The organism is Streptomyces sp. NPDC044002 (assembly GCF_056434525.1).
Genome location: NZ_JBWKEZ010000052.1, coordinates 1 through 54,490, shown reverse-complemented (window position 1 = coordinate 54,490; position 54,490 = coordinate 1). Strand labels below are relative to the sequence as shown.

The window sequence follows — 54,490 nt, the reverse complement described above, 5'->3', positions numbered from 1 at the left end:
CGCCGCCCGCACCCTCGTCGCGGTCAACGAGGAGCAGCTGCGCTCGATGATCGACCCGCTCCTCGCGGAGCAGTGACCTGGTGGACCCGTACCTCCTGCCGGCCGCCGAAGCGGTCACCGGCGTCAACACCACGGTCCTGAACGGCGCGCTGCTGCTGGCCCTGCCGATCGCCCTGTTCGCCGGGCTGATCTCCTTCTTCTCGCCGTGCGTGCTCCCGCTCGTCCCCGGCTACCTCTCCTACGTCACCGGCGTCAGCGGTGCCGACCTCGCCGAGGCCCGGCGCGGCCGGATGCTGGCCGGCGCGAGCCTGTTCGTCCTCGGCTTCACCGCCGTGTTCGTCTCGACGGGCGCCCTCTTCGGGCAGTTCGGCGACGTCTTCCAGGGCGAGAACAAGGAGGTCATCACCCGGGTGATGGGCGGCCTGGTGATCGTCCTCGGCCTCTTCTTCATGGGCGCCATCCCGGGTCTGACCATGCGGGAGTTCCGCTTCCACAAGAAGCCGGCGGCGGGCCTGCTCGGCGCGCCCCTGCTCGGCGTGCTCTTCGGCGTCGGCTGGACCCCTTGCATGGGCCCGACGCTCGCCGCCGTCAACACGCTCTCCATCGACCAGGCCACCGCCGGGCGCGGCGCGCTGCTGACCGCCGTCTACTGCCTCGGCCTCGGCCTGCCCTTCATCCTCGCCGCGATCGCCTTCCGCAAGGCGCTCGGTGCTTTCGACTGGGTGAAGAAGCACTATGCATGGGTGATGCGGATCGGCGGCGGCATGCTGATCCTGACCGGCCTGCTGCTCGTCACGGGGATGTGGACCGGCATCGTGAACGAGATGCAGAGCTGGACCCAAAGCTTCACGGTGGGGATCTGAGGACTACACGGACATGAGTACGACCGACAAGGCGCCCGTCGAGGTGCCCAACGAGGCGCCCAACGAGGCCGAGGCCGACGCCGACGCCGCTGCCGGGGCGCAGCTCTCCACGGCCCCCGCCGAGGAGAGCGCGGCCGCCCCCGTCGGCATCGGGGTGGTCGGCTGGGCCCGCTGGTTCTGGCGCCAGCTCACCTCCATGCGCGTGGCGCTGATCCTGCTGTTCCTGCTCTCCCTCGGCTCCATCCCGGGCTCCCTCGTCCCCCAGACGCAGGTGGACCCGATGAAGGTCGCCGAGTGGAAGAAGACCCACGAGTTCTGGGTGCCGGTCGCCGAGAAGCTCCAGCTCTTCGACGTGTACAGCTCGGTGTGGTTCTCCGCGATCTACATCCTGCTGTTCGTGTCGCTGATCGGCTGCATCGTCCCGCGCACCTGGCAGTTCGTCGGCCAGCTCACCGGCCGCCCGCCGGGCGCGCCGCGCCACCTGAAGCGGCTGCCGGCGTACGCGACGTGGCGTACGGAGACCACCCCGGACGAGGTCCTCGCCGAGGGGAAGGCGCTGCTGCGGGGGCGCGGCTTCCGTACGGAGTCCGCCGGCGCGTCCGTCGCCGCCGAGAAGGGCTACCTCCGCGAGGCCGGGAACCTGGCCTTCCACATCGCTCTGATCGTGATGCTGGTGGCCTTCGCGTGCGGCCAGCTCTTCAAGTCAGAGGGCGGCAAGCTCGTCCTGCGCGGCAAGGGCTTCGCGAACACGCTCACCCAGTACGACGACTTCAAGTCCGGCAGCCTCTTCTCCTCCGACGACCTGCCGCCGTTCTCGTTCACCCTGGACAAGTTCGACGCCAGCTACGAGAAGACCGGCCCGCAGAAGGGCACCCCGCGCGACTTCAAGGCGTACGTCACCTACAGCGAGGGCGCGCACGGGGAGCCGAAGAAGGCCGAGATCGAGGTCAACAAGCCGCTGGAGATCGACGGCTCCAAGATCTTCCTGCTGGGCCACGGCTACGCGCCGGTCATCTCGGTGACCGACCCCACCGGCAAGGTGATCTACAAGGACGCCGTGCCGATGCTGCCATTCGACGCCAACCTGAGCTCCTCGGGCGCGGTCAAGGTCCCGGACGGCTACCGCAACAAGAACGGCGACAAGGAACAGCTCGGCTTCAACGCCATGTTCGTGCCGACCTTCGCGGGCGAGGGCAAGGGCACGATGCTCTCGCAGTTCCCGGCCCTGGACTTCCCCGTCCTCGCCCTCAGCGCCTACCACGGCAGCCTGGGCGTCGACGCGGGCCTGCCGCAGAACGTGTACCAGCTGAACACCTCCAAGATGCAGGAGTTCAAGAACCCGGAGGGGCAGCTGTTCAAGCAGCGGCTGCTGCCGGGCGAGACGATGACCCTGCCGGACGGCGCGGGCACCGTGAAGTTCGAGGGCATCGAGCGCTGGGCCACCTTCTCGGTGACCCAGCAGCCCGCCAACGGGCTGGCCCTGGCCGGCGCCCTCGTCGCCATCGGCGGTCTCGCCGCGTCCCTGTTCATCCAGCGCCGCCGGATCTGGGTCCGCGCGGTCCGGGACGAGGACGGCCTGACGGTCGTGGAGCTGGCGGGCCTGGGCCGCAGCGAGTCGGCGAAGCTGCCGGAGGAGCTGTCGGTGCTCTGCGCCGCCCTGTACGAACGGGCGCCGAGCCCGGCGCAACCGGCGGAAGCCGGAACCACCGAGGAAGAAGAAGGGGAGCGCGCATGACGACGCTGCTCGCGGCGGCGACGAACGAGAGCCTCGCCGATCTCAGCAACAAGCTGGTGTACGCGTCGATGGCGGTCTACACGCTCGCCTTCCTCGCGCACATCACCGAGTGGGTCTTCGGCAGCCGCAGCAAGGTGGGCCGTACGGCCGCCGCGCTGACGGCCTCGAAGGCGGCGGCCGGCGCGGCCCCCGCCGTGCAGGTGCGCCACAAGGGGGCGCGTAGCTCCAGTGGAGCCGGTGCAACCGGGGGCACGGCCGTCCTCGACAAGCCGGAGGTCGTCACCCGCTCCGCGTCGGGCAGCCGGGACGTCCCGGACGGCCCGGGCGCGGCCGGCGGCACCGAGCAGGGCGACCTGTACGGGCGGATCGCGGTCTCGCTGACCGTCCTCGGCTTCCTCATCGAGGCGGCCGGCGTGGTCTCCCGCGCGATGTCGGTGGAGCGGGCCCCCTGGGGCAACATGTACGAGTTCTCGGTGACCTTCTCCACGGTCGCGGTCGGCGCGTACCTGCTGCTCCTGGCGCTGAAGAAGAACGTCCGCTGGCTGGGCCTGATCCTGGTCACGACGGTCCTGCTGGACCTCGGCATCGCCACCACCTGGCTCTACACCGACAGTGACCAGCTGGTCCCGGCCCTGCACTCGTACTGGCTGTGGATCCACGTCTCCACCGCCATCTTCTGCGGCGCGGTCTTCTACATCGGCGCGGCCGGCGCGGTGCTCTACCTGTTCCGCGACAGCTACGAGAGCCACCTGGAGGCGGGCCGGACCGTCGGGAAGTTCCGCAGCTCGGTGCTGGAGCGGCTGCCCTCGGCGGCCTCGCTCGACAAGTTCTCGTACCGGATCAACGCGGCGGTCTTCCCGCTGTGGACGTTCACCATTGTCGCGGGCGCCATCTGGGCGGGCGACGCGTGGGGCCGCTACTGGGGCTGGGACCCCAAGGAGGTCTGGTCCTTCGTCACCTGGGTGGCGTACGCCTGCTACCTGCACGCGCGGGCCACGGCCGGCTGGAAGGGCCGCAAGGCCGCCTACCTGGCGCTCTTCGCCTTCGCCTGCTGGATCTGGAACTACTACGGGGTGAACATCCTGCTCAGCGGCAAGCACTCGTACGCGGGCGTCTGACCCGGGGGAGTGGGACGCTGGTGGTATGTCTCCTGTGAGCCATGCCACCAGCGAGCCGCGCGGCCCCGGCCGCTGGACCATCCGCTTCGAGATGCACCTGCCGTACGCGTACGAGGCCCTGTGGCCCGCCCTGACCACGGCGGAGGGGCTGCTCGGCTGGCTGGCGGCGGCGGACGTGCTGGAACGCCGGCTCGGCGGGGCCGTCACCCTGCGCTGGCTCAACACCGGCACCACCGTGTCCGGGCAGGTCACCGCCTGGGACACCGAGCGGGTCGCCGAGTACACGGTCTCCGAGCACGGCCGGATCCGCTTCCACCTGGAGGCGGTCGGCACCGACTCGACGGTGATCCGCTTCCTGAACGAGCGCGGCGGCTCCGAGGAGGAGCGCCTGGACTGCCTGGCCGGCTGGCACGACCACTTCGAGCGGCTGGAGGCCTTCATGGCCGGGCACCCGACGGACTGGGCGGCCTGGACCGACGCCCGCTGGGCGGAGCTGCGCGCCTCCTACGCGTCCTTCTCCAGGACGTAGGCGCCGCGCGCCGGGCCGGTCCCGAGGAAGAAGCCGAAGTACAGCTCCAGCGCCCCGCGCTCGTCGCGGCGCAGCTCGAAGGTCCACGCGTACCGTTCGGGCGCCTTCGCCGGCGGGCCCGTGCCGGCGCGGGCGGCGGTGGCGGTCGGGGCGGGCAGCCGCAGCCGCAGGTGCTGGCCGAGGGTGCGGGCGGCGGGCTGCCGGCCGGTGAGCCGCCAGGAGCCGGGACCCGAGAGCCGCCAGCCGGCGGCGTAGTCGCGGTCCTGGCCGTCGAGGAGGGTGACGTCGGCGCTGCCGTCGGCCCGGAAGACCACCTCGGTGCCGTCGACGCAGCGCCAGGTGCCGACGATCTCGGAGATGTCGGCGTCGTACACGGCGGGGACGGGGCGCGCGTCGTGGCGCTGCGGGTCCCAGCCGCCCGTCATGGCGAGCAGGGCGCAGGTGAGCACCCCGTACGCGAGCAGGTTGCGCAGGACCGTGTCGAGGATCCGGATCCGGGGCCGGACGCGCGGCGGTGGCATGGCCTGATTCTGCCAGCGGGGTTGAACGCGTTCAATGATCTTTCCGGCCGGTCTTCGTCACACCGCCGGGTGCCGGTGCCGTCTCACCACACCGGCCGCAGCGGCGGCAGTTCCCCGTCCCCGTGCAGGGCGCGGATGAGGCGCGCCAGCTCCCCGCGCAGCGCGCCGAGGTCGGCCTGGCCGGCCAGCTCGGCCTCCAGCCCGTGCAGCACGCGTCCGGCGGTGGCCAGGTGCTGTTCGGCGGCCGGGGTCAGGACCACGAGCTTGCGCCGCCCGCCTCCCGGGTGCGGCTCGCGCCGGACGTAGCCGCGCTTCTCCAGGTCGTCGACGATCTGCCCGGCGGCCTGTTTGGTCACCCCGAGCCGCTCGGCCAGCTCGCTGGCGGTGGCGCCGGGGCCCTTGAGGGCCTGGAAGGCCATGCCGTGCAGGGGGCGCAGGTCGGCGTAGCCCTCGTCGGCGAGGCGCCGGGTGAACTCGCCGAGCATCAGCTGGAAGCCGATCCCGAGCAGGAAGGCCAGCTCGACGCCGGGGGTCTCTTCGTTGGAAGTCACGCGGTCCATGGTGGCAGTGACGTGCGGGCGCAGCGAGTAAAGCCCCTTGACTCACGTGAGTAAAGACCCTTTACTTGCATCTGTCGCCGCGCACTCCACGGCATTCCACGGAAACGGAAGAGGACCCGCCTTGCACGTGATCAGCGCTTCCCCCGAGAACGTCACCGCCTCCCCCAACGCCACCATGACCGGCCTCGCCGCCCCCAGCCGCGGCAGCTCCGAGCTCTCCACCTGGCACGTCGACATGCCCGCCGGAGCCACCGGCCCCGACCACGCCGTCAGCCGCGAACAGGTCTGGCAGCTCACCGCCGGCTCCCTGGAGGTCACCTGCGACGGCCGCACCGAGAAGGTGTCCGCCGGCCAGACCCTCGTCCTGCCGCCCGACGTCCTGCGCCGGATCCACGCCCCCGAGCGCTTCGAGGCGTACGTGGTCATGCGCGCCGACGGCGTCGCCTCGGTCCCCGGCACCGAGGGGACCCGCGTCCTGCCCTGGGCGCAGTGACCCCTACTACTCCTTCTACTCCTTGTCCTTGCCCTTGTCCTTCTCCCCGTCCTCGCCCCTGTTCTTCTCCTGCTCCTCGCGCAGGGACTTCAGGAACTCCGGGTTGTCGTCGGGCGCCACCCACTGCTGCCGGCGCGACCGGCCCCCGCCCGCGCCGCCGACCGCGGAGCGCTTGCGGCCCGCGAACAGCCACACCACCGGGCCGACGATCGAGAACAGCAGGATGATCAGCACCCAGACCGTCTTCGGCAGGTGCTTGACCTCCTCCTCCGGGGTGTTCAGGCAGTCGATGAAGGCGTAGATGGTCAGCGCCAGGATCAGCAGGAACGGCAGATAGCGCAGCACGGTGTGGGACCGACTCCCGGGAAGTGACGACGGGCCCGCGCGGGGCCCCGGTGACGCTTCCAGGGTATGGGGTGACGGATACTGGGCTCCATGGCTTACGACGATCTCCGCTCGCTGCTCCGGGCTCTGGAGCGGGAGGGCGACCTCAAGCGCATCAAGGCCGAAGTGGACCCGCATCTGGAGATCGGGGAGATCGTCGACAGAGTGAACAAGGCCGGCGGCCCGGCCCTGCTCTTCGAGAACGTCAAGGGCTCGGCCATGCCGCTCGCCATGAACGTCTTCGGCACCGACCGCCGCCTCCTGAAGGCCCTCGGCCTCAAGTCGTACGGCGAGATCAGCGAGAAGATCGGCGGCCTCCTCAAGCCCGAGCTGCCCCAGGGCTTCATCGGCGTCCGCGAGGCCTTCGGCAAGCTCGGCTCGATGGTCCACGTACCGCCGAAGAAGGTGAAGGGCGAGTCCGCGCCCGTCCAGGAGGTCGTCCTCACCGGCGACGACGTCGACCTCGACCAGCTCCCGGCGCTCTTCACCTGGCCCAAGGACGGAGGCTCCTTCTTCAACCTGGGCCTCACCCACACCAAGCACCCCGAGACCGGCGTCCGCAACCTCGGCCTCTACCGGCTCCAGCGCCACGACAAGCGCACCATCGGCATGCACTGGCAGATCCACAAGGACAGCCGCAACCACTACGCCGTCGCCGCCGCGCGCGGCGAGCGGCTGCCGGTCGCGATCGCCTTCGGCTGCCCGCCCGCCGTCACCTACGCCTCCACCGCACCGCTGCCCGGCGACATCGACGAGTACCTGTTCGCCGGGTTCGTCGCGGGCAAGCGGATCGAGATGGTCGACTGCAAGACCGTTCCGCTCCAGGTCCCGGCCAACGCCGAGGTCGTGATCGAGGGCTGGCTGGAGCCCGGCGAGATGCTCCCCGAAGGCCCCTTCGGCGACCACACCGGCTTCTACACCCCGCAGGAGCCCTTCCCCGCGCTGAAGATCGACTGCGTGACGATGCGGAAGCGCCCGCTGCTCCAGTCGATCGTGGTCGGCCGGCCGCCGACGGAGGACGGCCCGCTGGGCCGCGCCACGGAACGGTTCTTCCTCCCGCTCCTCAAGATCATCGTGCCGGACATCGTGGACTACCACCTGCCCGAGTCGGGCGGCTTCCACAACTGCGCGATCGTCTCGATCGACAAGAAGTACCCCAAGCACGCCCAGAAGGTCATGCACGCCATCTGGGGCGCCCACATGATGTCGCTGACCAAGCTGATCATCGTGGTCGACAAGGACTGCGACGTCCACGACCTCCACGAGGTCTCCTGGCGGGCGCTCGGCAACACCGACTACTCGCGCGACCTGACGGTGGTCGAGGGACCGGTGGACCACCTGGACCACGCCTCCTACCAGCAGTTCTGGGGCGGCAAGGCGGGCATCGACGCGACCAAGAAGCTGCCGGAGGAGGGCTACACCCGCGACGGCGGCTGGCCCGACATGGTCGAGTCCGACCCGGCGACGGCCGAACGGGTGACCCGACGCTGGAAGGAGTACGGGCTGTGAAGCAGCACGCCACGATGAGGGTGGAGAGGGCCGGGCATGGTCCCCGCGCCCGCGGGGATGAACCGGAGTACGGCCTGTGAGCCCGATCGTCATGGGCGGCCCGGCCCTCTTCATCGGCGACGACACCACGTACGTGGCCCTCGTCCGCCCGGAACTCGACCCGGCCGACCCGGAGGTCCGCGAGGCCGCCGCGGAGGCCGGCGTCAGCCCCGAGGAGTTCGTCGGCCCCGGCGGAGTCTGGGCGCTGATGTGGGACGAGGAGGACGGCGGCGGCGGCTTCGAACTGCCCGGGCTGCGGGACGCGGACGCCGACGACTTCGCCGAGCGCCTGCTCGCCGAGCTGTCCTTCGCCGAAGCCGATCCGTTCACCGTCGAGGCCGGCCCGGTGCTGAGCCTGGAGGGCCGTCCGGCCGGCGACGACTGCGCCTTCCGGGCCCGGATCACCCCGCCGGAGGGCGAGGAGGTTCCCGCGCTCACCCTGGAGATCACCCCGGAGGCCGTGGACACCCTCCGCGCCGACCTCGAAGAATTCCGCAGGAGCCTGGCATGACCACCGCCGACGGCGTCATCGGCCCCGGACCGGCTCCTCAGGCACCCGGCAAGGTGAAGGCCTTCCTGCGGCTCGTCATGATCGAGCACTCGGTCTTCGCGCTGCCCTTCGCGTACATCGCCGCGCTGACGGCCATGTACCGGCTCGACGGGCGCATGCACTGGGCCGAGCTGCTGCTCGTCACCGTCTGCATGGTGGGCCTGCGCACCTTCGCGATGGCCGCCAACCGGATCATCGACCGCGAGATCGACGCCCGCAACCCGCGCACGGCCGGGCGCGAGCTCGTCACGGGCGCGGTCTCGGTGCGGTCCGCCTGGACCGGCGCGGGGATCGCGCTGGTGGTCTTCCTCGGCTCCGCGGCCCTGCTGAACCCGCTGTGCCTGGCGCTGGCGCCGGTGGCCGTCATTCCGATGGTGGTCTACCCGTACGGCAAGCGCTTCACGAACTTCCCGCAGGCCATCCTGGGCCTCGCCCAGGCCATGGGGCCGGTCGGCGCCTGGCTGGCGATCACCGGCGAGTGGTCCTGGGAGGCGGTGGTCCTCGGGCTCGCCATCGGCGTCTGGATCGGCGGCTTCGACCTGATCTACGCCTGCCAGGACGTGGACTCCGACCGCGCGGACGGCGTCAAGTCGGTCCCGGCCCGCTTCGGCGTCCCGGCCGCCCTGTGGGGCGCCCGCGGCTGCCACGTGGTCACCACGGCCCTGCTGGCCTGGTACGCCGTCCTCACCGACGGCGGCGCCTTCCTCTGGCTGGGCCTCCTGATCGTCGCGGCGGCGTTCCTCTACGAGCACACCATCGTCACGCCGCACGACCTGTCCCGCCTGAACCGGGCGTTCTTCACCGTCAATGGCTTCATCGGGATTGCCCTGTTCGTGTGCGCGCTGGCCGATCTGGTGGTGCGGGGTCTGACGGTCTAGCTAGCGTGCGGCCTACCATCGAGTGCATGGACAGGGAGGCCGACGTGACCGTCTCGGAGAGCGACCGCCTGCACTCACAGCTCAGCCGGTTCGAGGACATGTTCCCGGGCTACCGGATGGAGATTGTCGAGGGCGCCATCGTGATGAGTCCGCTGAAGCCGCACCATGCCAGGACCATCCGGCTGCTGTGGAACACGCTGGAATCCCAGATTTCGGCGGAGTGGGGATTCATCAGCGATGTGGCGGTTCCCTTCGACGGCGACAACGAGTTCTGCCCGGATCTGGCGGTGGTCCCCGCTGTGGAGGCCGACAAGAACCTCAGCGCCTACCCGCCCGACCTCGTCGAGCTTGCCGTCGAGGTCGTCTCCCGGGGCAGCATCCGCAACGACTACGAGGTCAAGGACCGCGCCTACGCCCGGCGCGGGATCCCGCACTACCTGATCTTCGACCCCTACAAGGCGCACTGCGTCACCCACTGGAACCCGGGCCCCGACGGCTACCGCGGCCGGGACGTGATCCCGTACGGCGGAACCGTCGTCGTCGAGAGCGGCATCGGGAAGCTCTCCGTGGACACCTCGGCGCTGCCCGTCGACCCCTCGGCCGTCAGCTGAGCGGCACAGCCCGCCGGGGTGCCGGGCGCCGGAAGTACAGGGCCGTCAGCACCCCGCCGACCAGCCCGCACAGGTGGCCCTGCCAGCTGATCGTCGGGTCCAGCGGCAGCAGTCCGAGGAAGAACGTTCCTCCCCAGTACGCGGCGACGGCGATGCCCACCAGGACGCCCAGCACCTTCCGCTCGACGAACCCGCGCACCACCACGTAGCCGAACAGGCCGTAGACGACGCCCGAGGCGCCCAGGGTCATGGCGTCCGACGGGGAGATCAGCCAGGTGCCGATGCCGTCCGCCAGGACGATCAGGGCGCACACGGCGAGGAACCGCCGGATCCCGGACAGGGCCGCTATGAAGCCGAGGACCAGCAGGGGGACGCTGTTGGAGGCGACGTGGTCGAAGCCGTAGTGCAGGAAGGACCCGGTGAGGACGCCGGTGAGGGTGTCCGGGTCCCGGCCGACGATTCCGTACGCGTCCAGCGCGTGCCCGGTGGCGTAGTCGACCGCCTCGATCAGCCACAGCAGCGCCACCCAGCCCAGCATCAGCTTCGCGGCGGCCTTGGCGCGGTCGGTCTGGCTCCAGGCCGGTTCGGTCGTGGTCGCCATGCTCATGGTGGTGTTCCCCCTCGTGCCGTCCCACCCCCTGGGACGTGCGGACACCTTACCGAGTGCCTCCGCGCCGTGGCCGGATAGTCTCGGAGGTATGACTGACGGCAAGCGCACCCCGTGGGTGGTCGGGGTTTCCGGGGCGTCCGGGACGCCGTACGCGGCGGCGGTGGTACGGGGGCTGCTGGCGGCGGGCGAGAGTGTGGACCTGGTGGTCAGCCGGGCCTCGCGGCTCACCCTGCTGGACGAGACGGGCATTTCCTTCCGGGACGCGCACTGGCGCGCGGACCTGGAGGAGTGGCTGGGCCGCGGCGCGGACGGCAAGCCGGGGACCTTCGCCGGGTTCGACCTCGACGCGGTGCGGTACTGGGGTGCCGGGGACCTGGCGGCCGGCCCGAGTTCGGGCTCGTACGCGGTGAAGGGGATGCTGATCGTCCCGGCCTCCACCGCCTGCGTGGCGGGTGTGGCGCTCGGGCTGTCGAAGGACCTGCTCCAGCGCGTCGCGAGCGTGACGCTCAAGGAGCGGCGCCGGCTGGTGGTCGCGGTGCGGGAGACCCCGCTGAACGGGCAGACGCTCAAGCACCTGGTGGCGCTGGACGAGGCGGGCGCCGTGGTGCTGCCCGCCTCTCCGGCGTTCTACGCGGGTGCGACGCACATCCAGGACCTGGTGGACTTCGTCGCGGGGCGGGTGCTCGACGCGGCAGGTGTGCCGCACGGGCTGTACCGCCGTTGGGAGGGGGAGCTTGGCAGCGCCCGCCCCCGTGAGTAGCGGCGTCGGTGCTAGCGCTTCTTGGCGCTGCCCGGACGACGGGTCTTGTCGACGCGGCGGGCGGCTGCGGGCTGGTCGGTGCGGGATCGGTTGGCCAGCTCCTGGAGCTGTCGCATGTGCGCGTAGGCCGCCTCGATCGTGTACACGGTGAACCACTCCTGAAGATCGTCATTGATCTGTTGAAAGATTCACAGGGTGTTGACCCTGTGCACCTTTGATTCTATACCTAAACTTGCAGGATCGCCGAATAATGGAAGGCTCCACGTAATGGACACGGTGGACAGGCAGCTCATCCAGGCGCTTCGGGAGAACGGCCGCGCCTCGTACGCGGAGCTGGGCCGTCTCGTGGGCCTCTCCGGCCCCAGCGTCACCGACCGCATCAACCGGCTGGAGACCGCCGGCGTCATCACCGGCTACCGCGCGACGGTCGCCGCCGCCGAGCTCGGCCTCGGCGTCACCGCGCTGATCGGCATCTCCCTCTCCGACGCCGCCGACCACGAGGACGTGGCGCGCCGGCTGCGCGATTTCCAGGAGATCGAGGACTGCTGGTTCATCGCCGGCGACGACTCGTACATGCTCAAGGTGCGCGCCGGCGACGTCGACGGCCTGGAGCGGATCATCCGCAAGCTCTCCGGCACCAAGGGCGTCTCGCGCACCCGCACCACGATCGTGCTCTCCACGAAGTGGGAGAACCGGGTCGGCGAGCTGCCCGAGGACGCCTGAGAGTACGGTGGGTGGCGGTTGCAGACAGGTGCTGGACAGGGACAGGTAGAGGAGACACCGGCATGGACGCGGGGCTCAAGCGTGAGCTGGAGGAGAAGGTCCGCTCCGGCGAGCGGCTGACGCGCGAGGACGGCATCGCCCTCTACGAGTCGGACGACCTGGCCTGGCTGGGCGGCCTCGCCCACGAGGTGCGCACGCGCAAGAACGGCGACGTCGTCCACTTCAACGTCAACCGCCACCTCAACATGACGAACGTGTGCACGGCCTCGTGCGCCTACTGCTCGTTCCAGCGCAAGCCGGGCGAGAAGGACGCGTACACGATGCGCATCGAGGAAGCCGTCCGCCTGGCCAAGGCCATGGAGAACGAGAACCTCACCGAGCTGCACATCGTCAACGGCCTGCACCCCACCCTCCCGTGGCGGTACTACCCGCGCTCGCTCTCCGCCCTCAAGGAGGCGCTGCCGAACGTCTCGCTGAAGGCGTTCACGGCCACCGAGATCCACCACTTCGAGACGATCTCCGGCCTGACGGCCTCCGAGATCCTCGACGAGCTGATCGAGGCCGGCCTCGAATCGCTCACCGGCGGCGGCGCGGAGATCTTCGACTGGGAGGTCCGCCAGCACATCGTCGACCACGACACCCACTGGGAGGACTGGTCGCGGATCCACCGCCTGGCGCACGAGAAGGGCCTCAAGACCCCGTCGACGATGCTCTACGGGCACATCGAGGAGCCGCGCCACCGCGTGGACCACGTACTGCGGCTGCGCGAGCTCCAGGACGAGACCGGGGGCTTCCAGGTCTTCATCCCGCTGCGCTACCAGCACGACTTCGTGGACATGAAGGACGGCAAGGTCCGCAACAAGCTCCAGGCGCGCACGACGATGGCCACGGGCGCCGAGGCGCTGAAGACCTTCGCGGTCTCCCGGCTGCTCTTCGACAACGTGCCGCACGTCAAGGTCTTCTGGGTGATGCACGGCGTGCAGACCGCCCAGCTCGCGCTCCAGCACGGCGCGGACGACATGGACGGCTCGGTCGTCGAGTACAAGATCACGCACGACGCGGACAACTACGGCACCCCGAACAAGCTGGGCCGCGACGACCTCCTGGAGCTCATCCGCGAGGCCGGCTTCCGCCCGGTCGAGCGCAACACGCGCTACGAGGTCATCCGCGAGTACCCGGGCCCCGACGCCTCCCTGCGCGAGACCCCGCAGGCGATGCGCGTCTGACGCGTCATCCCTCCGCGTAGGGGAGCCCCGGACCGTCCCCGACGGTCCGGGGCTCCCGCGCGTCCGGCGGGCCCGGCCCGGAAACCCGTTGCCCACCGCATCGGTAATAGATACTCTCCATCTATGACCCTTACCTTCACCTTCGATCCGGTCGTCGACCCCGCCCTGCGCGACGGCATCGCACAGCTGTGGACCGAGGTCACCAACGCCGGCGGCGCGGTCGGCTTCGTCCCGCCCGTCACCGTCGACGACATCCGCCCCGCGCTGGTCAAGCACCTCGTCGCCATGACCGAGGGCCGCCACCGGCTGCTGGTCGGGCACGACGCGCAGGGCGCGGTGCAGGCCGTCGCCTTCCTCGCCTTCGAGGCGCACCCGTTGCGGAAGCACTGGGTCTGGGCGTACACGGTCATGGTCGGCCCCGCCCTCCAGGGCCGCGGCGCCGGACGGGAGCTGATGGCCGCCCTCGCCGACGCGGCGCGCTCGCTGGAGGGCATCGAGGCCATCCGCCTGGAGTGCCGCGGCGGGGTCGGACTGGAGCACTTCTACGCGGCGTGCGGCTACAAGGAAGTCGGCCGGGTCCCCGGCGCCATCCGCGTGGCCCCCGGCGACGACCGCGACGACATCACGATGCTGCTGCCCCTGCACTGACCCCACCGGGCCGCAGCGGGGGCCCGGCGTGCTTCACTGGACGGGCACGTGCCGACGTAAGAAGAGAGGGAGGGGTCACCGTGGCCCTCAAGCCGAGCGCGACGATCCGCTACACCGCGATGCGCCTGGGCATCTTCGTCGGATGCCTGGTGCTCGTCGCCGTCCTGGTCAACCTGGGCTGGGTGCCCGCCGGGCTGGGCGACGCCAACTTCGCCTGGGTCGTGCTCCTCGCGCTGGTGCTCTCCGCCCCGCTGTCCTTCGTCCTGCTGCGCAAGCAGCGCGACGAGATGTCCGAGCAGATCACCGGACGCGTCGCGGGTGCGAAGGAGCGGCTCGCCGCGAACCGCAGCCAGGAGGACGCGGCCGACGACGCCGCCCGCGCCTGAGTCCTTCCTCACAGCGGCCCCGAGGCCGCCGCGCACACCGATACGCCCCAGCGCCGGGAACACCCCCCGCCACGCTGGGGCTTCGTCGTTTCCGGGGTCGTGGCCGGTCTGCGGATCCGGTCCCGCGCGATCCGTGCTCAAAGCATCTCTTTGAGATTCCCAAAGCCTAAGTGTTAGCGTGTTCAACATGTTGACCGCAGCCGCGCACCCGATGAGCCCGAGCGTCCCGCTCGTCCCGCTCGTGGCGCGCCTGCACGTCGACCTCTGCCGCCGCGTGTCCGCGGCCTGTTGCTGTCGCCGCTGAAGCTGAAGCCCAGCCGCCCCAGCAGCGGTCCCCGGCCGGCCCGGCCCCTTTCCGGCTGCCGCCGTACCGCACCCCTTGCAGAAACCTTCCGCCGTACGTCCGTGCGTCCCCCGGAGATTGCCGTGTCCGCGTCCCCCCAGGCCCAGGCTCCCGCCAAGGCCTCGTTCAAGTTCCCGTTCTGGGCCCAGATCGTCACCGGTCTCGTGCTCGGCGTCCTCTTCGGCTGGATAGCCCGCAGCCAGGACGTCAGCTGGCTGAAGACCACCCTGGAGCAGGTCGGCGACATCTTCATCCAGCTCCTCAAGCTGGCCGTCGCCCCGCTCGTCTTCTTCGCCATCCTGGTGTCCATCACCAACCTCCGGAAGGTGAACAACGCCGCCCGGCTCGCCTCCCGCACCCTGCTCTGGTTCATGATCACCTCGCTGATCGCGGTGGGCATCGGCCTCGCGATCGGCCTGCTGACCGACCCGGGCGCCGGCACCGGCCTCACCCCGGCCGACGGCAAGGAGCCCAAGCGGCACGGCTCCTGGATCGACTTCCTGACCGGCATCGTGCCGAAGGACATCGTCACCCCGTTCACCGAGCTGAACGTCCTCCAGATCGTCTTCCTCGCCGCCGTCGCCGGCATCGCCGCCCTCCAGCTCGGCGCCAAGGCCCAGCCCGTCCTGAACCTCGCCGAGTCCGTCCTGGAGCTCCTCCAGAAGGCCCTGTGGTGGGTCATCCGCCTCGCGCCCATCGGCACCGTCGGCCTCATCGGCACCGCCATCGCCAGCTACGGCTGGGACCTCATCGGCAAGTACGCCACCTTCACCGCCGACATCTACATCGGCTCGGCGCTCGTCATGTTCGGCGTCTACCCGCTGCTGCTGTGGACCGTCGCCAAGGTCAACCCGGTCCAGTTCTTCAAGGGCGCCTGGCCCGCGATCCAGCTGGCCTTCGTCTCCCGCTCCTCGGTCGGCACCATGCCGGTCACCCAGAAGGTCACCGAGCGCCTCGGCGTCCCGAAGGAGTACGCCTCCTTCGCCGTCCCGTTCGGCGCCACCACCAAGATGGACGGCTGCGCCGCGATCTACCCGGCGCTCGCCGCGATCTTCATCGCGAACATCTTCGACGTGCAGCTCGGCATCAAGGAGTACCTGCTCATCGCGTTCGTCTCGGTGGTCGGCTCCGCCGCCACGGCCGGCCTGACCGGCGCGACCGTGATGCTCACCCTGACCCTCTCCACCCTGGGCCTGCCGCTCGCCGGCGTCGGCCTGCTGATGGCGATCGACCCGATCCTGGACATGATGAGGACGGCAACGAACGTTGCAGGTCAGGCGGTCGTACCGGTGATCGTCTCCGCCCGTGAGGGGATCCTCGACAAGGAGGCCTACGCCGCCGCCTCGTCCTCCCCGCTGGACGAGAAGGCCACCGACACCACCACCGACACCACCGCCGCGCCGGTCCCCGTCGCCGCCTGATCACGGCCGCACGGCATACGCCGAAGCCCCCGCCCGGGATCCCGGGCGGGGGCTTCGGCGTTCTCGCGTCGTGCGTCGTGCGCCGTGCGTCAGTCCAGGCAGAACTCGTTGCCCTCGGGGTCGCCCATCGCGATGATGCCCTCGTCGATGCCGTCGGGGTCGAGGCGGTACAGGCGCTTGGCGCCCAGCGCCTCCAGCCTCGCGGCCTCCACCTCCAGGGCGTCCATCCGCTCCATGCCCTTCAGGCCCGGCGCCGAGCGGACGTCCAGGTGCAGGCGGTTCTTCACCACCTTGCCCTCGGGGACCCGCTGGAAGAAGATCCGCGGGCCCTTGCCCTCCGGGTCCGAGATCGCCGACCGGCTGTTGTGCTGCTCGGGCGGCACGCCCCGCGCCGTCAGGGCGGACGGCCAGTCGGCGAAGCCCTCCGGCGGCGGCTGCACGCGGTAGCCCAGGGCCTCGGCCCAGAAGGCCGCCAGCGCGGCGGGATCGGCGCAGTCGTACGTCACCTGGATTTCCTTGGCCATGTCCAACGTATAGCGCAGGTGGGGGCTTGCCACAAGATCAATACGGTGGTGCAGACTCTCCAACCTGAGCCGTTGCACGGGGGATTGGGAGTACGGAATGCGTGTAGTGCTGTCCGCATACGATTCACGCGGGGGCGTCGAGCCGCTCGTCGGGCTCGCGGTGCGGCTGCGGGAGCTGGGGGCCGAGGTGCTGGTGTGCGCGCCGCCGGACGAGGAGTTCGCGGGGCGGCTCGCCGGGGTCGGCGTGGAGATGGTTCCGACCGGGGCGTCGGTGCGCGACCTGGTGACCGGGAAGGTGCCGCCGTCGCCGGGCGGGATCCAGAAGCGGGCGGCCGACCTGGTCGCCGCGTTCTACGAGAGCGTGACGCGGGTGGCGGCCGACGGGTGCGACGTGCTGCTCGCGACCGGTCTGGTGCCGGCCGTGGCCGGGGTGAAGGCGGCCGCGGAGAAGCTGGGCGTCCCGTACGTGTACGCCAGCTACCAGCCCGTCAGCCTGCCCTCCCCGCACCACCCGCCGATCCCGCGCCCGGGCAGGCCGCTGCCGCCGGAGATCACCGACAACGAGGTGCTGTGGGAGCGGGACGCCCGCGACGCGCAGGACGTCTTCGGCGACGCGGTCAACGCCTTCCGGGAGTCGGTCGGCCTGCCGCCGGTCGATGACGTGCGCGACCACGTCTTCACCGACCGGCCGTGGCTGGCCACCGACCCCGCCCTCGCGCCGTGGGTGCGGCCGGCCGCGCTGGAGGTCGTGCAGACCGGTGCGTGGGTGCTGCCGGACGAGCGGCCGCTCCCCGCGGACCTGGTGGAGTTCCTCGACGCCGGCGAGCCGCCGGTGTACGTCGGCTTCGGCAGCATCCCCATGGCCGACCCGGCCGGGCTCGCCCGGACGGTGGTGGAGGCCGTCCGCGCGCAGGGCCGCCGCGTGCTGCTCTCCCGGGGCTGGGCCGACCTCGCCCTGACCGACGCGGCCGACGACTGCTTCGTCGTCGGCGAGGCCAACCACCAGGTGCTGTTCCCCCGCGTCGCGGCCGTCGTCCACCACGGCGGCGCGGGCACCACGACCACCGCGACCCGCTCCGGCGCGCCCCAGGTGATCGTCCCGCAGGGCGCGGACCAGCCGTACTTCGCCTCCCGCGTGGCCGGCCTCGGCATCGGCGCGGCCCACGCCGGCCCGACCCCGACCGTGGAGTCCCTGTCGGCCGCGCTGGCGACCGCCCTGACCCCGGAGACCGCTGCCCGGGCGGCCGCGGTGGCCGCCGGGTTCGACGCGGACGGGGCGGCGGTGGCGGCGAAGCTGCTGGTCGAGCTGGTCGGGCGGCCCGCCTGACGCCCACAGCAGCTTCCGCCCCCGCTCGGGTCGGGGCGGAAGCTGCGGCAGGGGCCGGCTTCCGACCAGTGGGGTGAATGGTGCCGCCGGCACCAGGGCGAACGGGTGAAGCGGCCGCCGCACCTGAAGAGGACGCTGCGCGAGGTGTGCTGGCGTACTGCCAGGACGCAACCCGCAACCACCCGACAGGAGACCGACCATGACCATGCACGTGCTGCAGCGACGGTTGACCGCTCTCGGAGCCGTCCTCGGGCTGGGCATCGGCCTCCCGTTCGCCACGGGGGCCACCCCGGCGTACGCCACAGCCCAGATGACCGTGACGAAGTCCCACACGGGGGACTTCGTCCGCGGTGGGCAGGGGACTTACCACTTCACGTTCACCAACACCGGCAACACGGCGACCAGCAACCCCGTGCGCCTCGCGGACAGCTATCCGCAAGGACTTTCGTTCGCCGCACTCAGCAACCTCACGGTGGACAGCGGCGTCAACGGTGTCTGCGACCTGGAGGGAGAGACGGGGTTCTTCTGCGATGCCACGTTTGAACCCGGCGCCGGCCTTTCGTTCGACATCACCGTGGATGTCGCTCCGGACGCTCCCTGTGGCGTCGTCAACAACACCGTCTCCGCCAGTGGGCCCAACGACGAGATCCTGACCTCGGTGAGTGACCCGACCCGCATCACCGGCGACACCTGCCCCAGCGGCGACGGAGGCGGCGAGACCTTGATCCTCCCGGTCAACCTCAGCGGGGTCGTCACACTGTTCAACAACATCAGCACGAACAACAACGTCCTGAGCCCCGGGGGGTCGAACACCACGCGCCAGAACCTCGGCATCAACGCGCCCTGACAGGGCGGTCGGGCGGTCCTCAGACCGTCTGTCCCCGCCAGAACGCGACCGACGCCAGGAGGAACGGCACGGCGTACCACCACCGCCCGAGGTTGCGGTGGAAGACGGGGACGGCGGTCAGGAGCAGCCCGAGGAACCACAGCCCGACCGAGAGGGTGGCGTTGACGCGCGCGTCGTCGCGCATCGGGTCGTACGGGGAGTCCGTGTCCGGCTCCAGCACCAGCGAGCCGTAGAGGAAGAAGGCGGCGGGCACGTAGAAGAGGGCCAGGGGCACGGCGAGCACCCAGCGCAGGCACCCCCGGTCCTCGGGCCGGTCTATGGACGTCATCCGGCCATCTTCGCCGCCGTCCGCCGTCAGGCCCGCTTCCACACGCGGATGCGGTCGTCCTCGCACGCGCTGACGAGGGTCTTCCCGTCGGGGGTGAACGCGACCGAGGTCACGGCGGCGTTGTGTCCGTTGAGCGTCGCGCGGTGCTGGCGGGAAGGTACGTCCCACAGCCGGACGGTGCGGCCGCCGCCGCTGGCGATGGTCTGTCCGTCGGGGCTGAACGCCACCGACCGGACGGGGCTGTTGTGGCCGGGGAGGGTGGCGGTGCCAGTGCGGGCGGCCGGGTCCCACAGCCGGACGGCGCTGTCGGCGCTGCCGCTGGCGAGGATCTTCCCGTCGGGGCTGAACGCCACCGCGGCCACGGCCTTGGTGTGGCCGGTGAGCGTGGCCGTGGAGCTGCGGCTCGCGAGGTCCCAGAGGCGGATGGTGCCGTCGGCGCAGCCGCTGGCGAGGGTGCCGTCGGGAGCGAACGCCAGGGACAGCACCGGCTTGGTGTGCCCGGTGAGGGGGGCGACGGCGGCTGTGGAGCGGGTCACCACGTCCCAGAGCAGGATGGTGCCGTCGTCGGCCCCGCTGGCCAGGGTCTTGCTGTCCGGGCTGAACGCCACCGCGCGGACCAGCCCCGTGTGTCCCGCGAGGACGCCGAGGAGCTCCAGGCTGTAGACGTCGTGCAGGCGCAGGGCCTTGTCGCTCCCGCCGACCAGGACCTTGCCGTCGGGGCTGTAGGACACGCAGGTCACGGCCGCCTCGGGCGGCGGGGAGAGGGAGATGGTGCCGCCGCCGGCGAAGTTGTGCACCCGGATGGTGCGGTCGTTGCCGCCGCTGACGACGAACCTGCTGTCCGGGCTGATCCCCACCGAGTCGACGGAGCCGGCGTGCTTGCTGAACTCCTGCACCATGCGGATCCCGGCGGTGCCGGGCTCGGTGGTCCCTTCGGCGGCGGGTCCGCTGCTGTTGTTCTTGTCGCCGGTCTTCTTGCCGCCGTCGTTCTTGCCGCCGCCGGTCAGCCGCCACACGGCGTACGTCCCGCCGCCCGCCCCCGCCAGCAGCCCGAGCCCGCCGAGCCCGAGCAGCACGTTCCGGCGGCTCGGGGCGGGGGTGTCGGCGACCGTGGGCGCCGTCCCCAGGTCCATGGTGGGTACGTCGCGCACGGCGGGCTCGTACAGCAGCGCGCGCAGCCGGTCCGCGACGGCGAGGGCGTCGGGCCGGTGACCCGGCTCCTTGGCCAGCAGCGAGTCCACCAGCTCCAGCAGCGCGGGCGGCAGATCCGCCCGTACGGCGCCCAGGGCCGGGGGCTCCTCCTCCAGGTGCATCCGCATCAGCACCCAGGCCTGCTCGGTCCCCGCGAACGGCGGCGCGCCGGTCAGCAGCGCGTACAGCACGCACCCCAGGGCGTAGAGGTCGCAGCTCCCGTCGACGTGCTCGCCCCGCCACTGCTCGGGCGCCATGTACGACGGCGTCCCGAACACCCGGCCCGTGACGGTCAGCCCGCCCGTGGCGTCGGCGGTGCGGGCGATGCCGAAGTCGCAGATCTTGAGCCGGCCGTCGGAGAGGAGGAAGAGGTTCCCGGGCTTCAGGTCCCGGTGCACCACCTTCTGCGCGTGCGCGGCGGACAGGGCCTCGGCCGTCTGGAGGGCGAGGTCGAGCACCTGGGGCAGCGGGAGGCCGACGCCGGGCGTACGGGCCAGGAGCCGGGAGAGGTCCTGCCCCTCCAGCAGCTCCATCACCATGAACAGGCGCTCGCCGTGGCGGCCGATGTCGTGGACGACGGTGATCCCGGGATGCTGTAGCCGCGCCCCGATGGACGCCTCGCGGCGGAACCGGACGAGCAGCTCCTCGGACGCGTCGAACTCCAGCAGCACCTTCACGGCCACGGCCCGGTCCAGCTCGACGTCCTGCGCCCGCCAGACCTCGCCGATCCCGCCCTGCCCGAGCCGCTCGACGAGCCGGTACCGCCCGGCCAGCTGTGCCCCCGGCTGCATTCCGCCCCCTGGCCGAAACGTCAACTACTGCGTGTGCAAGGGGTCATTGTGCCGCAAGGAAGCCGGTCCAGGCGGCGGGACCGAAGGTGAGGTGGGGGATGGTGGTGTCCTTGGAGTCGCGGACGTGGATCGTGGTGGGGGTGCTCGACACCTCGACGCAGTCGTCGCCTTCGCTGCTGTCGCTGTAGCTGCTCTTCTGCCAGGCGTGCGCCACCTCTACGCAGGAGTCGCCTTCGCTGCCATCGCTGTAGCTGCTCTTGAACCAGTGCAGTTCGGGGTAGTCGGTCATGTCTCTCCCAGCAGATTTTCGATGAAGCGCTGTGACTCCAGGGGCGTGAGCGCTTGCGCCCGGATCATGCCATAGCGCAGTTCGAGGATCCGGAGCTGTTTCGGGTCGGAGACCGGCCGTCCGCCGAACGCTCCTTCCGAGCGGCCCACTGCCGTACCGTCACCGAACTTCAGTACCTCGATCCCGCCGTCCATGCCCGCATGGACCTCACGGTCGGTTGGCATCACCTGGAGAGCCACGTATCGCAAGCGGCTCACCTCCAACAGACGTTCGAGCTGTTGACGCCACACCATTGTGCCTCCGATGCGTCGCCGCAGGGTCACCTCCTCCTGGACGATGCTGAGCGAGGGAGAGGGGTTTCGGTCGAAGAGAGCGCGCCGGACCATGCGCGCAGCCACGTACCGTTCCACCTCATCCTGCGCATAGGCGGGCTGGCGCATCTCGAAGAGTGCCCTGGCGTACTCCTCTGTCTGTAGAACACCGTGAATCCCGTGGACGCGGTACGCGCCGATCTCCACCGCGCGCGCCTCCAGCTTGGCCAGATCCCGGACCTTCTTCGGGTAACGGACCTGCTCCATGTCCTCCTTCATCGCCGCGATCTGCCCGCGCGCCCCCAGCGCCTCGTCCGCCCTGTCCAGGTACTCGGGGCGTGGGATCCGCTTGCCGGCCTCGACCTTGCGGACCTGGTCCTCTCCGTACCCGATCTCCACGCCGAAGTCCGCGGCCCGCATCCCCGCCTTCTCCCGCCAGGCCCTCAGTTGGCGGCCGAGCGCGGCCAGGACCGCGATGCCCTGCTCGTCGTCCGGGTCGACGTCCCAGCCCGCGTCTTCCGTACCGTCACTGTCCACGGCCATGCGTGCCCCACCTCCGACGCACCGAATTCCCTCAACGCCCCCTGCCCGCAAGGCTTCCAGGACAGCCCGGACAGCGCCGGACAAGCGCCGGACAAACCCCGGACGCACCGGCGGTAACGCTTCTCACGGTAGCCACGCCGTCCCACGCTGGGTGACGTGACTACTCAAATCTGGTGCTCTGCACATCAGTTCGGCGTCCAGCTGCCCGCCACGCCCCGCGGCGCCCGGCAGGCCCGGCAGCTCGCCGTCGAGAAGCTGCGGGCGTGGGGGCTGCCCACGGACGGGCCCGCGCTGATCGTGGCCGAGCTGGCGGCCAACGCGGTGACCCACGGGCGGGTGGCCGGGCGGGACTTCCTGGTGGTGCTCAGTCTCGACGGGGGCGCGCTGCGGATCGAGGTGGTGGACACGTGCCGGGACCGGATCCCGATCCTCCGCGACGCGGACCCCTGCGCGGAAGGGGGCCGGGGGCTGGCGGTGGTGGAGGCGCTGGCCGACCGGTGGGGGGTGGAGCAGGGGCCGCCGCCGCGCAAGGCGGTGTGGGCGGAGGTCGACCTGCCTACAGGCGGGACGCCAGCAGGATCGTGACCGGGACCGGGATCACCGCGATCCAGCCCGTCCAGCGTCCGGCGGAGATCAGGGCGGGGCGCCGACGGAGCAGCCAGCCGGCCAGGGCGAGCAGCGGGGTGGCGGTCCAGGAGGCGAGCCAGAACACCTTCAGCACGGCCACCGCCTCGGGGTGGACCTGCTCGGCCATCCCGCCCAGGGCCCCGAAGAGGAAGGCCACCGGGACCAGGGCCAATGCCAGGGCCGTGGTCCATGCCAGTGCGGTGTTCTTGGTCTCGTGCTGCATGGCCCCAGCCAAGCCGCCGCACGGCCGTCCCGCCTGCGCCGCCGTACTCAGGATCCGCCGGTCCCCGTACTCATCCGGGACGTGGGCCACCGGGACCCGGCGACCCTCGACATCCTTTAAGTACCGGGGTAAAACCACCCAACCCACCCCCCGGCCCCCCGGCTCACTCGCTCGGGTGAACCGTGCCAACTGGACTGGATTTCCGGGTGGTTGCCGGGCATATGCTCGCCGCGACAACAACCAGACATGAGACGGCCCCCGTCGGGACTGGCATCCCGGACGAGGGCCTGACCAACGAGGAAGTTCCCACCTTCCCAATGGCTTTCAAGAACCCTAGCGCGCCCACGCGCGCGGCGTCCCGTGTTCGAAGCGGGACCATCCCATCAGGTGTCGTCCACGTCAACGTGCCGCACGCCGGCCACTACGTGGTGATCGGCAACCACCTCGCCCAGCACCAGGCCCTGTCGCTGGTGGCCATCGGGCTTGCGGTGCACATCCAGTCGCTGGCCGCCGGGACCAGGATCGGCATCAAGGAGCTCGCCGCCCGCTTCCCGGAGGGCGAGATCCGGATCGCCGCCGCGCTGCGGGAGCTGGAGGCGGCCGGGTACCTGGAGCGGACCCGCGTACGGACCCCGGAAGGCAGGCTCGTCACCCGGACGGTGTCCTACAACTGCCCGCGCGGCACCGTCCCGCCGGAGGACGACCCGCCACCGCCCCCGCCGGCCGACCGGGCCCCCGTACCGGAGCCCGAGCCGGAGGCACCGGCACCCCGCCAGGACGCCGTCGACCTGCTCGCGCGCCTCCGCGCGGACGACCCCCGGCTGCTGCTGGCCGAGCGGGACGTACGGCGGCTCGCGCCCGGGGTGGCCACCTGGCTGGACCGGGGGGCCGAGCCGGAGGCCGTCCGGCGGGCGCTGACCGTGGGCCTGCCGCTCGACATGCGCAGCCCGGCGGCGGTGATCGAGTACCGGCTCCGCGCGGCCATCCCGCCGCGCATGCCGACGGCCCCGCCGCCCACCGTGAACGCCGTCCGGCGGCCGGACCCGTGGCAGAACTGCGACGGCTGCGAACGCGCCTTCCGCGCCCCCGAACCGGGCCGCTGCCGCGACTGCCCGCCCGAAGGCTCGCTCGCCGCCTAGAGAAAACCAGTGGAGCTGCGCTGCCTGGCGCAGTTACGGTCCTGCCGAACACGTCGTCGAGGCAAGGGCGTTCCGTTGTACACCGTGTGAGACCCCCCGAGTGCTGATTCGTCGCGCGTCGCGCCTGTGCGCCGCGCTCCTTTCTGCTGCGGTCTTCTCACTGGAACCGGTGTATTTCTGTGCTCAATACCTGGGTGGTCGCTCCCACCTGCCTGCCTACCGTCCTCCGCCGATGCCACTCGTGCGCATCCGGGTCCTTCCGGGCGAACGGCAAGTTCCGCGTCAACGCCAACCACAAGCTCCTCGACGCCTGGCTCCTCGTGCTCTGCACCTCGTGCGGGGACACGGCGAAGCTCACGGTCCTGGAGCGGGCCCACGTGCGCTCCATACGGCCCGAACTGCTGGACCGCATGCACGACAACGATGCGGACCTGGCGGCCGAACTGCTCCAGGACCCGGTCCTGCGGCGCCGCAACCACATAGCCCTCGACTGGGACGGCGCCTGGCGCCTCGACACCGGGGGATCGGACCACCTGGACCGCGAGGTGATCGACGTCTCGGTGCGCTTCGCGGCGCGGATCCCGGTCCGGCCGGTGCGGTTGATCTCCGAGGGGTGCGGTCTTCCGCGGGCCGAGGTCGAGCGGCTGATCGCGGCCGGAAAGCTCGTCTCGGCGGTCCGGCTGGGCGGCAGGCTCTCCGGGGACTTCAGCTTCCTGCTGAAGCGCTGACCCTCCCCGGGTGGCCGGGGAAACGGCAATGGCGAAGAGCTCGTGAGCTCCTCGCCATGATCAAGTTATAGCCCGACGGGGGTCTTGCCGCAAGGCCCCCGTCATGCTCCAGAATCCCCACTCGAAGCCATGACCTGGGGAAACGGGGAGCAGTTGAAGAAGAACGACGCCATCGACACCATCGACACCGTCGACGTGGTCATCGCGGGCGGCGGGCCCACCGGCCTGATGCTGGCCGCCGAGCTGCGCCTCGCCGGGGTGCGGACGGTCGTGCTCGAACGGCTCACCGAGCCGGCCGGGCAGTCCCGCGGGCGCGGGATGCAGGTGCGCAGCGTCGAGATGCTGGACCAGCGGGGGCTGCTGGACCGGTTCCTCGCGGTCAGCGAGCCGTACCGGACGGCCGACTTCGGCGGGCTGGTCAAGCTGCGGCCGGAGCTGATGGACACCGCGCACCCGTACGGGCTCGCCACCCCGCAGAGCGTCACCGAACGGCTGCTGACCGAGCGGGCCGTGGAGCTGGGCGCCGAGGTGCGGCGCGGCTGCGAGGTCGTCGGGCTGGGGCAGGACGCCGACGGGGTAGACGTCGAGCTGTCCGACGGGACGCGGCTGCGGGCGCGTTACCTCGTCGGCTGCGACGGGGGCCGCAGCACGGTCCGCAAGCTGCTCGGCGTCGGCTTTCCCGGGGAGCCCGCCAAGGTCGAAACGCTGCTGGGCGACATGGAGTTGGCGGAGGACGCGGAGAAGGTGGCCGCCGTCACGGCGGAGGTGCGCAAGGTCCACGTCCGGTTCGGCGTCGTCCCCCTGGGGGACGGGGTGTACCGGGTCATCGTGCCCGCCGACGGGGTGGCGGAGGACCGTGCGGTCGAGACGACCCTCGACGAGGTCAAGGAGCGGCTGCGGGCCCACGCGGGCACCGACTTCGGGGCGCACTCGCCGCGCTGGCTGTCCCGGGTCGGCGACGCCACCCGGCAGGCCGAGCGCTACCGGGTCGGGCGGGTGCTGCTGGCGGGCGACGCGGCGCACGTCCACCCGCCGACGGGCGGCCAGGGCCTCAGCCTCGGCGTGCAGGACGCGTTCAACCTCGGCTGGAAGCTCGCCGCCGAGGTGGGGGGCTGGGCGCCGGCCGGGCTGCTCGACACGTACGAGGCCGAACGCCGCCCGGTGGGCGCGGCCGTCATCGCCAACACCCGTGCGCAGACCGCGTTGCTGGAGAACACCGCCGGGGCGGTGGCGCTGCGGGAGCTGTTCTCGAAGCTGCTGGACTTCGAGGAGGTCAACCGGTACGTGACCGAGCTGACCTCGGCGGTCGGGGTCCGCTACGACCTCGGCGAGGGCCACGAGCTGCTGGGCCGCCGGATGCGGGACGTCACGCTGGGGACGGGGCGGCGGCTGTACGAGCTGATGCACGCCGGCCGGGGCCTGCTCCTGGACCGGACCGGCGGGCTGTCGGTGGCGGGCTGGGAGGACCGCGTCGACCACGTCACCGACCCGGGCGGGGAGCCGGGCGCGCCCTCGGTGCTGCTGCGCCCGGACGGCTACGTGGCCTGGGCGGGCGAGGACCCGGACGAACTCCTCGCCCACCTGACCAAGTGGTTCGGCGGTCCCGTCAGCTGACCCCGGCGCGCTCCAGGGAGCGCCAGATCTGCTGCGCCCAGGCCAGGCCGTCGGGGTCCTCGTGGGTGCAGAAGATCCCGGCGGCGCTGCCGGAGGGGTGCAGGGTGAACCCGTAGAACTCGTGGCGCGGGCGGCCGCTGTCCTGCGGGGTCAGCCAGAACGCGTACCGCAGGCCGCCGTCGGGCAGCTCCTCGCGCAGCCGCTGCGCGGGCCGGGTGTCGGGGGCGCCCGACAGCAGGGCGGCGAGGAAGTCCGCCGGGGGGCGGCCCGGGACGTCGTCCTGCTTCAGGCTGACGGCCGCGGTGCGGTCCCGGGCGGTGAAGTGGTCGTGGCCGTCTGAGAAGCCGGCGGTGAGTCCGGCGGTGCGCACCACCGACCAGTGGTCGCCGAGGTCGGTGCGCACGTCGACCGGGAGCGCGTACGGGAAGCGGCTGAGGACCTCGTCGCGGTCCCAGACCTCCGTCAGCACGCGGGCGGCCACGGGGTGGCGTACGCCGGTGACGACGGGCAGCTCGTCCGGGTCGGCGACGCGGGTGGCGACTTCGGCGCCGAGCAGGTCGTCTCCCCAGGGCTGGATCCGGTTGGCGAACGTGCCCGTGAAGGCGAACTCCGCGTACCCGGGCTCCTCCCACAGCTCGTGGGCCCGCCGCAGGGTGGCGTCGTCGACCCGTACCCAGGCGCCGAGGACGAGTTCGGTGTCGTGGCTCAGCCGGACGGGCAGCAGGCAGCGGATGAAGGAGCCGACCCCGTCCACGCGGAGCAGAGCGCGTACGCCGAGCCGGTGCAGGGCCTCCTCGGGCAGGCCGAGGGCGGCGTCGGGCAGGTTGAAGCCGAAGTCGATGCGCCGCTCGTCGTGGAGCGGGTCACCGCAGCAGGAGCAGGCGGGGGCGGGGAGGGGGGCCGGGGGGTGCGTCGTCACCCGGGCACCTTATGGGCCCGGGTGACGGGGGAGGGAACGGGGTCAGTGGTTAGTGGTCAGTAGGGGCAGTACTTCTTGATCGCGGAGTCGAACGCGACGCTGTAGGCGGTCTTGTAGGCCTCCTCCGCCTTCTTCTTGGCCTCGTTGTCGGCTGTCAGGCCCTGGAGGTTGTTCACCTTCGGCTTCGCCTCCGCGTCACAGACGCCGGCCTCTGCCAGCTCCCTGCCGTCGGTGAAGCCCTCAAGGGTGCCGCGCTTGCGCTCGCTGTTGATGAAGTTCTTGTTGATCGCGTCCTGTGCCTCCTGGCCGGACAGGCAGGTCGCCGACGGTCCGTTGGTCTGGGAGGCCTCGTACTTGCCGGCGGGCAGGCTGGGCGCCGTGAACTTGCCGTCGGCGCCCGGCGTGACGAAGGTTCCGCCGTCACCGTCGGTCCGTTTGACGCTCACTTGCCCCTTGGCCTTGTCGAACCCTTCGCCGGTGACGACGACCTTGGTCGCGTCGCCGAGCACGGTCTCGACGAAGCACTGGGCCTTGGCGGCGGCGTGCGGGGTGGCTGGAGCGGACCACGCGGCGGTGACCGGCCCGAGGGCGAGCGAACAGGCCGCGAGGGGGATGAAGAGGGTGGTGCGGGTGCGCTGGTTCATGTCGTTCCTCACCTTGGGGGCGGGAAAGGGGGCGACCGGGGCGGGACCGCGCAGGGGGGCGGATTCCCGACGGCACGCGGGCGATCAAGGCCGGAGCGGTACACGGGGGCGGGTGCGCTCGACGCGCAACGACCGGCCCCGGAGGCAGTCGGTCCGTTCCATCGTCCCCCTCGCACCATGGCCTGTCGACCGGAGCGCGCCCGGGCGGGCCGGCGTGCGGGCGCCTAAAATGGTGTGGTCACCTCCTCTGCCCGGATTGCGAGGTGGGACGATGAGGAAGCGACGCGCTGCAGCCGTGACCGCGGCGGTACCACTTGCCGTGCTGTGCCTGTGGACGGCCCCGCCCGCGGAGGCGGCCCCCACCCACATCATCAGCCTGACCGGAAGCCTCACGGTGTCGGACGCGCCGAGCCTCGGTTCGGGCCGCACCACGAGGACCATCTCCGTCCTCAAGGAGACCAAGCTGACCCACGACAAGCCGACGGACACGTTGACCCGGGAGTCGTGCGTGGGCGGCGAGACCCGGGGGATCCTGAGCGTGCGGCTCAGTCTCAGATCCGACGAGATGGTGGTGGTTTCCCCCACGCTCCAGCTCTTCGAGGGCAATGACTGCTTCACCAACGACCTCGACGGCGAGGACCAGGGAATCCAGACGGGCTTCAGGCCCGGGCAGAGCCTGACCAACTGGCAACTGGCCACCGAGAACGGTGAGGTCGGCTCCGACGACTACGCCCGGGCGAACTTCAGCCTGAAGCACACCACCGCCGCCGGCATGGGCCTCGGCAAGCCGGCCGAGCCGTCGAACGTGGTCGCCACCAGGGACGCGGCCGACCCCACGCGCGTGACGGTGGAGTGGAGCGACCAGGCGGCCGACGAGAAGTGGTACGAGATCTCCGACAGCACCCTCGGGCAGATCAAGAAGGTGACCGCGAACAGCACCTCGCTCACCTGGACCGGACTGCCCGTGGACAAGCAGTGCTTCCAGGTGCGGGCGGTCAACTTCGTCGGCGCGTCGGAATGGACTCCGGTCGGCGCCAGGGTCGAGTGCGCCTGACCCGCGCGGTCTGTCACGGTCCTGCCACAAGCGTGAGTTGAATGTGTTCAAAACATGGGGGTGCGGGCCTACGCTGGCGGCTCCGCAACAGGGGAGGGACCCGATGTCCGAGCACGCCGGCCACGCTGACCAGCCGGAACAGGCGAAACAAGACGGGCCCGCCCAGCCGCCGGCTCCTACTCCGCCGACTCCGCCGACTCCGCCCCCTCCGCCGGTGGCTCCTCCGCCGGCGGCCCCCGGGCTCCCCGGGCACGATCCGGCCGCCTGGCACCTCTGGCAGATGGGGCAGCTCCGGCTGCGCCAGCAGCAGGCCCGGGAGGAGGCCGCCGCGCGGGCCGCGAACTCCATGTGGCGCCGGATCCGGCCCGCCGAGGCCGCGCCGATCCACACCGCCACCCTCGTCGCCGTGCTCGCCGCCGGCCTGACCACCGCCGTCGTCCTCGGCGACGGCATGGGCCCCGGCCTGCTGCTCGCGGTGCTGCCCGCCATGGTGGCCGCGTACGCCGCCGCCCGCGCCGCCGGGCGCAAGGCCCGCCCCTGGAGCTTGCTGTGGGCGGCCGGCTGCGTGGCGCTGCTCGCCGTTCCGGCGCTGCGGGACTCCGCCTGGCCCTCCACGCTGGCGATCCTCGCCGCCGTACTGCTGGCCGCGCTGGCCCTGCACGGAACCCGCAGCTGGCCCGGCGTCCTGCTCGCCCCGCTCGGCTTCTTCGACAGCGCGGTCACCGGCGTCGGCTGGGCCTGGGCGGGGCTGCGGTCGCGCGGCGGCGGGGCGGGGCGCGACCGCTGGCTGTCCGTGGTCAAGGCGGCGCTGGTGGCGGCGGTCCTGCTGTTCGTCTTCGGGGCCCTGTTCGCCTCCGCCGACGCGGCCTTCGCGGACCTGCTCGGCGATCTGCTGCCCGACGTCTCCGTCGGGGAGGGCCCGTTCCGGATCCTGCTGTTCCTGCTCGGCGCGGTCCTGGCCCTCGCGGCCGCCCGCACGGCCGCGGCCCCGCACCGCTGGGACCGGGTCAAGTCCCGCCAGTGGAAGGCGCGTTCGCGGGTGGAGTGGAGCCTGCCGCTGATCGTGCTGAACCTGCTCTTCGCCGGGTTCAACGCGGTGCAGCTGGCAGTGCTGTTCGGCGGCTACGACAAGGTGCTGGAGAGCACGGGCCTCTCGTACGCCGAGTACGCGCGCCAGGGCTTCTGGCAGCTGCTCTGGGCGACGGTGTTCGTCCTCGCGGTCATCGCGTTCGCCCTGCGCTGGGCCCCGCGCGGCGGGGCCGGCGACCGGCGGCTGGTCCGCTCGGTGCTGGGGACGCTGTGCCTGCTGACCCTGGTGGTGGTCGCGTCGGCGGTGCGCCGCATGGACCTGTACGTGGACGCGTACGGCCTGACGCGGCTGCGGCTGTCGGTGGTCACCATGGAACTGTGGCTGGGCCTGGTCATCGTGCTGCTGATGGCGGCCGGGGTCGCGGGCGGGCGCTGGCTGGCCCGCGCGGTGGTCGGCAGCGCGGCGGCGGCGGTCCTGGCCTTCGGGCTGGCCTCGCCGGACGGGATCATCGCCGAGTACAACGTGACCCGCTACCAGCAGGACAACAAGCTCGACCTCGCCTACCTCCGCGACCTCTCCTCGGACGCCGCCCCCTACCTGGACCGCCTCCCCGAACCCCGCCGCTCCTGCGCCCTGATGGGCATCGAGGCCGACCTGCGCCGCGCCTCCGACGCCCCCTGGTACGCGACGAGCCTCGGTGAACACCGCGCCCGGCAGATCCTGCGGGAGCGCCCGGTGACGGCGACGGTCGCGGAATGCAGCCGGCTGGGCGCGTTCGCGAGCCGGGTGGAGTAGCGCGGCGCGGGGGTCACCCCTGGTGCGGGGGCAGGAGCCCCTTCCGCCGGGCCTCGGCGATCCACCGCCCGGCGGTGGCCTCGGAGCGGGCCCAGCGGGTGGCGATGGCGCTGCGGGGCGGGATGTTGTGCTCCACCGCCCAGTGGTAGACCTCGGCGACCTGGGCGGCGTGTTCGTCGCCGCCCCCGTACGGGCGCCCCTCGGCCTGCGGCGCGACGCCCGCCCGGACCTCCGCGAGCCGGGTCTCGGAGGCGATCTTCAGGAGGCGGTCGAGGGGGAGGCGGCGGACGAACGTGGCGGTGACGGGGGCGTCGTGGGGGGTGCGGACGAAGAACCCGTTCGGCTTCGCGCCGCCCGACGGGAATCCCACCACGAACTGGCAGCCCTCGTATCCGGGCAGCTCCTCGATGGTGACCCCGTTGGTGCTGGTGGTGACCTTCACTTCGCGCCGCCCTCGCCTCGTCCGTCCAAATCTGATCGCTCGCATGTAACTCATGCGTGCAAATTGATCGTGGTCATGCCATGATGTCGGCTGCCCCGCCCTCATCCTGCCGCAGCGCGGCCCGGGGACTCGTCTGTCGCCTTCCCCGGAAGAGGAGTATCCCCACCGTGTGGATTTCCCGTCGCCTCGCCCCCGTTGCCGTGCTCGGCGTCCTGGCCCTCACGGGCTGCGGGGGCGGTGGACCGGCCGACCCGAAGGGCAACGCGGCCGCCACCGCCACCGCCACCTCGTCGGCCCCCACCTCGCCCTCCCCGTCGGCCCCGCCGACCGCCACCCCGGCTCCGGTCATGCCGGCACTGGCCGGCCGCACGGTCAAGGGCGCCCGGGAGGAACTCGCGGCCCTGAACATCGCCGCGTCGCGCATCACCACCGGCTCCCTGCACAACGACGTGGTGCTCCCGCAGGAGCACGACGGCTGGTACGTCTGCACCACCAGCCCCGGGCGCGGCGAGCCGGTCCCGGAGGCCTCGGGCATCACCCTCAAGCTCGCGGCGAAGTCGGCGGACTGCGCGGTGAGCCACCACGGCTTCCTGGACCAGAAGAACGACCCCGCCTACACCCCGCCCCCGGCCCCCACCACCAAGGCCCCGGAACCCGAACGCACCCAGGCGCCGGCCCCGGCCCCGGCCCCGACGAAGACGAAGCCCCCGACGGGCGGCGGCAGCACGGGCGGTGGCGGCAGCACCGGTGGCAGCGGCATGACCACCTGCCCGGACGGCAAGAGCGGCTACGCCTGCACCTCCAACGGCCACCCGGTGGTGGACGGCCAGTTCTGCCCGAACGCCGACCGCGGCCGCACGGCCCGCGCCACGAACGGCACCACGGTCACCTGCTCCTACGACCCGAGCGTCAAGCCGTACCGCTGGCAGTAGCCTCCCGCGCCTTGATGGCCTCCCCGACGGCCCGCCGCACGGCGGGCGCCGGGTCGGCCGCGAGCCGCCGCAGGGCTTCCTCGGCCGCCGGATCGCCGGGCCATCCGGCCGCGAGCGCTCCGGCGGCCGCCTCGCGGACGTCGGTGTTCCGGTCTTCGCCGAGCCGCAGGACGGCTGCCAGGGCGGATGGATCGCCGGGCCAGCCTTTCGCGAGAGCGCTTCCCGCGGACTGGCGTACGAACATGTCAGCATCAGTCGTGAGCAGGAGGACGGTTTCTCGTGCCTCCGCATCGCCGGGCCAGCCCGTCGCCAGTGGACCGGCGGCTTGTTCCCGGACCGCAGGATGCTGGTCGCGGGCCAGCCGTAGCACGGAACGCAAGACTTCCGGGTCGCCAGGCCAGCCCGTGGCGAGCGCCTTTGCGACGTGGCGGCGGACGTCCGGGTTGTCGGCCAGGCGCAGGACGGCATTGCGGCCTGCTTGATCTCCGGTCCAGCCCGCGGCGAGGGCGTGAACGGCGTGCCGGCGGGCATCCGGATCAGTGTCGTCTGTGAGCCGCAGGACGGTGTTGCGCGCGGAGACGTCCCCCGGCCACCCCTTCGCGAGTGACGCCGCCACGCTGCCGCGAACATCGGCTTCGAGGTCATCCGCGAGCCGGAGAACAGCGTTGCGGGCGCTGAGGTCGCCGGGCCAGCCCGCCGCGAGTGCGGTCACTACTTCGTCTCGGACCTCTGAGCTCGAGTCGTCTGTCAGGTGCAGGATGGCGTCCCGCGCGTTCCGGTCGCCCTTCCAGCCGCGGCTGAGGGAACGGACGACGGTTCTGCGGACACGGGCGTTGAGGTCATCCGCCAGCCGTACCAGCTCTTCCCTCGCGGTGGGGTTTCCCGGCCAACCAGTTCCCAGCGCGACGGCCGTGTCCTGGCGGGTGTACGGGGATTCCTCGGAACTCAGCCGCAGCGTGGCTTCCAGGGCTGCAGGGTCTCCCGCCCACCCTGCAGGCAGGGCATCGACCGCGTAGTAGCGGACGTTCGCGTCCCTGTCCTCCGTGAGTCGGATCGCCGCATCACGGACCTCCAGGTCATGCGCCCAGCCCTTTCCGAGCGTGCGGGCCGTGAATGCACGGACGTTCGCGTTCTTGTCCTGAGCGAGCTTCAGAACGACGCTCCGGCCTTCGGAGTCACTGGGCCACGCCTCCGCCAGCCAGCCCGCGACGTTCCTGCGGATGTCTGGATCCGGGTCTGAGGCAAGCCGAAGGGTGATGTTCCGGACGCCGTGATCGCCGCTCCACCCGCGTGCGAGAGCATCGACGGCATCCTCGCGGACGTCGGAGTTCGCGTCGTCGGCCAGCCGTAGCAGTGCCTCTCGGGCCTCCTGGTCTCCTGGCCAGCCTGCCGACAGGGCGCTGGCCGCGGATCTGCGGACATCTCCATTTGCGTCGCGGCTCAGCTCCAGTACGGCCTTCAGGGCGTCGGGATCACCGCCCCAGCCATCGGCCAGCACACCGGCGGTCCAGCGGCGTACGTCCGAGTTCTTGGTGCCCGTGAGCCCGACGACGGCGTCCCGTGCCGCGGGATCGCCCGGCCAGCCCTTGGCGAGGGCGGATGCCACCGCTTCGCGGACATCTGGCTCCCGGTCGTGTGCCAGCCGCAGGAGGGTCTTCTGGGCGGCAGGGTCGCCGGGCCAGGCCTGTGCGAGAGCGTGCGCGGCTTCTTCGCGGACATCGAGGCTCAGGTCGTTGGCCAGCCGCATGGCGGTGTCCAGGGCGTGGTGGTCACCGCTCCAGCCGCGGCCCAGCGCGTGGGGGACGAATTTACGGACACGGGCGTCCAGGTCGTCTGCCAAGCGCAGCAGTGCCTCTTGCGCTGCGGGGTCACCCGCCCAGCCGTCCGCCAACCCATTCGCCGCATATTGCCGAACGATTGCGTCCGGGTCAGAGGCGAGGCGGATGACAGCCTCCCGGGCGGCCTCGCTGTGGCGCCAGTCGGCGGCGAGCGTGGAGATGACCGAACGACGGGTGTCGGGGCCGGTCAGGCGGGTCGTTGCCAGCAGCACCGCCAGTTCGCCGTCTGGCTCGAGGAAGCCTTCCTCCTCGGCGAAGGTGCGCTGTAGCCGCTGAACCTCCTGCTCCTCACGGGTGTTGACCTCATGGGCTTTCGAGAGGGCGGCGGCGATGTCGTCCAGGGCGTGCTGGGTGAACAGGTCACCAGCCGGGATCGGCCTGAGCGGGCTGCCGGGGTGGGGGTGGGTGAAGGTGAGCTCCGAGACGTCGGGGTGCTGGGCGAGGCGCTGGAGGTCGGCGCGGGCCCGGTCCCAGAGCTGCTCCAGGGTGAGCTTGCGGGCGACGGCGCGGTCCGCTTCCTGCTGTGCCGCGGACTTGTAGGTCAGTGCCTGGCGGGTCTCGTCGCGTACCCGGGTGAGTTCCTGAGAGTCGGAGCTGTGGAGCGCCCGGATCTCACGCATGTCGTTGCCAGAGATGATCTCGCGCAGCGCGCTGGTGATCTGGAACAACGTCAGGAGCAGGTACTCGGCGTCGCGAAGGGCGTTGCGCAGACGGGCCTCGGTGCCGGCGGCATCGGCGAGTTCGAGCTGGACGCGGGCGAGATCCCGCTGTGCGAGCAAGAGGTCCCGCTCTCGGCGCAGCGTGGCGACTTCTTCCCCATCGGCGGTCCTCTGCGCCGGCAGCGGCGTCGGGTTCAGGGCGGCTCGGAGCAGCGCCAGGCCGTCGTCGCGGCGGCGCTCGTATTCCTGCCTGGTGAGGCGGGCGGCCGTGCTGGTGATGTAGATGAACCGGACCGTGAACGCCTCGGCTGGCTTGGGTCGTGCCTGTGCGTTGAAGAGACGGTCGATGTGGGACTTCGAGTACGCCATCTCGCTCACGGGGTACTCGGGCATGCCGCGCCCGGGAGTGTCCTGTTCCTGTTCCCGCAGGGCCCGTCTGAAGGCGTCTTCGATGTCGCGCGGACCCATGTCAACCGCATCGGCTTGGGCGCGCAGGAAGTCGCCGTACCTCTGCCACGCCTCCGTGTCGGACCGCATGTTCCCCCTTCTCGTCCCTGGGACGTCCCGGACGGTCCCTAGTTGACCCAGGCACCGGGAATCCGCCCTGGCTGATGCGCGGCCGTCCCAGGGTGTCCCTGCCCCGTTGGGGACCGGGTGCAAACGGGCGATGGTCTGGGCATGCCCCGGTCCCGGGGCCCCGGTGAAGGAGGTCCGTATGTCCGTTGTGCTGGAACTGCTGCTCGCCGCCGTGCCGGAGGCGGTCGGCGGGGTGGTTGCCGCCGTTGTCGTCGGGGTGGGTGTGTGGGTGTGGCGGCGGGTGGGCGGGAAAGGTCAGGCGCGGGAGTAGGAGCCGATGCCGACCAGGCAGTAGACGTACTCGTTGATGACGCTGCCGTTCAGGGTGTACTGGTACGAGAAGCCGTACTCGGTGCGGGGGTTGGCGTCGCAGCGGCTCATGTCGTGGGTGCCGGGGAAGCGCTGGATGACGCGGTAGTGCGCGTCGTCGGCCGAGCAGGAGACCTCCTTCACGCCGCGGACCGTCTGCGCGGTGGTGGAGTCCGGGAGCTGGCCGTTGAGGCAGGTGCCCGTGTCGAAGGGGCTCGGGGCCGCCTCCGTGGTGGGGGGCGGGGCCGGTGCGGGGTCGTACGTCGGCGGGGTGTAGGTCGGCGGGGTGTAGGTCGGCGGGCTGTACGTGGGCGGGCTGTACGTCGGCGGGGTGTACGGGGTGTACGTCGAGCCGGCCGTCGGGGTCGCGGACGCCGTGGGGGTCGAGGCGTCTTCGGAGTTGGCGACGACGAGGCCGATGACCACTGCCGCCACCGCTAACGCCACCAGGCAGCCCAGCGCCCCGCTCTTGCCCGCAGGGGTCGGCTGCGGCGCGGTCGGGGGCGGGGTCGGCGGCGGGCCCGAGACGCGGATGCGGAGGAGGACTTCGGTGTCGCCGACGCGGGCCCGGACGAGGTCGCCGTTGCGGGCCGGGGGTATGCGCAGGCGCTGGGGGCCGGTCGGCAGGGTGACGGGGATGACGACGCCCGTGGCGGCCTGTGCGGGGGTGAGCGTCAGCTCGATTTCCTGGGACGGCGACACCGGCTGCTCCTAGGTGGGGGGATGGGCCCGTGCGGGATTCTGCCCGTTCGGCACTTGCTGACGCAGGCGTTCCGGGGAGGGGACTAACGCCACAGGACGGCCAGGAAGGCGGCACCGATCGTCAGCGTGGCGGCGAAGGCCGTTCCGCCGCGGAGCACGGCTGCGGGCCGGGTCGCTCCGTCCGCCGCGCGGAGCCACGCGGCGCTCACGCCGGCGAGCGCTGCGAGCAGCACGTTGATGGTGATCAGGAGGCCGAGCACCAGGGCGTCGGTGTGCGGGGTCATCGTGTTGCCTTTCGAGCTGATCGTGTCCGGTCACCATCGTGGACCGCCCGCCACCCAATTCCATCGAGTTCGTGTGACGATGTGTGAGATTGGGTGTCCAGGGGGAAGGGGGCGTCCGTTGGGCGAGCAGGACCGGCTGGAGCAGTTGGGGCGCGCGTTGCGCAGGGCCGTACTGACCGCCGACTTGAGCAACTCGCAGGTGGCCAAGAAGGCTGGAGTGTCCGTCAACACGGTCAGCAACGCGCTCAACGCGAAGCTCGGCAAGGGTGTGCCGACCGACCGCACGGTGAGGGCCATCGCGCACGCCTGCGGGGCCGAGCCGGGGCCGCTGCTCGACCTCCGGGAGGCAGCGCTGGAGCAAGCCCGGACGCCGGTGGCCGATGCCCCGCCCCCTGCCCCCACGGGGCCTCGGTGGTTCATGACGGCCGGCGGGGTGGAGCCGCCCGACAGGCACTTCAACCCCTTGCGACGGGAAAACCTGAGCCAGAGCGTGGCCTGGGCCCTGCGCACGGTGGACCCGTTGCCCTTGGAAGAGCTGCCGCGCTTCGAGGGGATCGGCCTCTACGCCCTCTACTACGCGGGGCCCCACGAGCTGTACCGGCCCGTCTCGTCGGAGGCCTGCGACGTACCGCTGTACGTGGGGAAGGCCCTGGTCCGCGAAGGACGCATTTACTCCGCGGGAGCGGATGGGCGGGACTTCGCGCTGTGGAAACGGCTCCGTCACCATCGCCGGAAGCTCGAACAGTGCCAGGACCTGGATCCTGCGGACTTCCGTGTCCGTCACCTCCTCACGGACGACATGTTCATCTCGATGGCGGAGAGGATGGTGGTCCATGACGCGCTGCCCGTGTGGAACGTCGTGCTGCACGGCTTCGGCGTCAACCCCGTAGGTGCCGGACGCGCCCGGGGCGCAGCCCGGCCCGCCTGGCACGAGGTGCACAAGGGCGGCTGGGCCGACGAGATGCCGCCCCATCCTCGTCCTGCGGACGAACTTCGGGATGCCGTCCGACGGCACCTCCGGGCGGCCTGAGCTGCGGAGAGCCCCGTCCGGCAGAGGCGTGTGCGCCGCGGGGCGGTCCCGTCGACGGGGTGTGGAGCCGGCGGGGAGATGGTGTACGGGGGGTGGTCCCCGGGGTGGGGGCGTGCGTAGATTACCGGCGGTAACAGCGGGATGAGCGAGGAGAACGCCGTGGACGCAGCCCAGCCGAAGCCCGTCGAGCCCGTCAAGACGACCGTCGGCGGGGTGGTCCGCGAGGTGTACGTGCCGGCGCTCGTCGGGCCGGCGGCCAGCGGGTCCCTCGGGGACATACCGTTCCAGAACGCCCGCGAGGCCCCCCGGGAGGCCGTGCTCGCCCGCAAGGACCGGGACGGCGTCTGGCGCGACGTCTCCGCCGCCGAGTTCGCGCGCGAGGTGCTCGCCGTCGCCAAGGGGCTGATCGCCGAAGGGCTCGCCGAGGGCGACCGGCTCGCCATCATGGCCCGGACCACCTACGAGTGGACCCTGCTCGACTTCGCCGGATGGGCCGCGGGCCTGGTGACCGTACCCATCTACCCGACCTCCTCCGCCCACCAGGCCCGCTGGATCATCCACGACTCCGGGGCCGTGGCCTGCGCCGTCGAGGACACCGTCCAGGCCCGCCTGATCAGCGCCGAGCGCGCCAACCTCCCCGGGCTCACGCACCTGTGGGAGTTCGACACGGGCGCGCTGGCCCGGCTCGTCAAGGCCGGGGAGCACCTGCCCGACGCGATCGTCCACGCACGCCGGGCCGCCCGTACGCCCGAGTCCGTCGCCACGCTCGTCTACACCTCCGGCACCACCGGCACCCCGAAGGGCTGCGTGCTGACCCACGGCAACTTCCACGCCGAGGTCGACAACGCGGTGGAGCTGCTGCACCCGGTGTTCAGATCGGCCAGCAAGGACCCCGCCTCCACCCTGCTGTTCCTGCCGCTCTCGCACGTCTTCGGACGGATGGTCGCCGTCGGCTGCCTGCGCGCCCGGGTCAAGCTGGGGCACGCGCCGAGCATCGCCACCGAGGAACTGCTCGCCGACCTCGCCGGCTTCCGGCCGACCTTCCTGCTCGCCATCCCCTACGTCCTGGAGAAGGTCTACAACACCGCCCGCGCCACCGCCGAGAAGATGGGCCGGGCCTCCTCCTTCGACCGGGCCGCCCGCATCGCCCAGCGGTACGGGGAGGTGGTGGAGGGGAAGACGCCCGGGATGGGACTGCGCGCCGCCCGCGCCCTGTACGACCCGCTCGTCTACCGCCGCATCCGGGCCGCCCTCGGCGGCAGGGTCCGCTACGTCCTCAGCGGCGGCTCCCCCCTCGGGCGGCGCCTCGCGGCCTTCTACACCGGCGCGGGGATCGACGTCTTCGAGGGCTACGGGCTGACGGAGACGACGGCGGCCTCGACCGTCACCCCGCCCCAGCGCCCCCGGCTCGGCACCGTCGGCTGGCCGCTGCCGGGGACGGCGGTGCGCATCGCCGACGACGGGGAGGTGCTGCTGCGCGGCCGGCACGTCTTCGCCGGGTACTGGAACGTCTCCGCCCACCAGCCGGGGGAGTGGCTCGCCACCGGGGACATCGGCGAGCTCGACGCCGACGGGTACCTGACCATCACCGGCCGCAAGAAGGACCTGATCATCACCTCCGGCGGCAAGAACGTCGCCCCCGCGCCCCTGGAGGACTGGCTGCGCGCCCACCCCCTGGTCGGCCAGTGCCTGGTGATCGGCGACAACCGCCCCTACATCGCGGCCCTCGTCACCCTGGAGCCGGACGGGCTCGCGCACTGGCGGCAGATGCACAAGAAGCAGGGCGTGCCGATCCGCGAGCTGGTCACCGACCCGGAGCTGCTGGCCGAGCTCCAGCGGGCGGTGGACGAGGCGAACAAGCTGGTGTCGCGCGCCGAGTCCATCCGCCGCTTCACCGTCCTGCCGGGGGAGTTCTCCGAGGCGCGCGGCCACCTGACCCCCTCGCTGAAGCTGAAGCGCGGCGCCATCGCCCGGGACTACGAGAGCGAGATCGACGCGCTGTACCGGGCGCCCCGCACCGCCTGAGGCGTACGCGGTCCCGGGCGGCCGGCCCGAGGGGCGGGGGCGGCGGGGCCCGCTTATGGTGAGCTGGGCCGACCGGTCCGGGGGGGCGACCCGAGGAGGGCGCATGCCCCGTCCCCGTCCCCGTCCGCGTCCCCGTCCGCTTCTCCGTCCCCGTCTGCGTCCGTGCCTGCGTACGGCCACCGCAACGGCCTGCGCGGCCTCCGCGGTGGTGCTGGCCGCCTCCCTCACCGCCGCCCCGGCCGCCCCGGCCGCCCCCGCCGCCCCCGCGGTCACGCCGACGGCGACCGGTGCGCCCATACGCTGGGGGGACTGCCCCCTCGAACGCGTGCCCGCGGGGATGCGGTGCGCGGAGGTGACCGTCCCCCTCGACTACGCCGACCCGGCCAAGGGCACCACCCGGATAGCCGTGGCCCGCATCCCCGCCACCGCCCCCGGCCGGCGCCCCCTCGGCTCCCTGCTGCTGAACTACGGCGGCCCCGGCGGCCCCGGGATCGCCTCCCTCGCCGCCGACCCCAAGCCCTTCGCGAAGCTCGGCGAGCGCTACGACCTCGTCGCCTTCGACCCCCGCGGCGTCGGCCTCAGCACCCCCGTCTCCTGCGGCGGCTCCCAGGAGACCGGCGACGAGGTGCCCGGCGACGCCGCCTCCCAGCTGGCCGCCCTCCGCGCCGTCGCCGAGCGGTGCGCCCTGCACTCAGGGCCCGTGCTCCCGTACATCGGCACCGTCAACGTCTCCCGCGACATGGACCGCATCCGCGAGGCCCTCGGCGACAGGAAGCTCAACTACCTCGGCTTCTCCTACGGCACCCGGCTCGGCGCCGTCTACGCCGCCCAGTTCCCCGGGCGGACCGGCCGGATGGTCCTCGACGGGGTCGACACCCTCACCGAACCGCTCACCGAGCAGGCCCTCGTCTCCGCACGCGGCCAGCAGCGTGCCCTGGAGAACTTCCTCGGCTGGTGCGCCCACCAGTACGACTGCGTCTACGGCACCAACACCCGTACCGCCCGCGAGAAGGTGGAGGCCCTCGTCGAACGGCTCGACGAGCACCCCCTGGTCGGGGACGACGGCTCCCACTTCACCGGCCAGGACGTGGTGGGGGCCATCGGCGCCGCCCTGTACTCCAGGAGCCTGTGGCCCGACCTCGCCGAGGCCCTCGCCCGCGTGGAACGCGACCGCGACCCGGTCCCCCTGATGGAGCTCGGCGGCCCGGACGAATCACCGCCCACCGACGGCCCGACCAAGATCCCCGACGACAACGCCGCGGCTGCCCTCACCGCCGTCAACTGCGCCGACGACCCCGACCGGAGCAACGACAAGGCCAGCCCGGAGGCCATCGAGCAGGAGATCCGCGACCTGCGGGACGAGTTCCACCGGACCTCCCCCGTCTTCGGGCCGGGCCAGCTGATGACCGTGCTCTCCTGCTACGGCCGCCCCGCCGGCACCGACTTCATCCGCCGCATCGACCACCCCGGCGCGCCCCGGATGCTCCTCGTCGGCACGCGCGGCGACCCGGCGACCCCGTACGAGTGGACCGAGGAGACGGCCCGCCGGCTTGGCTCGGCGGTGGTCATCGACCACAAGGGCGACGGACACACCGGCTACGCCGCCTCCGCCTGCGTACGCGGCTACGTCGACGCGTTCCTGATCGCGGGGAAGCTGCCGGGCGGGACGCGCTCCTGCCCCGCCGGGGAGTGACCCGGCGGGGCGGGCCGGCGGGGCGGCCGGCGGGGCGAGGATCAGCAGTCGGGGCGGGTGGCGCGGCCGGCGAAGCGGTCCGCCAGCCAGTTCCCGACCGCCAGGGAGTGCGTGATGACCCCGCTGACGTGCTCACCGAGCACGATCGTGTCGAACTGGACGTCCGCGCCCCGCGCGCACCACTCCGACCGCAGCTGCCGCCCCACCGCGTACGGGATCAGCTCGTCGCCGAGCGCGTGGTACTGGAGCACGGGCGCGGCCGGGGCGGTCCGGCCCAGCCGGCTCTGGTCCAGGCGGGCCTGCCAGTCGGGCTGCGCGAGCGGGTCGCGGGTGGTCAGGTCGGAGATCCGCTTGAAGGAGCCGGCGACGGCGTCGACCGCCACGCAGTTCTCCTTCATCCCGGCCACCAGCGCCCGGCCCGCCGGGTTGAGGTACGAGTCGAGCTTCAGCTCGGGGAAGGCCGCGTCCTGGCCGGCCGCCGCCATGAAGATCAGGCCGGAGCCGTAGGAACCGTTGTTGAAGGCGGCCACCTTCATCAGGTCGGCCGGGACACCGCCGGTCGCCGTCCCCTTCACCTTCAGCTCGGGGGCGTACGAGCCCTGCAGTTCGGCGGCCCAGCTGCTGGCCTGCCCGCCCTGCGAGTAGCCCATGATGCCGACCGGGGTGTCGGCGTCCAGCCCCGTCCCGGGCAGCCGGATCGCGGCGCGCGCGGCGTCGAGCATGGCGTGGCCGGCCGAGGGGCCCACCGTGTAGGTGTGGACGCCGGGGGTGCCGAGGCCCTCGTAGTCGGTGACGACGACGGCCCAGCCGCGCTGGGTGTACTGCTGGATGAGGTTGGCCTCCATGGCGGTGCCGTTCGGGAGGTTCGCGCTCGGGGCACAGGAGTCGCCCAGCCCCACCGTCCCGACGGCGTACGTGATCAGCGGGCGCGGGCCGGTGCGGCCGTCCTGCGGGACGATGACGGTGCCCGACACCACGTTCGGGGCGCCGTCGGCGGTGGTCGAGCGGTAGTGCACCTTCCAGGCCCTGGTGCCGGTCGGCTGGCCGGGCAGCGGGTGGAAGGCGGAGGGGGCGCTGCTGACGACGTCGCCGGGGCGGCCCCCGTCGGCCGCGGCCTCCTCGGCGGTGGCGGGGGCGGGGACGGAGAACGCCAGGGCGGTCAGGGCGGCCGTGACGGCCAGGGCGGTGCTGCTGCGCAGACGCATGGGGAACTCCCGACGGGCGTGGGGGTGGGGGCAGGTGAGGCGAAGGTAGTGACCGACCGGTCGGCATGTCGCTGACCGGAAAGCTCACCTTTCCTGACCCCGCCACCCACCCCCGCCCCGCCGCGCCGTCACGCTGCCGCTCAGCCCCGAGTCCGGCCGTGGACCAGGCCCGGGCCGAAATGGCGTCCGGCGACCGCGGCGATGGCGGGGACCGGGCCCGAACCGGAGACGATCTTGTAGGTGTGGACCAGGCAGGTACGCACCGCGTGCACGCGCCCGCCAGGCGTTCCGTGGAACTCGGCTGACAGCGGCCGCTCCTGGGCGTGCGCCAGGGCGTAGCAGACCAGCGTGGTGCGGTGGTCCTCCCACCAGAACCAGTCGGCGATGCCCCGGTGGCCGAAGTCCACGCCGTCGAAGACGACGGCGATGTCCTCCACCCCGTACGGGGCTTCGCGCAGCGCCGCGAGCAGGCCGAGGATCCCGTCGCCGCGCACCAGTATCCGGGCCTCCTCGTGGGAGTCGCCCCAGGGCGGCGGATCGTCGTCGACGTCCTCCGGGAAGGGCTCTTCCGTGCGGAGCGCCGTCCCCACCCCCAGCGTCCGGTCCCATCGGGCCCTCCCGCTGACGCTGCCCCAGTTGAGCGAGGCGTTCACGCACAGCCGGCCGGCCAGCAGCACCCACGGCATCACCACAACCCGCTCGCGCCCCAGGTCGAGCAGCAGCCGCTCGAAGTCCCCGCGCGGGACGAGGAGGCCGGGCTCGGCGGGGGCGAGGAACGCATCGGTCCAGGTACCCATGGAGGCCGTTGTACCGGGCGGCGCGGCCGCGGGGCCACCGGGTATCCGTGCGGCCCGCACCCACGCGCCCCGGCGCTCCCGCACCCCCGTGCCCCCGGGCTCGCGCGCCCCGGCGCTCTCCCCTACCCGCCGGAGGCGATCCGGTACGCGCCCGGTGTCGTCCCCGTCCAGCGGCGGAACGCGCGGTGGAAGGCGGTGTCCTCCGAGAAGCCCAGCCGGGCGGCGAGTTCCGCGATCGGCTCACCGCCCTCGGCCAGGCCCGCGATCGCCGCGTCCCGCCGCACGTCGTCCTTGAGCTGCTGGAAGGAGGTCCCCTCCTGCCGCAGCCGGCGCCGCAGCGTCGCCGGGGACACCGCCAGCCGCGCCGCCACCTCGCCCAGCTCGGGCAGCCGCGGCGAGCCGCGCAGCCGCCGCGTCAGGGTCCGGCGGACCTGCTCGGCGACCGTCGTCCCGTACTCGGGGCGCGACAGCAGGTCGAAGGGGGCCCGGCGCAGCATCGCGTCGAGCGCGGCCTCGTCCCGCAGCAGCGGCGCGGTCAGCCAGCCCGCGTCGAACACGGCCTCCGTCCGCCCGGCCCCGAAGCGCACCGGACAGTCGAAGAGGGCGTCGTACTCGTCCCGGTGCGGCGGCGGGGGATAGGCGAAGGCGGCGTGGACCAGGGGGATCCGGCGCCCGACGAGCCAGCTGCACAGCCGGTGCCAGATCGCGAGGACGCACTCCGTCAGGAACCGCTCCTCGTCCCCGTCGAAGTCGTTGCGCACGGTGAACCGGGCCTGCCCGCCCCCGGTTTCCAGGGCCAGCTCCGGCCCGCCCGGGAACAGCCCGTAGAACGCCGCCGCCCGCTCCACGGCCGCGCCCAGGTCCCGGCAGCCCAGACAGGCGTGGCACATCATCGCGAAGGTCCCCGGCCGGCTCGGCACGGCCGACAGCCCGAGGAACTCGTCCTGGGTGGTCCGGTACAGGGCCCGGAAGAGCCGCGCGAACTGCGCGGGCGTGACCCGCGCCCGGTCGTCGCCGAGCAGCAGCGGCGGGATCTGCGCCTCCTGGAGCAGCGGCACCAGGTCCAGGCCGGCGCGCCGCGCCCCCGCGAGCACGGCCCGCACGTGGTGCACGGTGACCGTCCGCCTCCCCATGGCTTCGAAGGTAGCCCCAATGAGCGCTGCGGTCAGCGGGGGTGACGCTTCCGGTCATGCCGGACCGGGTCCCGGCGTGCCCACCATCGGGGGTCACCTATCCCGGGAGGGCAAGCGATGGACGGTCGTCCGAGCACGCTGGCGGTGTTCACACAGTGGACCGAGGAGCGGTACGGGGACGCCACGGCGCTCCGCTTCCGCACGCCGGGCCGCGACGGCTGGGAGACCCGTACGTACGCCGAACTCGGCGCCTCCGTCCGCGAGGCCGGGCGCACCCTGCTCGGGCTGGGCGTCGGGGCCGGGGAGCGGGTGGCGGTGCTCGCGGAGACCCGGCCCGAGTGGACGTACACCCACTTCGGGATCCTGGCGGCGGGCGCGGTCCTGGTGCCCGCGTACCCGACGGCGGGGGAGGAGGAGCTGGCCTGGGTGCTGTCCGACTCCGAGGCGGTGGTGGCCGTCTGCGAGGACGCCGCCCAGGCCGCCCGGGTGGAGGCGCTGCGGCCCAAGCTGCCGGCGCTGCGGGCGGTCGTGCGCATGGACCGGCCCGGAGTCCCGTCGGACGCCACGGGCGGCACGGGCGGCACGGATGCCACGGACGCCCGGCTGGCCGCGCGGGCCGCCGCCGTGACCCCCGGGGCGGACGCCGCGATCGTCTACACCTCCGGCACCACGGGCCTGCCCAAGGGCTGCCGGCTCACCCACGGCAACCTCGGGGCCGTCCAGGACGCCACCCTCCCGCTCGTCCAGGGCGGGCCCGGAGACTCGACGTACCTGTACCTGCCGCTGGCGCACCTGCTGGCGCAGCTGATCCAGTTCACCACCCTGCTGGAGGGCGGGGAGCTGTGCTACTTCGGGGGCCGGATCGAGGACGTGGTGGCCGAACTCGCCGAGGCCCGGCCGACCCACCTGCCCTCGGTGCCCCGGCTGTTCGAGAAGGTCCACGCGGTGGTGCTGGGGCTGGCGGAGGGCCGGGACGGCGGCCGGGAACGCTTCGAGGAGGCCGTCCGCCTCGGTGTGCTCGCCGCCGACGGGGCCCTCCCGGCGGAGCTGCGCCCGGCGTGGGAGGCGGCCGAGGACTCCCTCTACGCCCTGGTCCGGGCCGCCTTCGGGGGCCGGCTCCGGTGGGCCCTGACCGGCGGCGCCCCGATCGCCCCCGCCACCCTCGACTTCCTCCGCGCCTGCGGGATCCGGGTCTTCGAGGGCTACGGGATGACCGAGTCGGCCGGGGTGATCAGCCTCAACCACCCGGGCGCCGTCCGGTACGGCACGGTGGGCCGGCCGGTGGCGGGCTGCGAGGTGCGGATCGCCCCGGAGGGCGAGGTGCTCGCCCGGGGCCCGATGGTCTTCCCGGGCTACCACGCGAACCCGGACGCGACGGCCGACACCTTGGACCCGGAGGGCTGGCTGCGCACCGGGGACCTGGGCGAACTGGACGCCGACGGCTTCCTGTCCCTCACCGGCCGCAAGAAGGAGCTGATCATCACCTCGGCCGGCAAGAACATCACCCCGACCGAGGTGGAGTTCGCCGTGCAGGCCGCCTCCCGGCTCGTCTCGCGCGCGGTCCTGATAGGCGACCGCCGGCCCCACCCGGTGGCCCTGGTCACCCTGGACGCCGAGGAGGTCGCCGCCTGGGCCGCCCGCGAGTCCCTCGACCTCGGCCCGGCGCCGGCCGCGCACCCGGCGGTGCGGGAGCTGGTGGCGGAGGCCGTCGCCGCCGCCAACGCCACCGTCTCCCGCCCGGCCCGCATCCGCGCCTTCCGCGTCCTGGACGAGGAGCTGTCGGTCGGCGCCGGCACCCTCACACCGACGCTGAAGCTGCGCCGCGCGGAGGTCGCCCGCCGCTACGCGGCCGAGATCGAGGAGCTGTACGCCCCGTCACGCTAGGCCAGGGCGAGCCGCAGCCGGTCCAGGCCCTCGGTGATCTCCTGCGGGGTGTGCGTGGTGAAGGACAGCCGCAGCGTGCGCGGATCCGGGGTGCCCGTGAAGAACGGCGCCCCGGGCACGTACGCCACGTCGTGCGCGACGGCGGACTTCAGCAGGGCCCCCGCGTCGCGGCCCTCGGGGAGGCGGGCCCAGATGAACATGCCGCCCTCGGGGCGGTTCCACTCCGAGCCCGCCGGGAGCGCCGCCCCGAGTCCCGCGAGGAGGGCGTCGCGGCGGGCCCGGTAGGCGTCCCGGACCCGCGCGACGTGGGCGTCGAGGTCCCGGGCGCCGAGGTAGTGGGCGGCGGCCAGCTGGTCCACCGTCGAGGTGTGCAGGTCCGCCGCCTGCTTGGCGACGACCGCCGCGCGGAGCAGGGCGGCGGGGGCGCGCAGCCAGCCCAGGCGCAGCCCCGGGGCCATCACCTTCGAGAAGCTGCCGAGCAGGGCGGTGCGGTCCTCGGCGCCCGGGTGGGCGGCGATCCAGGGCTCGTGGGCGCCCTCGTAGCGGAGGTCGCCGTACGGGTCGTCCTCCACCAGCCACAGCCCGAGCCGCGCGGCGGTCCGGGCCACCTCGGCCCGGCGGTCCCCGGGCAGGGTGCGGCCGGTCGGGTTCTGGAAGGTGGGGATCGTGTAGAGCAGCTTCGGCCGTTCCCGGGCGGTGATCTCGGCGAGGGCGTCGGGCAGCAGGCCCTGCCCGTCGCAGGGCACGGGTATGACGCGGGCCCCGGCCAGGGCGAAGCACTGGAGGGCCGCCAGGTAGGTGGGGTTCTCGACGAGCACCGTGTCGCCCGGTTCCAGGAGGGTGGCGGCGAGGAGGGTGAGCCCCTGCTGCGAGCCGGTGGTGACCAGGACGTCGCCCGCCGAGGTGGCCAGGCCCCGCGCGGCGGCCCGGGCGGCGACGGCCGAGCGCAGTTCGGGGGCGCCCTCGGTGGTGGAGTACTGGAGGGCCCGCGCGGCGCCGGCGCCGGTCAGGACGGTGTCGTACGCCGTGCGCAGGCCCTCGGTGTCGAAGAGCTCGGGCGCGGGCAGGCCGCCGGCGAAGGAGATCACCCCGGGGCGTTCGGTGAGCGCGAGGATCTCCCGGACGGGTGAGCCGCCCACGGCGCGCGCCCGCGCGGCGAAGGAGGGCGGGGCGGAGGCGGCCGCGGCGGCGGGGCTGGAGGCGGTGCTCGGGGGCATGGGCGGCTCCTTCGGTGGCGGGTGGCCGCAGCCTAACGGGGAAAGCTGTAGAGGGCACCTACCTTTCCGCGGACTGAACACCGCACGCCCCCTCCACAACTGACGGGACATCAGATACACCGGGGCCATGACGAGAGACGAGCGGGAACGAGAAGACACCCGGGCCGGCGACTACGCGGAGCTCGCGGCCGTCGGCCCGTACGGGGTCCGCCCCGGCCACGCCCTGATCACCATGGTGGAGCCGCACCCGGGCCACGAGTACGCGTACAACCGCTGGTACGAGGACGACCACTACTACGCCGGGGCCATGGCCATGCCCTGGATGTACGCCGGCCGGCGCTGGGTGGCCACCCGCGAGCTCCAGGAGCTGCGCTACCCCGAGAAGTCGGCGGTCGCCCAGCCCGTCACGGCGGGCTGCTACATCTCGACGTACTGGGTCACCGAGGGCCGCTACGACGAGCACATGAAGTGGACCGTCGGCATCAACAAGCGCCTCAACCGCGACGGCCGGGTCTACCAGGACCGCACGCACGTCTTCACGGCCTTCCAGGACCACGAGGCCACGGTCTACCGCGACGGGGCCGCCGGCCCCCGGGACCACCACGCCCTCGACCACCCCTACGCCGGGCTGGTCCTCCAGGTCGTCGACACCGACGGGCCCGGGCGGCGGGCGGAGCTGCTGGAGTGGCTGCGCTCCAGGGCGCTGCCGCGCCGGCTGCACGGCTCGCCGGCGGCGATGGTCACCGTCTTCCGGCCGACCCCGCTGCCCGGCGACCGGATGACCTACGTCAAGCAGGTCGAGGGGGTCGACACCCGGCTCACGCTGCTGTGGTTCCTGGAGGCCGACCCGCGCACCTGCTGGGACCGCTTCCAGGGGCTGGACGCGGAGGTCGCGGAGTCGGGGCTGGGGAGGGTGGAGCTGGTCGCGCCGTTCGTCCCGACGGTGCCGGGCACCGACCGGTACGTGGACCAGCTGCGCTGACGGCCGGCGGTCGCGGCGGCCGGCGGGAGGCGGCAGCAGGCGTCGGCCGGCGGTCGCGGCCGGATGCGGACATGGCCGAGCCCCCTCGGCCAGGACGGCGGGCCGGTCGAGAGGGCTCCGTACGGGGTTCTGCTGTGTGGGGGGTTCGGACGGTTCAGGCGAGGTGCCCCAGTCCGCCCTCGACCACACCGGTGACGAAGGACGTCCAGGAGCCCGGCGCGAAGGTGAGGGACGGACCGTCCTGCACCTTCGAGTCACGGACGGCGATGGCCTGCGTGACGGGGGACTTGACCTCGACGCAGGCCCCGTTCCCGCCGGAGTAGGAGGACTTGGTCCAGTTTTCCGTGCCGCCCTGACGAATAGCCATGTTCTTCTCCGGTTCAGCGAGTAGTTCCGGTTGCGTGCCGGCCGGGGATATCCCCGGCCGACGTGATCGACGCTACCGGCAGCTCCCGATGGCCGAAGGGGGCATTCACTCGACCGGGTGGCATATTCCATTCAGGCCTTCTGTGGCCGGGGACCGACGGTGTACCGTGCTGGCCCCCTCGCCACCTGGCGTTCAGTCCGCCTTGCCCGCGTGCTGCTCGATGATCCCGGCGATGAACTGCCGGGTCTGGTCCACGTTGAGGGCCTGGGCGCGCAGGTGCTCGTACATCACGCTGTATTTCTGGACGTCGTTGGCCTTCTCCAGGTACAGGTCGCTCGTGACGCCCTCGATGTAGACGACCGTCGAGTCCGAGGCGTCCGGGAATTCCAGAATTGCGTACTGCCCGTTCATTCCCGGATGGGCGCCCATCGTGAAGGGCATCACCTGCACGGTGATGTACGGCTGCTGCGACTGCTCTATCAAGTACTCCAGCTGCCGGACCATCAACTGCGGGTCGCCCACGTGCCGGCGCAGCGCCGCCTCGTCGATCACCGCCCACAGGCGCAGCGGCCCGACGTCCGGGTTGTTGTTCTCCGTCTCGGACAACCGTTTCTGGCGGTGCATGCGCACCTGGACGCGCTTCTCCACATCGGCGGGCGCCGTCTCGGGCAGCGCGCCGCGGATCAGCGCCTGGGCGTACTCGGGCGTCTGGAGCAGGCCGGGCACCATCTGGGGCTCGTAGGTGCGCAGGCTGGCCGCGTCGGTCTCCAGGCCGATGTAGACGCTGTACGGGATCTCGCCGAAGGCGTGCCACCAGCCCTGCTGCCGGGAGTCCTTGGCCATCTGCATGAGGGAGTCGACGAGCCGGGGGTCCTCGACCTCGTACACCTCGCACAGGTCGCGGACGTCGCGCTGGCTGATGGACCGGCGGCCGTTCTCCAGACGGCTGATCTTGGACTGGGAGACGAGGAGGCGCTCGGCGACCTGCTCGGCCGTCATGCCCTTGTCCTCGCGGAGCTTGCGCAGCTCCATGCCCAGTCGGCGGCGTCGGACGGTGGGATTGACATTGGACGCCACGTGGACGGCACCTCCGCCTTCTTCTGTCGCTGTCTCGCTGAGTGTCTGGTGTTCAGCAGACTGCCACCGAAGGGTGCGACGGCGCTGGGGAACGCGGGAAAGCGGCACGCGGGGTGGCGAAGCCGTCTCGTCGGCCTCGCCACCCCGCGCGCGGGCGGCTCCGGGGCCGGGTCTTGGGGGACCTCCGGCCGCGGTGTCGATGGATCTGTGGATCTGTGGATCGGTGGTTCCGTGGATCGTGCCCCGCCGGTGGGTCAAGGGGTGTGGCGGGCCGTGCGGGTGCCAGGTGCTGCGTGCTGCTCAGTGCGCGGCCGCGCGGGCCATCGCACCCGTCCGGCGCGGCTGCAGCGGAACACCGCCGGTCGCCGTGGCCCGGACGGCCGGCTGGGGCTGCTGCTGTGCGGCGCGGTCACGGCGCGGCTGTGCGGCCACGCCGTTCTGGACGTCCATCACGGCGTGCGCGACGAGACCGCCCATCGGGTCGTGCCGGATCAGGTCCCGCAGCCGGGACCTGGACGACCGCCCCTCGTTGCCGGGGTACAGGTGCTTGCCGAGACCGACCGCGTGGGCCAGCGCGGCGAGCGCCGCGGTCCGCGGGTCCGGCGGTACGCCGGTGCGGATCGCATTGTCGAGCCGGGCACGGATCTCCCGGCTGATCGCCGTGTCGGTCGCCTGGTAGCGAGTCGTCGGCAGCACCCCGCACATCTGTCCCGCGACGGCATGCACCATGCCGCAGCGCTCCAGGTGCGCGAGGTAAATCTGGCGGAGCCCCAGCCGGGGTCCGCCGATCCAGTGGACGGCCCGTACCGGGCTGCCGCGCCTGCGCAGCAGTTCCAGTGCGGAGTCCAGAGTCGGATCTCCTGTCGGCCGTGGCATCACCACGGCGATACGATCCCCGTCAGGGGCTATCCGTCCTGCCAGAGCCAGCTCCACTAGCTGTGCCCCGGCCAGGCCGAGGTCGAGCGACTGCGGCTGCGCCGTGGTACCCGTGGCCGGGTCCAAAGCGAGCAGCAGAAGCTCCTCCGGAATTGTTCTGCGGCTCCTGCCCATCCATGCCTCCCCGCGTGGATGAGTGACAGGGTGACGCCTCTCACATTCATCTGTCGAGAGTGCCTGTTCGCTTTGTGCGGGAACCAGTAGCTATGTCGTTCTCGTCTAGCGGTTGGGCGATGCCCCCTAGACGGGACACTGTTAGACGGTTCGGACAGTGACCGGACAGCGATCGAGGAGGAACGGTGGCGGGCGAGTCCCCCGACAAGTCGGTAGATGAAGGAGCGTCCGGGGAGCAGGACCCGAGGCTGTCGGTCTTCCAGCCGCGAGACCCGCTGAAGGAGGCCGTGGCGGCGTGGGTCGCGGCGGAGGAGCCGGGTGAGCGGGCGGAGGACGCGGACGCGGAGTCCGGGTCCGCCCCGTCACGCCCGTCCCCCGGTCGGGTGGACCCGAAGACCCCGGTGGCGGGCGTGGTCCGCCAGTCCGCTCCGCGGGACGGCGAGAAGCCGGGTTCCGCTTCGGCGGAGCCGGATGAGAAGCCGGGTTCTGCTTCGGCGGACGCCGAGAAGCCGGCTGCGAAGCCGTCCGGGGACGTGCGCACCACCGCGTTCGGTGTCGTGAAGCCGGGTTCTGCTTCGGCTGACGCGGACGAGCCTTCGGCGGAGCCGGACGTGAAGCCGGGTTCCGCTTCGGCGGACGCTGAGAAGCCGGCTGCGAAGCCGTCCGGGGACGTGCGTACCACCGCGTTCGGTGTGGTGAAGCCGGGCTCTGCTTCGGCTGACGCGGACGAGCCTTCGGCGGAGCCGGACGAGAAGCCGGGTTCCGCTTCGGCGGACTCCGAGAAGCCCGCCGCGAAGCCGTCCGCCGACGTGCGCACCACCGCGTTCGGTGTCGTGAAGACCGGCCCCGCCCCGGAGGCGGAGAAGCCGGGTTCCGCTTCGGCGGGGTCCGATGGGGATGCGGAGAAGCCTGCCGCGAAGCCGTCCGGGGACGTGCGTACGACCGCGTTCGGCGTCGTGAAGACCGACCAGAAGCCGGGTTCCGCTTCGGCGAAGTCCGGCGGGGATGCGGAGAAGCCCGCCGCGAAGCCGTCCGCCGACGTGCGCACCACCGCGTTTGGTGCCGTGAAGGCCGACCCCGCTCCGGAGGGGGAGAAGCCCGCCCGGGATCCGCGTACGGCTGCCGCCGACAGCGAGCGCACCGCCGTCTTCCGTACCGTGAAGCCGGGTTCCGCTTCCGCGGACGCCAAGAAGCCGGACGCGGAGAGCGATGAGAAGCCGTCCGGTGACGTGCGCAAGACCGCCTTCGGGGTAGTGAAGACCGACCCGGCTCCGGAAGCGGACAAGCCCGCGCGGGACCCGCGTACGGCTGAGGCCGACAGCGAGCGCACGGCCGTCTTCCGTGCGGTGAAGCCGGGTTCCGGTTCTGCGCCGGAGAAGCCGTCGGCGGACGCCGCGAAGCCCGCCGCCGACAGCGAGCGCACCGCCGTCTTCCGCACCGTCAAGCCCGGTGCCGGTTCGGCGGACGCCAAGAAGCCGACCACGCCCCCGGAGGACTCCGACAGCGAGCGCACGGCCGTCTTCCGCGCCGTGAAGCCGGGTTCCGCTTCTCCCGGCGCGGAGAAGAAGGAGAAGCCGGCCGGCAAGCCCGCCGCCGACGTCCGGACCACCGCGTTCGGAGTGGTGAAGCAGGACGCGGAGAAGCCCGGGAAGCCCTCCCAGGACCCCCGTGCCCCGAAGCCCGGCTCCGCCGAGTCCGGCGCAGCCAAGGCCGACGCCCCGAAGCCCGGCACGGCCCGCCCCGGCGACGCCAAGCCCGGCACCACGAAGCCCGGCGCCGCAGGCACCGGCACGGCCCGCCCCGGCGACGCCAAGCCCGGCACCACCAAGCCCGGCACGGACCGGCCCGGCGCCGCGGGCACCGGCGCGCCCGGGAAGCCCTCCCCCGCCCCCCGCGCCGCAGGCAGTGGCGAGAGCGACCGCCGCGTCAGCACCTTCGTACCGCTGCGCGGCGAGGGCGAGCCCGCCGCCAAGCCCCCGGTCAAGCCGGCCCCGCCGGCCCCGGCCCCGGCCCGGCCGAGCCTGGACCCCAGCGAGCGGACCACCCAGCAGCCGCTGCCGCCCCGGCCGCCGCTCGACATGCTGGCGGACCTCACCAACAACCCGCCCCCGCCGCCCACCCCGATGCGGAACGCGGTCCGGCGGGTCAAGATCTACGCGCCGCTCGTGCTGCTCCTGGTCATCGTGCTCGGCGTCGTGCAGCTGGTGCGCCCGCTGCCCGCACCGAAGCTCAAGCTGACCGCGAAGGCCACGTACACCTTCCCCGGCGGGGCGCCGAACCTGCCCTGGCCGACCGAGGGCCAGGCCTCCATGGCCGCCGCCGGCCTCGGCACCATCGGCAGCTCCGGCGAGCAGAAGCCGGTGCCGATCGCGAGCGTCACGAAGTCGATGACGGCGTACATCATCATGCGCGACCACCCCTTCAAGAAGGGTGAGAAGGGCGCGATGATCGACGTCGACAAGACCGCCGAGACCGAGGGCCAGAAGGACAAGTCGGACAACGAGTCCACCCTCAACACGGTCAAGGAGGGCGAGAAGATCTCCGAGTACGACGCGATCGCCGCCCTGATGATCCCGTCGGCCAACAACATCGCCCGGCTCCTCGCGCGCTGGGACTCCGGTTCCCAGGAGGCGTTCGTCAAGAAGATGAACGACACCGCCAAGGAACTCGGCATGACCAACACCACCTACACCGACCCCTCGGGCCTGGACGCCACCACGGTCTCCACCGCCGAGGACCAGGTGAAGCTGGGCCTGAAGATCGTCGAGATCCCGGCGCTGGTGGACATCACCCGCATGCCCGCCTGGACCGACCAGACCGGCAAGGTCTGGCAGAACTGGAACCGCCTGGTCCCGTTCAACGACTCCCTCGGCATCAAGACCGGTACGACGACTAAGGCCGGCGGAAACCTCCTCTTCGCGGCGCAGAAGAAGGTCGGCGACACCAACCAGCTGCTCGTCGGCGCGGTCCTCGGCCAGCACAAGCCGCCGATCATCGACACCGTCATCGCGCAGAGCCGCTCCCTGCTGATCGCCACGCAGAAGGAGGTCCAGGGCGCGCCCGTCGTGAAGAAGGGCCAGGTCGTGGGCTACGTGGACGACGGGCTCGGCGGGCACACGCCGGTCGTCGCCACCGCCGACGTCCAGGCCGTCGGCTGGTCCTCGCTGACCGTGGACATCAAGCTCGGCGACGGCGGCACCGCGATCCCCGAGTCGGCGAAGGCCGGCACCCAGGTCGGCGTGCTGACCGTCGGCGACGGCGCCAGCCAGGTCAAGGTGCCGGTGGCGCTCCAGAGCGCGCTGGAGGCCCCGGGCTTCGGCAGCAAGCTGACCCGGATCGGCTGACGGCCGACCGGCCGGCCGGCGGGGGGGGGGGGGGGGGGGGGGGGGGGGGGGGGGGGGGGGGGGGGGGGGGGGGGGGGGGGGGGGGGGGGGGGGGGGGGGGGGGGGGGGGGGGG

56 protein-coding genes (1 of these 56 cut by a window edge) are annotated in these 54,490 nt (G+C 72.3%); 32 read left to right on the top strand and 24 right to left on the bottom strand.

Annotated elements, in window-relative coordinates:
* The 5 genes in view from AC07A6_RS30570 to AC07A6_RS30550 are tightly spaced (at most 25 nt apart) and all read left to right on the top strand, a layout consistent with a single transcriptional unit that may run on beyond the window.
* A protein-coding gene (locus tag AC07A6_RS30570) for a TlpA family protein disulfide reductase (protein WP_478779309.1) crosses the window boundary here: on the top strand, positions 1-76 show its end. It extends 569 nt beyond the left edge of the window; 76 of the gene's 645 nt are visible here — the last part of the coding sequence; its start codon lies beyond the left edge, outside the window; it ends in the stop codon at positions 74-76.
* A 4-nt stretch (positions 77-80) separates the two neighbouring features.
* Positions 81-863, top strand: coding sequence for a cytochrome c biogenesis CcdA family protein (locus AC07A6_RS30565; RefSeq protein WP_478779308.1), 783 nt, complete (start codon positions 81-83; stop codon positions 861-863).
* A 13-nt stretch (positions 864-876) separates the two neighbouring features.
* Positions 877-2,598, top strand: a complete 1,722-nt coding sequence (resB, locus tag AC07A6_RS30560) for a cytochrome c biogenesis protein ResB (RefSeq protein ID WP_478779307.1) — start codon at positions 877-879, stop codon at positions 2,596-2,598.
* Complete coding sequence (gene ccsB, locus AC07A6_RS30555; RefSeq protein WP_362466278.1) at positions 2,595-3,716, top strand: c-type cytochrome biogenesis protein CcsB; 1,122 nt, start codon at positions 2,595-2,597, stop codon at positions 3,714-3,716. The genes resB and ccsB overlap by 4 nt, the downstream gene beginning before the upstream one ends.
* A gap of 25 nt (positions 3,717-3,741) precedes the next feature.
* Positions 3,742-4,245 (top strand): SRPBCC domain-containing protein, encoded by a 504-nt coding sequence (locus AC07A6_RS30550; protein ID WP_362466275.1) that lies wholly within the window; start codon positions 3,742-3,744, stop codon positions 4,243-4,245.
* Here AC07A6_RS30550 and AC07A6_RS30545 read toward each other — a convergent pair.
* Positions 4,221-4,766, bottom strand: coding sequence for a hypothetical protein (locus AC07A6_RS30545; protein ID WP_478779306.1), 546 nt, complete (start codon positions 4,764-4,766; stop codon positions 4,221-4,223). The genes AC07A6_RS30550 and AC07A6_RS30545 overlap by 25 nt on opposite strands.
* Before the next feature lie 83 nt (positions 4,767-4,849).
* A complete protein-coding gene (locus AC07A6_RS30540; RefSeq protein ID WP_478779305.1) occupies positions 4,850-5,326 on the bottom strand; it encodes a MarR family winged helix-turn-helix transcriptional regulator in 477 nt (158 codons plus the stop codon).
* A 127-nt stretch (positions 5,327-5,453) separates the two neighbouring features.
* Here AC07A6_RS30540 and AC07A6_RS30535 point away from each other — a divergent pair, with 127 nt between their 5' ends.
* On the top strand, positions 5,454-5,819 hold the full coding sequence (locus AC07A6_RS30535) for a cupin domain-containing protein (protein ID WP_478779304.1): 366 nt from the start codon (positions 5,454-5,456) through the stop codon (positions 5,817-5,819).
* Between the two features lie 15 nt (positions 5,820-5,834).
* Here the strand turns inward: AC07A6_RS30535 and AC07A6_RS30530 are convergent, their stop codons facing one another.
* Positions 5,835-6,164 carry a PLD nuclease N-terminal domain-containing protein gene (locus tag AC07A6_RS30530; RefSeq protein ID WP_478779303.1) on the bottom strand — a complete coding sequence of 110 codons (330 nt, stop codon included), beginning with the start codon at positions 6,162-6,164 and terminating at the stop codon, positions 5,835-5,837.
* Positions 6,165-6,254: 90 nt separating this feature from the next.
* On the opposite strand from AC07A6_RS30530, the gene AC07A6_RS30525 reads away from it, so the two are divergent.
* From AC07A6_RS30525 to AC07A6_RS30510, 4 genes are all read left to right on the top strand, one after another.
* The gene (locus AC07A6_RS30525; protein ID WP_478779302.1) at positions 6,255-7,712 is read left to right on the top strand and encodes a menaquinone biosynthesis decarboxylase; all 1,458 of its coding nucleotides are present in this window, start codon (positions 6,255-6,257) and stop codon (positions 7,710-7,712) included.
* A gap of 76 nt (positions 7,713-7,788) precedes the next feature.
* Positions 7,789-8,262 carry a hypothetical protein gene (locus AC07A6_RS30520; RefSeq protein ID WP_478779301.1) on the top strand — a complete coding sequence of 158 codons (474 nt, stop codon included), beginning with the start codon at positions 7,789-7,791 and terminating at the stop codon, positions 8,260-8,262.
* Positions 8,259-9,179 (top strand): menaquinone biosynthesis prenyltransferase MqnP, encoded by a 921-nt coding sequence (mqnP, locus tag AC07A6_RS30515; RefSeq protein ID WP_478779300.1) that lies wholly within the window; start codon positions 8,259-8,261, stop codon positions 9,177-9,179. The genes AC07A6_RS30520 and mqnP overlap by 4 nt, the downstream gene beginning before the upstream one ends.
* A 26-nt stretch (positions 9,180-9,205) precedes the next feature.
* Entirely contained in the window at positions 9,206-9,790 is a 585-nt protein-coding gene (locus AC07A6_RS30510; RefSeq protein ID WP_478779299.1) for a Uma2 family endonuclease, read from the top strand.
* On the opposite strand, the gene AC07A6_RS30505 is transcribed toward AC07A6_RS30510, so the two are convergent.
* Positions 9,783-10,397, bottom strand: a complete 615-nt coding sequence (locus AC07A6_RS30505; protein WP_478779298.1) for a rhomboid family intramembrane serine protease — start codon at positions 10,395-10,397, stop codon at positions 9,783-9,785. The genes AC07A6_RS30510 and AC07A6_RS30505 overlap by 8 nt on opposite strands.
* Before the next feature lie 91 nt (positions 10,398-10,488).
* Here AC07A6_RS30505 and AC07A6_RS30500 point away from each other — a divergent pair, with 91 nt between their 5' ends.
* On the top strand, positions 10,489-11,160 hold the full coding sequence (locus AC07A6_RS30500; protein WP_478779297.1) for a UbiX family flavin prenyltransferase: 672 nt from the start codon (positions 10,489-10,491) through the stop codon (positions 11,158-11,160).
* Positions 11,161-11,171: 11 nt separating this feature from the next.
* Here the strand turns inward: AC07A6_RS30500 and AC07A6_RS30495 are convergent, their stop codons facing one another.
* Positions 11,172-11,306, bottom strand: a complete 135-nt coding sequence (locus AC07A6_RS30495) for a hypothetical protein (RefSeq protein WP_260613643.1) — start codon at positions 11,304-11,306, stop codon at positions 11,172-11,174.
* A 121-nt stretch (positions 11,307-11,427) separates the two neighbouring features.
* On the opposite strand from AC07A6_RS30495, the gene AC07A6_RS30490 reads away from it, so the two are divergent.
* The 5 genes from AC07A6_RS30490 (at position 11,428) to AC07A6_RS30470 (ending at position 15,907) form a co-directional block, all read left to right on the top strand.
* Positions 11,428-11,883 carry an Lrp/AsnC family transcriptional regulator gene (locus AC07A6_RS30490; protein WP_007264709.1) on the top strand — a complete coding sequence of 152 codons (456 nt, stop codon included), beginning with the start codon at positions 11,428-11,430 and terminating at the stop codon, positions 11,881-11,883.
* A gap of 62 nt (positions 11,884-11,945) precedes the next feature.
* The gene (gene mqnE / locus AC07A6_RS30485; RefSeq protein WP_362466241.1) at positions 11,946-13,109 is read left to right on the top strand and encodes an aminofutalosine synthase MqnE; all 1,164 of its coding nucleotides are present in this window, start codon (positions 11,946-11,948) and stop codon (positions 13,107-13,109) included.
* A gap of 123 nt (positions 13,110-13,232) precedes the next feature.
* Complete coding sequence (locus AC07A6_RS30480) at positions 13,233-13,757, top strand: GNAT family N-acetyltransferase (RefSeq protein ID WP_362466238.1); 525 nt, start codon at positions 13,233-13,235, stop codon at positions 13,755-13,757.
* A gap of 119 nt (positions 13,758-13,876) precedes the next feature.
* Complete coding sequence (locus AC07A6_RS30475) at positions 13,877-14,143, top strand: DUF4229 domain-containing protein (protein ID WP_385764574.1); 267 nt, start codon at positions 13,877-13,879, stop codon at positions 14,141-14,143.
* A 426-nt stretch (positions 14,144-14,569) separates the two neighbouring features.
* Positions 14,570-15,907, top strand: coding sequence for a dicarboxylate/amino acid:cation symporter (locus AC07A6_RS30470; RefSeq protein WP_478779296.1), 1,338 nt, complete (start codon positions 14,570-14,572; stop codon positions 15,905-15,907).
* Positions 15,908-15,996: 89 nt separating this feature from the next.
* On the opposite strand, the gene AC07A6_RS30465 is transcribed toward AC07A6_RS30470, so the two are convergent.
* Positions 15,997-16,431 (bottom strand): VOC family protein, encoded by a 435-nt coding sequence (locus tag AC07A6_RS30465; protein ID WP_478779295.1) that lies wholly within the window; start codon positions 16,429-16,431, stop codon positions 15,997-15,999.
* A gap of 97 nt (positions 16,432-16,528) precedes the next feature.
* Between AC07A6_RS30465 and AC07A6_RS30460 the strand changes: the two genes are divergently transcribed.
* Both AC07A6_RS30460 and AC07A6_RS30455 read left to right on the top strand, forming a co-directional pair.
* Positions 16,529-17,758: a glycosyltransferase gene (locus tag AC07A6_RS30460; protein ID WP_478779294.1), complete on the top strand. Its 1,230-nt coding sequence runs from the start codon at positions 16,529-16,531 to the stop codon at positions 17,756-17,758.
* A 199-nt stretch (positions 17,759-17,957) separates the two neighbouring features.
* The gene (locus AC07A6_RS30455; RefSeq protein WP_478779293.1) at positions 17,958-18,605 is read left to right on the top strand and encodes a hypothetical protein; all 648 of its coding nucleotides are present in this window, start codon (positions 17,958-17,960) and stop codon (positions 18,603-18,605) included.
* Between the two features lie 19 nt (positions 18,606-18,624).
* Here the strand turns inward: AC07A6_RS30455 and AC07A6_RS30450 are convergent, their stop codons facing one another.
* Genes AC07A6_RS30450 through AC07A6_RS30435 form a run of 4 tightly spaced genes read right to left on the bottom strand, consistent with a single transcriptional unit; the run spans position 18,625 to position 22,058 of the window.
* Positions 18,625-18,933 (bottom strand): hypothetical protein, encoded by a 309-nt coding sequence (locus AC07A6_RS30450; protein WP_478779292.1) that lies wholly within the window; start codon positions 18,931-18,933, stop codon positions 18,625-18,627.
* Between the two features lie 26 nt (positions 18,934-18,959).
* On the bottom strand, positions 18,960-20,915 hold the full coding sequence (locus AC07A6_RS30445; protein ID WP_478779291.1) for a WD40 repeat domain-containing serine/threonine protein kinase: 1,956 nt from the start codon (positions 20,913-20,915) through the stop codon (positions 18,960-18,962).
* 43 nt (positions 20,916-20,958) lie between these two features.
* A complete protein-coding gene (locus AC07A6_RS30440; RefSeq protein WP_478779290.1) occupies positions 20,959-21,204 on the bottom strand; it encodes a DUF397 domain-containing protein in 246 nt (81 codons plus the stop codon).
* Positions 21,201-22,058: a helix-turn-helix domain-containing protein gene (locus tag AC07A6_RS30435; RefSeq protein WP_478779289.1), complete on the bottom strand. Its 858-nt coding sequence runs from the start codon at positions 22,056-22,058 to the stop codon at positions 21,201-21,203. Before AC07A6_RS30435 ends, AC07A6_RS30440 begins: the two co-directional genes overlap by 4 nt.
* Positions 22,059-22,214: 156 nt before the next feature.
* Between AC07A6_RS30435 and AC07A6_RS30430 the strand changes: the two genes are divergently transcribed.
* On the top strand, positions 22,215-22,643 hold the full coding sequence (locus AC07A6_RS30430) for an ATP-binding protein (RefSeq protein WP_478779288.1): 429 nt from the start codon (positions 22,215-22,217) through the stop codon (positions 22,641-22,643).
* Here the strand turns inward: AC07A6_RS30430 and AC07A6_RS30425 are convergent.
* Positions 22,615-22,908 carry a hypothetical protein gene (locus AC07A6_RS30425; RefSeq protein ID WP_478779287.1) on the bottom strand — a complete coding sequence of 98 codons (294 nt, stop codon included), beginning with the start codon at positions 22,906-22,908 and terminating at the stop codon, positions 22,615-22,617. The two genes, AC07A6_RS30430 and AC07A6_RS30425, sit on opposite strands and share 29 nt — an antisense overlap.
* Positions 22,909-23,225: 317 nt before the next feature.
* On the opposite strand from AC07A6_RS30425, the gene AC07A6_RS30420 reads away from it, so the two are divergent.
* The 3 genes from AC07A6_RS30420 (at position 23,226) to AC07A6_RS30410 (ending at position 26,389) form a co-directional block, all read left to right on the top strand.
* Entirely contained in the window at positions 23,226-24,047 is an 822-nt protein-coding gene (locus AC07A6_RS30420) for a helix-turn-helix domain-containing protein (RefSeq protein WP_478779286.1), read from the top strand.
* A gap of 179 nt (positions 24,048-24,226) precedes the next feature.
* Positions 24,227-24,775, top strand: a complete 549-nt coding sequence (locus AC07A6_RS30415; protein ID WP_478779285.1) for a DUF1062 domain-containing protein — start codon at positions 24,227-24,229, stop codon at positions 24,773-24,775.
* 129 nt (positions 24,776-24,904) lie between these two features.
* Positions 24,905-26,389: an FAD-dependent monooxygenase gene (locus AC07A6_RS30410; protein ID WP_478779284.1), complete on the top strand. Its 1,485-nt coding sequence runs from the start codon at positions 24,905-24,907 to the stop codon at positions 26,387-26,389.
* On the opposite strand, the gene AC07A6_RS30405 is transcribed toward AC07A6_RS30410, so the two are convergent.
* Positions 26,382-27,308 (bottom strand): DUF2199 domain-containing protein, encoded by a 927-nt coding sequence (locus AC07A6_RS30405; RefSeq protein ID WP_478779283.1) that lies wholly within the window; start codon positions 27,306-27,308, stop codon positions 26,382-26,384. The genes AC07A6_RS30410 and AC07A6_RS30405 overlap by 8 nt on opposite strands.
* Positions 27,309-27,364: 56 nt before the next feature.
* The gene (locus AC07A6_RS30400; RefSeq protein ID WP_478779282.1) at positions 27,365-27,952 is read right to left on the bottom strand and encodes a hypothetical protein; all 588 of its coding nucleotides are present in this window, start codon (positions 27,950-27,952) and stop codon (positions 27,365-27,367) included.
* Between the two features lie 271 nt (positions 27,953-28,223).
* On the opposite strand from AC07A6_RS30400, the gene AC07A6_RS30395 reads away from it, so the two are divergent.
* Both AC07A6_RS30395 and AC07A6_RS30390 read left to right on the top strand, forming a co-directional pair.
* Complete coding sequence (locus AC07A6_RS30395) at positions 28,224-29,006, top strand: fibronectin type III domain-containing protein (protein ID WP_478779281.1); 783 nt, start codon at positions 28,224-28,226, stop codon at positions 29,004-29,006.
* A gap of 214 nt (positions 29,007-29,220) precedes the next feature.
* On the top strand, positions 29,221-30,831 hold the full coding sequence (locus AC07A6_RS30390; RefSeq protein WP_478779280.1) for a DUF4153 domain-containing protein: 1,611 nt from the start codon (positions 29,221-29,223) through the stop codon (positions 30,829-30,831).
* A gap of 13 nt (positions 30,832-30,844) precedes the next feature.
* Here the strand turns inward: AC07A6_RS30390 and AC07A6_RS30385 are convergent, their stop codons facing one another.
* Positions 30,845-31,273 (bottom strand): hypothetical protein, encoded by a 429-nt coding sequence (locus AC07A6_RS30385; RefSeq protein WP_478779279.1) that lies wholly within the window; start codon positions 31,271-31,273, stop codon positions 30,845-30,847.
* A 167-nt stretch (positions 31,274-31,440) separates the two neighbouring features.
* On the opposite strand from AC07A6_RS30385, the gene AC07A6_RS30380 reads away from it, so the two are divergent.
* Positions 31,441-32,205, top strand: a complete 765-nt coding sequence (locus AC07A6_RS30380; protein ID WP_478779278.1) for a hypothetical protein — start codon at positions 31,441-31,443, stop codon at positions 32,203-32,205.
* Here AC07A6_RS30380 and AC07A6_RS30375 read toward each other — a convergent pair.
* Positions 32,183-35,239: a HEAT repeat domain-containing protein gene (locus AC07A6_RS30375; RefSeq protein ID WP_478779277.1), complete on the bottom strand. Its 3,057-nt coding sequence runs from the start codon at positions 35,237-35,239 to the stop codon at positions 32,183-32,185. The two genes, AC07A6_RS30380 and AC07A6_RS30375, sit on opposite strands and share 23 nt — an antisense overlap.
* Before the next feature lie 178 nt (positions 35,240-35,417).
* Here AC07A6_RS30375 and AC07A6_RS30370 point away from each other — a divergent pair, with 178 nt between their 5' ends.
* The gene (locus tag AC07A6_RS30370; protein ID WP_478779276.1) at positions 35,418-35,549 is read left to right on the top strand and encodes a hypothetical protein; all 132 of its coding nucleotides are present in this window, start codon (positions 35,418-35,420) and stop codon (positions 35,547-35,549) included.
* On the opposite strand, the gene AC07A6_RS30365 is transcribed toward AC07A6_RS30370, so the two are convergent.
* Complete coding sequence (locus tag AC07A6_RS30365; protein ID WP_478779275.1) at positions 35,534-36,289, bottom strand: LppU/SCO3897 family protein; 756 nt, start codon at positions 36,287-36,289, stop codon at positions 35,534-35,536. The two genes, AC07A6_RS30370 and AC07A6_RS30365, sit on opposite strands and share 16 nt — an antisense overlap.
* Before the next feature lie 83 nt (positions 36,290-36,372).
* Entirely contained in the window at positions 36,373-36,573 is a 201-nt protein-coding gene (locus AC07A6_RS30360) for a hypothetical protein (protein ID WP_478779274.1), read from the bottom strand.
* A gap of 118 nt (positions 36,574-36,691) precedes the next feature.
* On the opposite strand from AC07A6_RS30360, the gene AC07A6_RS30355 reads away from it, so the two are divergent.
* From AC07A6_RS30355 to AC07A6_RS30345, 3 genes are all read left to right on the top strand, one after another.
* On the top strand, positions 36,692-37,603 hold the full coding sequence (locus AC07A6_RS30355) for an Eco29kI family restriction endonuclease (protein WP_478779273.1): 912 nt from the start codon (positions 36,692-36,694) through the stop codon (positions 37,601-37,603).
* A gap of 141 nt (positions 37,604-37,744) precedes the next feature.
* The gene (locus tag AC07A6_RS30350) at positions 37,745-39,628 is read left to right on the top strand and encodes an AMP-dependent synthetase/ligase (protein ID WP_478779272.1); all 1,884 of its coding nucleotides are present in this window, start codon (positions 37,745-37,747) and stop codon (positions 39,626-39,628) included.
* A 103-nt stretch (positions 39,629-39,731) separates the two neighbouring features.
* On the top strand, positions 39,732-41,321 hold the full coding sequence (locus AC07A6_RS30345) for an alpha/beta hydrolase (protein WP_478779271.1): 1,590 nt from the start codon (positions 39,732-39,734) through the stop codon (positions 41,319-41,321).
* Between the two features lie 41 nt (positions 41,322-41,362).
* Here AC07A6_RS30345 and AC07A6_RS30340 read toward each other — a convergent pair whose 3' ends face one another.
* From AC07A6_RS30340 to AC07A6_RS30330, 3 genes are all read right to left on the bottom strand, one after another.
* Positions 41,363-42,526 carry a lipase family protein gene (locus AC07A6_RS30340; RefSeq protein ID WP_478779270.1) on the bottom strand — a complete coding sequence of 388 codons (1,164 nt, stop codon included), beginning with the start codon at positions 42,524-42,526 and terminating at the stop codon, positions 41,363-41,365.
* A 140-nt stretch (positions 42,527-42,666) separates the two neighbouring features.
* Complete coding sequence (locus tag AC07A6_RS30335; protein WP_478779269.1) at positions 42,667-43,323, bottom strand: hypothetical protein; 657 nt, start codon at positions 43,321-43,323, stop codon at positions 42,667-42,669.
* Positions 43,324-43,445: 122 nt separating this feature from the next.
* A complete protein-coding gene (locus tag AC07A6_RS30330) occupies positions 43,446-44,456 on the bottom strand; it encodes an AraC family transcriptional regulator (protein WP_478779268.1) in 1,011 nt (336 codons plus the stop codon).
* 117 nt (positions 44,457-44,573) lie between these two features.
* Here AC07A6_RS30330 and AC07A6_RS30325 point away from each other — a divergent pair, with 117 nt between their 5' ends.
* Positions 44,574-46,340, top strand: coding sequence for an AMP-dependent synthetase/ligase (locus AC07A6_RS30325; RefSeq protein WP_478779267.1), 1,767 nt, complete (start codon positions 44,574-44,576; stop codon positions 46,338-46,340).
* Here AC07A6_RS30325 and AC07A6_RS30320 read toward each other — a convergent pair.
* Positions 46,337-47,557 (bottom strand): aminotransferase-like domain-containing protein, encoded by a 1,221-nt coding sequence (locus AC07A6_RS30320; RefSeq protein ID WP_478779266.1) that lies wholly within the window; start codon positions 47,555-47,557, stop codon positions 46,337-46,339. The two genes, AC07A6_RS30325 and AC07A6_RS30320, sit on opposite strands and share 4 nt — an antisense overlap.
* Positions 47,558-47,684: 127 nt before the next feature.
* Between AC07A6_RS30320 and AC07A6_RS30315 the strand changes: the two genes are divergently transcribed.
* Entirely contained in the window at positions 47,685-48,539 is an 855-nt protein-coding gene (locus tag AC07A6_RS30315; protein WP_362466165.1) for a hypothetical protein, read from the top strand.
* Between the two features lie 154 nt (positions 48,540-48,693).
* Here AC07A6_RS30315 and AC07A6_RS30310 read toward each other — a convergent pair whose 3' ends face one another.
* The 3 genes from AC07A6_RS30310 to AC07A6_RS30300 all read right to left on the bottom strand — a co-directional run bounded on the left by AC07A6_RS30310 (position 48,694) and on the right by AC07A6_RS30300 (position 51,033).
* On the bottom strand, positions 48,694-48,906 hold the full coding sequence (locus tag AC07A6_RS30310; protein WP_125817612.1) for a DUF397 domain-containing protein: 213 nt from the start codon (positions 48,904-48,906) through the stop codon (positions 48,694-48,696).
* A 192-nt stretch (positions 48,907-49,098) separates the two neighbouring features.
* Complete coding sequence (locus AC07A6_RS30305) at positions 49,099-49,983, bottom strand: helix-turn-helix domain-containing protein (RefSeq protein WP_362466162.1); 885 nt, start codon at positions 49,981-49,983, stop codon at positions 49,099-49,101.
* Positions 49,984-50,283: 300 nt separating this feature from the next.
* Positions 50,284-51,033: a GOLPH3/VPS74 family protein gene (locus AC07A6_RS30300; protein ID WP_362466159.1), complete on the bottom strand. Its 750-nt coding sequence runs from the start codon at positions 51,031-51,033 to the stop codon at positions 50,284-50,286.
* 185 nt (positions 51,034-51,218) lie between these two features.
* On the opposite strand from AC07A6_RS30300, the gene AC07A6_RS30295 reads away from it, so the two are divergent.
* The gene (locus AC07A6_RS30295) at positions 51,219-54,377 is read left to right on the top strand and encodes a D-alanyl-D-alanine carboxypeptidase family protein (protein ID WP_478779265.1); all 3,159 of its coding nucleotides are present in this window, start codon (positions 51,219-51,221) and stop codon (positions 54,375-54,377) included.
* The last annotated feature ends 113 nt before the right edge of the window (positions 54,378-54,490 follow it).

What these genes read in the sequence shown, in the direction of transcription:
- AC07A6_RS30480 (WP_362466238.1), top strand. Translation starts at nt 13,233, where the DNA reads ATGACCCTTACCTTCACCTTCGATCCGGTCGTCGACCCCGCCCTGCGC.
- AC07A6_RS30370 (WP_478779276.1), top strand. Translation starts at nt 35,418, where the DNA reads ATGTCCGTTGTGCTGGAACTGCTGCTCGCCGCCGTGCCGGAGGCGGTC.
- mqnP (WP_478779300.1), top strand. Translation starts at nt 8,259, where the DNA reads ATGACCACCGCCGACGGCGTCATCGGCCCCGGACCGGCTCCTCAGGCA.
- AC07A6_RS30340 (WP_478779270.1), bottom strand. Translation starts at nt 42,526, where the DNA reads ATGCGTCTGCGCAGCAGCACCGCCCTGGCCGTCACGGCCGCCCTGACC.
- AC07A6_RS30335 (WP_478779269.1), bottom strand. Translation starts at nt 43,323, where the DNA reads ATGGGTACCTGGACCGATGCGTTCCTCGCCCCCGCCGAGCCCGGCCTC.
- AC07A6_RS30475 (WP_385764574.1), top strand. Translation starts at nt 13,877, where the DNA reads ATGCGCCTGGGCATCTTCGTCGGATGCCTGGTGCTCGTCGCCGTCCTG.
- AC07A6_RS30420 (WP_478779286.1), top strand. Translation starts at nt 23,226, where the DNA reads ATGGCTTTCAAGAACCCTAGCGCGCCCACGCGCGCGGCGTCCCGTGTT.
- AC07A6_RS30500 (WP_478779297.1), top strand. Translation starts at nt 10,489, where the DNA reads ATGACTGACGGCAAGCGCACCCCGTGGGTGGTCGGGGTTTCCGGGGCG.
- AC07A6_RS30375 (WP_478779277.1), bottom strand. Translation starts at nt 35,239, where the DNA reads ATGCGGTCCGACACGGAGGCGTGGCAGAGGTACGGCGACTTCCTGCGC.
- ccsB (WP_362466278.1), top strand. Translation starts at nt 2,595, where the DNA reads ATGACGACGCTGCTCGCGGCGGCGACGAACGAGAGCCTCGCCGATCTC.
- AC07A6_RS30510 (WP_478779299.1), top strand. Translation starts at nt 9,206, where the DNA reads ATGGACAGGGAGGCCGACGTGACCGTCTCGGAGAGCGACCGCCTGCAC.
- AC07A6_RS30300 (WP_362466159.1), bottom strand. Translation starts at nt 51,033, where the DNA reads ATGGGCAGGAGCCGCAGAACAATTCCGGAGGAGCTTCTGCTGCTCGCT.
- AC07A6_RS30445 (WP_478779291.1), bottom strand. Translation starts at nt 20,915, where the DNA reads ATGCAGCCGGGGGCACAGCTGGCCGGGCGGTACCGGCTCGTCGAGCGG.
- AC07A6_RS30540 (WP_478779305.1), bottom strand. Translation starts at nt 5,326, where the DNA reads ATGGACCGCGTGACTTCCAACGAAGAGACCCCCGGCGTCGAGCTGGCC.
- AC07A6_RS30320 (WP_478779266.1), bottom strand. Translation starts at nt 47,557, where the DNA reads ATGCCCCCGAGCACCGCCTCCAGCCCCGCCGCCGCGGCCGCCTCCGCC.
- AC07A6_RS30315 (WP_362466165.1), top strand. Translation starts at nt 47,685, where the DNA reads ATGACGAGAGACGAGCGGGAACGAGAAGACACCCGGGCCGGCGACTAC.
- AC07A6_RS30410 (WP_478779284.1), top strand. Translation starts at nt 24,905, where the DNA reads ATGACCTGGGGAAACGGGGAGCAGTTGAAGAAGAACGACGCCATCGAC.
- AC07A6_RS30345 (WP_478779271.1), top strand. Translation starts at nt 39,732, where the DNA reads ATGCCCCGTCCCCGTCCCCGTCCGCGTCCCCGTCCGCTTCTCCGTCCC.
- AC07A6_RS30350 (WP_478779272.1), top strand. Translation starts at nt 37,745, where the DNA reads ATGAGCGAGGAGAACGCCGTGGACGCAGCCCAGCCGAAGCCCGTCGAG.
- AC07A6_RS30400 (WP_478779282.1), bottom strand. Translation starts at nt 27,952, where the DNA reads ATGAACCAGCGCACCCGCACCACCCTCTTCATCCCCCTCGCGGCCTGT.
- mqnE (WP_362466241.1), top strand. Translation starts at nt 11,946, where the DNA reads ATGGACGCGGGGCTCAAGCGTGAGCTGGAGGAGAAGGTCCGCTCCGGC.
- AC07A6_RS30550 (WP_362466275.1), top strand. Translation starts at nt 3,742, where the DNA reads ATGTCTCCTGTGAGCCATGCCACCAGCGAGCCGCGCGGCCCCGGCCGC.
- AC07A6_RS30460 (WP_478779294.1), top strand. Translation starts at nt 16,529, where the DNA reads ATGCGTGTAGTGCTGTCCGCATACGATTCACGCGGGGGCGTCGAGCCG.
- AC07A6_RS30440 (WP_478779290.1), bottom strand. Translation starts at nt 21,204, where the DNA reads ATGACCGACTACCCCGAACTGCACTGGTTCAAGAGCAGCTACAGCGAT.
- AC07A6_RS30545 (WP_478779306.1), bottom strand. Translation starts at nt 4,766, where the DNA reads ATGCCACCGCCGCGCGTCCGGCCCCGGATCCGGATCCTCGACACGGTC.
- AC07A6_RS30455 (WP_478779293.1), top strand. Translation starts at nt 17,958, where the DNA reads ATGACCATGCACGTGCTGCAGCGACGGTTGACCGCTCTCGGAGCCGTC.
- AC07A6_RS30465 (WP_478779295.1), bottom strand. Translation starts at nt 16,431, where the DNA reads ATGGCCAAGGAAATCCAGGTGACGTACGACTGCGCCGATCCCGCCGCG.
- AC07A6_RS30525 (WP_478779302.1), top strand. Translation starts at nt 6,255, where the DNA reads ATGGCTTACGACGATCTCCGCTCGCTGCTCCGGGCTCTGGAGCGGGAG.
- AC07A6_RS30360 (WP_478779274.1), bottom strand. Translation starts at nt 36,573, where the DNA reads ATGACCCCGCACACCGACGCCCTGGTGCTCGGCCTCCTGATCACCATC.
- resB (WP_478779307.1), top strand. Translation starts at nt 877, where the DNA reads ATGAGTACGACCGACAAGGCGCCCGTCGAGGTGCCCAACGAGGCGCCC.
- AC07A6_RS30330 (WP_478779268.1), bottom strand. Translation starts at nt 44,456, where the DNA reads ATGGGGAGGCGGACGGTCACCGTGCACCACGTGCGGGCCGTGCTCGCG.
- AC07A6_RS30490 (WP_007264709.1), top strand. Translation starts at nt 11,428, where the DNA reads ATGGACACGGTGGACAGGCAGCTCATCCAGGCGCTTCGGGAGAACGGC.
- AC07A6_RS30325 (WP_478779267.1), top strand. Translation starts at nt 44,574, where the DNA reads ATGGACGGTCGTCCGAGCACGCTGGCGGTGTTCACACAGTGGACCGAG.
- AC07A6_RS30395 (WP_478779281.1), top strand. Translation starts at nt 28,224, where the DNA reads ATGAGGAAGCGACGCGCTGCAGCCGTGACCGCGGCGGTACCACTTGCC.
- AC07A6_RS30425 (WP_478779287.1), bottom strand. Translation starts at nt 22,908, where the DNA reads ATGCAGCACGAGACCAAGAACACCGCACTGGCATGGACCACGGCCCTG.
- AC07A6_RS30450 (WP_478779292.1), bottom strand. Translation starts at nt 18,933, where the DNA reads ATGACGTCCATAGACCGGCCCGAGGACCGGGGGTGCCTGCGCTGGGTG.
- AC07A6_RS30505 (WP_478779298.1), bottom strand. Translation starts at nt 10,397, where the DNA reads ATGAGCATGGCGACCACGACCGAACCGGCCTGGAGCCAGACCGACCGC.
- AC07A6_RS30310 (WP_125817612.1), bottom strand. Translation starts at nt 48,906, where the DNA reads ATGGCTATTCGTCAGGGCGGCACGGAAAACTGGACCAAGTCCTCCTAC.
- AC07A6_RS30435 (WP_478779289.1), bottom strand. Translation starts at nt 22,058, where the DNA reads ATGGCCGTGGACAGTGACGGTACGGAAGACGCGGGCTGGGACGTCGAC.